This window comes from Streptomyces sp. NPDC111606 (assembly GCF_055656945.1).
Genome location: NZ_JBVKBY010000001.1, coordinates 1546081 through 1603751, shown reverse-complemented (window position 1 = coordinate 1603751; position 57671 = coordinate 1546081). Strand labels below are relative to the sequence as shown.

The 57671-nt window shown below is 66.5% G+C and carries 52 protein-coding genes (2 of these 52 only partly in view); 31 read left to right on the top strand and 21 right to left on the bottom strand.

What is annotated here, in order from left to right:
* The 5 genes from ACZ7M7_RS07290 to ACZ7M7_RS07270 form a co-directional block, all read left to right on the top strand.
* On the top strand, positions 1-684 hold the end of the coding sequence (locus ACZ7M7_RS07290; RefSeq protein WP_383608705.1) for a DEAD/DEAH box helicase. It extends 1110 nt beyond the left edge of the window; 684 of the gene's 1794 nt are visible here — the last part of the coding sequence; its start codon lies off the left edge, out of view; its stop codon occupies positions 682-684.
* Positions 685-1074: 390 nt separating this feature from the next.
* Positions 1075-1716 (top strand): IclR family transcriptional regulator, encoded by a 642-nt coding sequence (locus tag ACZ7M7_RS07285; RefSeq protein ID WP_383608708.1) that lies wholly within the window; start codon positions 1075-1077, stop codon positions 1714-1716.
* Between the two features lie 82 nt (positions 1717-1798).
* Positions 1799-2581, top strand: a complete 783-nt coding sequence (locus tag ACZ7M7_RS07280) for a chorismate synthase (RefSeq protein ID WP_472113618.1) — start codon at positions 1799-1801, stop codon at positions 2579-2581.
* Positions 2578-3687: an o-succinylbenzoate synthase gene (gene menC / locus ACZ7M7_RS07275; RefSeq protein ID WP_383608714.1), complete on the top strand. Its 1110-nt coding sequence runs from the start codon at positions 2578-2580 to the stop codon at positions 3685-3687. Before ACZ7M7_RS07280 ends, menC begins: the two co-directional genes overlap by 4 nt.
* 66 nt (positions 3688-3753) lie before the next feature.
* The gene (locus ACZ7M7_RS07270; protein ID WP_472113615.1) at positions 3754-4545 is read left to right on the top strand and encodes a S16 family serine protease; all 792 of its coding nucleotides are present in this window, start codon (positions 3754-3756) and stop codon (positions 4543-4545) included.
* Here the strand turns inward: ACZ7M7_RS07270 and ACZ7M7_RS07265 are convergent.
* From ACZ7M7_RS07265 to ACZ7M7_RS07235, 7 genes are all read right to left on the bottom strand, one after another.
* Entirely contained in the window at positions 4542-4730 is a 189-nt protein-coding gene (locus ACZ7M7_RS07265) for a hypothetical protein (protein ID WP_472113612.1), read from the bottom strand. The two genes, ACZ7M7_RS07270 and ACZ7M7_RS07265, sit on opposite strands and share 4 nt — an antisense overlap.
* A gap of 14 nt (positions 4731-4744) precedes the next feature.
* Complete coding sequence (locus ACZ7M7_RS07260; RefSeq protein WP_383632828.1) at positions 4745-5329, bottom strand: ArsR/SmtB family transcription factor; 585 nt, start codon at positions 5327-5329, stop codon at positions 4745-4747.
* A gap of 66 nt (positions 5330-5395) precedes the next feature.
* Positions 5396-6355: a glycine betaine ABC transporter substrate-binding protein gene (locus tag ACZ7M7_RS07255; protein ID WP_472113608.1), complete on the bottom strand. Its 960-nt coding sequence runs from the start codon at positions 6353-6355 to the stop codon at positions 5396-5398.
* Positions 6352-7212 (bottom strand): ABC transporter permease, encoded by an 861-nt coding sequence (locus tag ACZ7M7_RS07250; RefSeq protein WP_383632834.1) that lies wholly within the window; start codon positions 7210-7212, stop codon positions 6352-6354. Before ACZ7M7_RS07250 ends, ACZ7M7_RS07255 begins: the two co-directional genes overlap by 4 nt.
* A complete protein-coding gene (locus ACZ7M7_RS07245; protein WP_383632837.1) occupies positions 7209-8459 on the bottom strand; it encodes a betaine/proline/choline family ABC transporter ATP-binding protein in 1251 nt (416 codons plus the stop codon). The genes ACZ7M7_RS07250 and ACZ7M7_RS07245 overlap by 4 nt, the downstream gene beginning before the upstream one ends.
* Positions 8452-9099: an ABC transporter permease gene (locus ACZ7M7_RS07240; RefSeq protein ID WP_328427358.1), complete on the bottom strand. Its 648-nt coding sequence runs from the start codon at positions 9097-9099 to the stop codon at positions 8452-8454. The genes ACZ7M7_RS07245 and ACZ7M7_RS07240 overlap by 8 nt, the downstream gene beginning before the upstream one ends.
* A gap of 26 nt (positions 9100-9125) precedes the next feature.
* The gene (locus ACZ7M7_RS07235; RefSeq protein WP_472113989.1) at positions 9126-9605 is read right to left on the bottom strand and encodes an Lrp/AsnC family transcriptional regulator; all 480 of its coding nucleotides are present in this window, start codon (positions 9603-9605) and stop codon (positions 9126-9128) included.
* 137 nt (positions 9606-9742) lie between these two features.
* Here ACZ7M7_RS07235 and hppD point away from each other — a divergent pair, with 137 nt between their 5' ends.
* From hppD to nthA, 4 genes are all read left to right on the top strand, one after another.
* Positions 9743-10888 carry a 4-hydroxyphenylpyruvate dioxygenase gene (gene hppD, locus ACZ7M7_RS07230; protein WP_383608733.1) on the top strand — a complete coding sequence of 382 codons (1146 nt, stop codon included), beginning with the start codon at positions 9743-9745 and terminating at the stop codon, positions 10886-10888.
* Positions 10889-11002: 114 nt separating this feature from the next.
* Positions 11003-11299: a hypothetical protein gene (locus tag ACZ7M7_RS07225; protein WP_472113602.1), complete on the top strand. Its 297-nt coding sequence runs from the start codon at positions 11003-11005 to the stop codon at positions 11297-11299.
* Positions 11292-11579, top strand: a complete 288-nt coding sequence (locus ACZ7M7_RS07220; RefSeq protein WP_369271339.1) for an SH3-like domain-containing protein — start codon at positions 11292-11294, stop codon at positions 11577-11579. Before ACZ7M7_RS07225 ends, ACZ7M7_RS07220 begins: the two co-directional genes overlap by 8 nt.
* The gene (nthA, locus tag ACZ7M7_RS07215) at positions 11569-12150 is read left to right on the top strand and encodes a nitrile hydratase subunit alpha (RefSeq protein WP_451173799.1); all 582 of its coding nucleotides are present in this window, start codon (positions 11569-11571) and stop codon (positions 12148-12150) included. Before ACZ7M7_RS07220 ends, nthA begins: the two co-directional genes overlap by 11 nt.
* A gap of 6 nt (positions 12151-12156) precedes the next feature.
* Here the strand turns inward: nthA and ACZ7M7_RS07210 are convergent, their stop codons facing one another.
* Positions 12157-13524, bottom strand: a complete 1368-nt coding sequence (locus ACZ7M7_RS07210; protein WP_472113986.1) for a tetratricopeptide repeat protein — start codon at positions 13522-13524, stop codon at positions 12157-12159.
* A gap of 229 nt (positions 13525-13753) precedes the next feature.
* Between ACZ7M7_RS07210 and ACZ7M7_RS07205 the strand changes: the two genes are divergently transcribed.
* Entirely contained in the window at positions 13754-15160 is a 1407-nt protein-coding gene (locus ACZ7M7_RS07205; protein ID WP_472113983.1) for an FAD-binding oxidoreductase, read from the top strand.
* Between the two features lie 19 nt (positions 15161-15179).
* Here the strand turns inward: ACZ7M7_RS07205 and ACZ7M7_RS07200 are convergent, their stop codons facing one another.
* On the bottom strand, positions 15180-15593 hold the full coding sequence (locus ACZ7M7_RS07200; RefSeq protein ID WP_383608746.1) for an SsgA family sporulation/cell division regulator: 414 nt from the start codon (positions 15591-15593) through the stop codon (positions 15180-15182).
* A gap of 262 nt (positions 15594-15855) precedes the next feature.
* Here ACZ7M7_RS07200 and ACZ7M7_RS07195 point away from each other — a divergent pair, with 262 nt between their 5' ends.
* Positions 15856-17376, top strand: a complete 1521-nt coding sequence (locus ACZ7M7_RS07195; protein WP_472113598.1) for an RDD family protein — start codon at positions 15856-15858, stop codon at positions 17374-17376.
* Between the two features lie 89 nt (positions 17377-17465).
* Entirely contained in the window at positions 17466-18143 is a 678-nt protein-coding gene (locus ACZ7M7_RS07190; protein WP_472113596.1) for an RDD family protein, read from the top strand.
* Between the two features lie 44 nt (positions 18144-18187).
* Here ACZ7M7_RS07190 and ACZ7M7_RS07185 read toward each other — a convergent pair whose 3' ends face one another.
* Positions 18188-18439 carry a hypothetical protein gene (locus ACZ7M7_RS07185; protein WP_328427367.1) on the bottom strand — a complete coding sequence of 84 codons (252 nt, stop codon included), beginning with the start codon at positions 18437-18439 and terminating at the stop codon, positions 18188-18190.
* Between the two features lie 398 nt (positions 18440-18837).
* Here ACZ7M7_RS07185 and ACZ7M7_RS07180 point away from each other — a divergent pair, with 398 nt between their 5' ends.
* Positions 18838-21186: an immune inhibitor A domain-containing protein gene (locus ACZ7M7_RS07180; protein ID WP_472113593.1), complete on the top strand. Its 2349-nt coding sequence runs from the start codon at positions 18838-18840 to the stop codon at positions 21184-21186.
* Positions 21187-21331: 145 nt separating this feature from the next.
* Positions 21332-21676, top strand: coding sequence for a hypothetical protein (locus tag ACZ7M7_RS07175; RefSeq protein WP_383608758.1), 345 nt, complete (start codon positions 21332-21334; stop codon positions 21674-21676).
* A 227-nt stretch (positions 21677-21903) separates the two neighbouring features.
* On the opposite strand, the gene ACZ7M7_RS07170 is transcribed toward ACZ7M7_RS07175, so the two are convergent.
* Positions 21904-22494 (bottom strand): isochorismatase family protein, encoded by a 591-nt coding sequence (locus tag ACZ7M7_RS07170; protein ID WP_383608761.1) that lies wholly within the window; start codon positions 22492-22494, stop codon positions 21904-21906.
* Positions 22495-22629: 135 nt separating this feature from the next.
* Positions 22630-23988 (bottom strand): nicotinate phosphoribosyltransferase, encoded by a 1359-nt coding sequence (locus tag ACZ7M7_RS07165; protein WP_472113590.1) that lies wholly within the window; start codon positions 23986-23988, stop codon positions 22630-22632.
* A gap of 109 nt (positions 23989-24097) precedes the next feature.
* On the opposite strand from ACZ7M7_RS07165, the gene clpS reads away from it, so the two are divergent.
* From clpS to ACZ7M7_RS07130, 7 genes are all read left to right on the top strand, one after another.
* Positions 24098-24415, top strand: coding sequence for an ATP-dependent Clp protease adapter ClpS (clpS, locus tag ACZ7M7_RS07160; protein WP_328427371.1), 318 nt, complete (start codon positions 24098-24100; stop codon positions 24413-24415).
* 56 nt (positions 24416-24471) lie between these two features.
* A complete protein-coding gene (locus ACZ7M7_RS07155; RefSeq protein WP_383608771.1) occupies positions 24472-25080 on the top strand; it encodes a DUF2017 domain-containing protein in 609 nt (202 codons plus the stop codon).
* A 340-nt stretch (positions 25081-25420) separates the two neighbouring features.
* The gene (locus tag ACZ7M7_RS07150) at positions 25421-26875 is read left to right on the top strand and encodes an amino acid permease (protein ID WP_383608773.1); all 1455 of its coding nucleotides are present in this window, start codon (positions 25421-25423) and stop codon (positions 26873-26875) included.
* Positions 26876-27093: 218 nt separating this feature from the next.
* Complete coding sequence (locus ACZ7M7_RS07145; RefSeq protein WP_383608776.1) at positions 27094-27516, top strand: M67 family metallopeptidase; 423 nt, start codon at positions 27094-27096, stop codon at positions 27514-27516.
* 123 nt (positions 27517-27639) lie between these two features.
* Entirely contained in the window at positions 27640-27735 is a 96-nt protein-coding gene (locus ACZ7M7_RS07140) for a putative leader peptide (RefSeq protein ID WP_316959376.1), read from the top strand.
* Positions 27736-27849: 114 nt separating this feature from the next.
* Positions 27850-28128, top strand: a complete 279-nt coding sequence (locus ACZ7M7_RS07135) for a MoaD/ThiS family protein (RefSeq protein WP_383608780.1) — start codon at positions 27850-27852, stop codon at positions 28126-28128.
* Positions 28129-28133: 5 nt separating this feature from the next.
* Positions 28134-29084 (top strand): PLP-dependent cysteine synthase family protein, encoded by a 951-nt coding sequence (locus ACZ7M7_RS07130; protein WP_383632846.1) that lies wholly within the window; start codon positions 28134-28136, stop codon positions 29082-29084.
* 63 nt (positions 29085-29147) lie between these two features.
* Here ACZ7M7_RS07130 and ACZ7M7_RS07125 read toward each other — a convergent pair whose 3' ends face one another.
* On the bottom strand, positions 29148-29612 hold the full coding sequence (locus tag ACZ7M7_RS07125) for a type II toxin-antitoxin system PemK/MazF family toxin (RefSeq protein ID WP_383608786.1): 465 nt from the start codon (positions 29610-29612) through the stop codon (positions 29148-29150).
* A 291-nt stretch (positions 29613-29903) separates the two neighbouring features.
* On the opposite strand from ACZ7M7_RS07125, the gene ACZ7M7_RS07120 reads away from it, so the two are divergent.
* From ACZ7M7_RS07120 to ACZ7M7_RS07095, 6 genes are all read left to right on the top strand, one after another.
* A complete protein-coding gene (locus ACZ7M7_RS07120; RefSeq protein ID WP_384187002.1) occupies positions 29904-30095 on the top strand; it encodes a hypothetical protein in 192 nt (63 codons plus the stop codon).
* 288 nt (positions 30096-30383) lie between these two features.
* Entirely contained in the window at positions 30384-33275 is a 2892-nt protein-coding gene (locus tag ACZ7M7_RS07115; protein WP_472113582.1) for a hypothetical protein, read from the top strand.
* Between the two features lie 185 nt (positions 33276-33460).
* On the top strand, positions 33461-34363 hold the full coding sequence (locus ACZ7M7_RS07110) for a hypothetical protein (RefSeq protein ID WP_472113579.1): 903 nt from the start codon (positions 33461-33463) through the stop codon (positions 34361-34363).
* A 2-nt stretch (positions 34364-34365) separates the two neighbouring features.
* Entirely contained in the window at positions 34366-39909 is a 5544-nt protein-coding gene (locus ACZ7M7_RS07105; protein WP_472113980.1) for a DEAD/DEAH box helicase, read from the top strand.
* A 211-nt stretch (positions 39910-40120) separates the two neighbouring features.
* Entirely contained in the window at positions 40121-40687 is a 567-nt protein-coding gene (locus ACZ7M7_RS07100) for a DUF4365 domain-containing protein (RefSeq protein WP_472113576.1), read from the top strand.
* Positions 40684-41877: a hypothetical protein gene (locus ACZ7M7_RS07095; RefSeq protein ID WP_472113573.1), complete on the top strand. Its 1194-nt coding sequence runs from the start codon at positions 40684-40686 to the stop codon at positions 41875-41877. The genes ACZ7M7_RS07100 and ACZ7M7_RS07095 overlap by 4 nt, the downstream gene beginning before the upstream one ends.
* A 161-nt stretch (positions 41878-42038) precedes the next feature.
* Here ACZ7M7_RS07095 and ACZ7M7_RS07090 read toward each other — a convergent pair whose 3' ends face one another.
* The 7 genes from ACZ7M7_RS07090 to ACZ7M7_RS07060 all read right to left on the bottom strand — a co-directional run bounded on the left by ACZ7M7_RS07090 (position 42039) and on the right by ACZ7M7_RS07060 (position 51374).
* Positions 42039-44015 carry a Druantia anti-phage system protein DruA gene (locus tag ACZ7M7_RS07090; protein WP_472113570.1) on the bottom strand — a complete coding sequence of 659 codons (1977 nt, stop codon included), beginning with the start codon at positions 44013-44015 and terminating at the stop codon, positions 42039-42041.
* Positions 44012-45469, bottom strand: a complete 1458-nt coding sequence (locus tag ACZ7M7_RS07085) for an ATP-binding protein (RefSeq protein WP_472113567.1) — start codon at positions 45467-45469, stop codon at positions 44012-44014. Before ACZ7M7_RS07085 ends, ACZ7M7_RS07090 begins: the two co-directional genes overlap by 4 nt.
* Before the next feature lie 89 nt (positions 45470-45558).
* A complete protein-coding gene (locus tag ACZ7M7_RS07080) occupies positions 45559-45942 on the bottom strand; it encodes a hypothetical protein (RefSeq protein ID WP_472113564.1) in 384 nt (127 codons plus the stop codon).
* 500 nt (positions 45943-46442) lie between these two features.
* A complete protein-coding gene (locus ACZ7M7_RS07075; RefSeq protein WP_472113561.1) occupies positions 46443-47726 on the bottom strand; it encodes a hypothetical protein in 1284 nt (427 codons plus the stop codon).
* Entirely contained in the window at positions 47723-47989 is a 267-nt protein-coding gene (locus ACZ7M7_RS07070) for a hypothetical protein (RefSeq protein WP_472113559.1), read from the bottom strand. The genes ACZ7M7_RS07075 and ACZ7M7_RS07070 overlap by 4 nt, the downstream gene beginning before the upstream one ends.
* A complete protein-coding gene (locus ACZ7M7_RS07065) occupies positions 47986-50628 on the bottom strand; it encodes an SUMF1/EgtB/PvdO family nonheme iron enzyme (RefSeq protein ID WP_472113977.1) in 2643 nt (880 codons plus the stop codon). The genes ACZ7M7_RS07070 and ACZ7M7_RS07065 overlap by 4 nt, the downstream gene beginning before the upstream one ends.
* Before the next feature lie 5 nt (positions 50629-50633).
* On the bottom strand, positions 50634-51374 hold the full coding sequence (locus ACZ7M7_RS07060; protein WP_472113556.1) for a class I SAM-dependent methyltransferase: 741 nt from the start codon (positions 51372-51374) through the stop codon (positions 50634-50636).
* Positions 51375-51853: 479 nt separating this feature from the next.
* On the opposite strand from ACZ7M7_RS07060, the gene ACZ7M7_RS07055 reads away from it, so the two are divergent.
* Entirely contained in the window at positions 51854-52447 is a 594-nt protein-coding gene (locus ACZ7M7_RS07055) for a hypothetical protein (protein ID WP_472113553.1), read from the top strand.
* 117 nt (positions 52448-52564) lie between these two features.
* Here ACZ7M7_RS07055 and ACZ7M7_RS07050 read toward each other — a convergent pair whose 3' ends face one another.
* On the bottom strand, positions 52565-52939 hold the full coding sequence (locus tag ACZ7M7_RS07050; RefSeq protein WP_472113550.1) for a hypothetical protein: 375 nt from the start codon (positions 52937-52939) through the stop codon (positions 52565-52567).
* A gap of 1344 nt (positions 52940-54283) precedes the next feature.
* Here ACZ7M7_RS07050 and mycP point away from each other — a divergent pair.
* The 3 genes from mycP to ACZ7M7_RS07035 all read left to right on the top strand — a co-directional run.
* A complete protein-coding gene (gene mycP, locus ACZ7M7_RS07045; RefSeq protein ID WP_472113547.1) occupies positions 54284-55492 on the top strand; it encodes a type VII secretion-associated serine protease mycosin in 1209 nt (402 codons plus the stop codon).
* Positions 55493-55717: 225 nt separating this feature from the next.
* On the top strand, positions 55718-56167 hold the full coding sequence (locus ACZ7M7_RS07040; RefSeq protein ID WP_472113544.1) for a hypothetical protein: 450 nt from the start codon (positions 55718-55720) through the stop codon (positions 56165-56167).
* 5 nt (positions 56168-56172) lie between these two features.
* Positions 56173-57671, top strand: the 5' portion of a protein-coding gene (locus tag ACZ7M7_RS07035) for a hypothetical protein (protein WP_472113541.1). It continues 685 nt past the right edge of the window; 1499 of the gene's 2184 nt are visible here — the first part of the coding sequence; its start codon is at positions 56173-56175; the stop codon falls past the right edge of the window.

Genomic DNA, 57671 nt, shown 5'->3' with positions numbered 1-57671 from the left:
GCGCAGGCCGTCGGCCGTTTCGTGCGATCCAGGCGGCGCGGCGAGACCGCCTCCGTCTTCCTGCCGACCGTCCCCGACCTCCTCACCTTCGCCAACGAGATGGAGGTCGAGCGCGACCACGCCCTCGACAAGCCGAAGAAGGAGGGCGAGGAGGACCCGTACGCCGAATCCGAGAAGGAGATGGAGGAGGCGAACAAGGAGCAGGACGAGGACACCGGCGAGCAGGAGCAGTTCTCCTTCGAGGCGCTGGAGTCCGAGGCCGTCTTCGACCGGGTGCTCTACGACGGCGCCGAGTTCGGCATGCAGGCCCACCCCGGAAGCGAGGAGGAGCAGGACTACCTCGGGATTCCGGGGCTCCTCGAACCCGACCAGGTGCAGATGCTCCTCCAGAAGCGGCAGGCCCGGCAGATAGCGCACAGCCGCAAGAAGCCGGACGCCGAGGCCGACCTGCTGGAGCTGCCCGCCGAGCGCCGGCCCGTCGTCTCGCACAAGGAGATGATGGAGCTCCGCAAGCAGCTCAACACGATGGTGAGCGCGTACGTCCATCAGAGCGGCAAGCCGCACGGCGTCATCCACACCGAGCTGCGCCGGGTCTGCGGCGGACCCCCGAGCGCCGAGGCCACGGCCGGGCAGCTGCGGCAGCGCATCGCCAAGGTTCAGGAGTGGGCCACCCGGATGCGGTGACGCTGAGCGCTGTGCCTTGGCCGCGGTCACCGGTGCGGTTCCTGTCGTCGTCGGCCGCGGGCCCGTTTGTGACTTGGCGCGCAGTTCCCCGCGCCCCTGAATGGGCGCTGCACGCGCCGTACGTATCCGGGCAAACGGGAGTGGTCCGTACCGGCCGCTGCCCGGATTCTGGACGGAGCCTTCCGCTCAGCGAACCGGCTTCGCTAATGTCCCGCTACGCACACGCCCCGTGGCAGCGCCGCCGCGGAGCGCAGCCGTGAAGCGACGCGGTCCGGACAGTCAGTCCGGGCCGCCGGCCGATCGGCGGCCTCTGAAGCGCGTCACTGACGGGACTCCGTGACGCACCCGCCGCGAGGGGGCTGCCGACCTCACCACTAAGGAGTGGGCGTCGTGACCGCGGAGACCTCTCAGACGCTCGACCGGGGACTGCGCGTCCTCAAGCTGCTGGCCGACACCGACCACGGGCTGACCGTCACCGAGCTTTCCAACAAACTGGGCGTGAACCGGACCGTTGTGTACCGGCTGCTCGCCACGCTTGAACAGCACGCCCTGGTACGCCGTGACCTGGGCGGTCGCGCCCGCGTCGGACTCGGTGTGCTGCGACTGGGCCGACAGGTGCATCCGCTGGTACGGGAGGCCGCGCTGCCCGCGCTGCGTTCGCTGGCCGAGGACATCGGGGCGACGGCCCATCTGACGCTGGTGGACGGCACGGAGGCGCTGGCCGTTGCCGTGGTCGAGCCGACGTGGACGGACTATCACGTGGCCTACCGGGCCGGTTTCCGGCACCCGCTGGACCGCGGTGCCGCGGGCCGGGCCATACTCTCCGCCCGGCAGCAGCCGCTGGAGGAACCCGGATACACCCTGACCCACGGTGAGTTGGAGGCAGGAGCGAGCGGAGCCGCCGCGCCGCTGATAGGCGTGACCGGCGTCGAGGGCAGCGTGGGCGTGGTGATGCTGGCCGACGCGGTGCCGGAGCGAGTGGGGCCGCGGGTCGTGGACGCGGCCCGGGAGGTGGCGGAGGCGTTGCGCTGACGCGGCGCGGGAGTGGCGGAGGCGTTGCGTTGACGCGTGGGTGCACTAGGCAGGGCCCCGCGCCACCTCCGACACTCGTGTCATGACCTCACTGAGCATCCGCACCGTCCACGAGCCCGCCGGGTTCACCGCTGTTGCCGACTACTTCAGTGACGTATGGCAGACGCCTCGCGCCGCGCCGCCCTTGCTGCCCGAGACGCTGAACAGCCTCGCTCACGCGGGCGGGGCGGTGCACGCCGCGTACGACGGGGAGCGGCTGGTCGGTGGCTGTGTCGCCGTGTTCGGGCCGCCGGCGTCGCGGGAGACGTACTCGCTGCTGGCCGCCGCCCGGCAGGGGCTCGGGCCGCAGATCAAGCGGGCGCAGCGGGCCTGGGCGGTGGAGCTCGGGGCGCTCACCATGCGCTGGACCTTCGATCCGCTGGTCGGCCGGAACGCCCGGTTCAACTTCGTCAAGCTGGGCGCCGCCGGCACCGGCTACCTCATCGACTTCTACGGCCCGATGGCGGACGGCGTGAACGACGGCGACGAGAGTGACCGGCTGGAGGTGACCTGGGACCTGATCGGGCCACCGCAGGGGCAGTCCGGCCACGCCGGGCCCGGCACCCCGGATCGCGAGGCCGCACCCGCCACCCACACGGCCCCCGACGGCGGGCCGCTCGCCCGCCGGGACCCGCAGGACCGGTATGTCTGGTGCCGCGTACCGGACGACATAGTGGCGCTGCGGGCCGCGGACCCGGAGCTCGCGCTGGGCTGGCGGCGGGCCGTGCGCGAGGTGTTCACGAAGGCCTTCGCCGACGGGTTCACGGCGACGGACATGTCCCGGGACGGCTGGTACACGCTCACCCGCCGGGAGGCCACCTCGTGAAACTCGAACGCGTCGAGATCGTCCACGTGGCGATTCCGCTGGTCAGCCCCTTCCGTACGTCCTTCGGCACGATGACGACGAAGGACACCTTCCTGCTGCACGTCGTCACGGACGCGGCCGAGGGCTGGTCGGAGTTCGCGGCCGACCCCGAGCCGCTGTACTGCTCGGAGTTCGTGGCCGGCGCGGAGATCGTCCTGCGTGACTTCCTGCTGCCGCGCGTCGCCGCCCTGCCCCTGCTCGGTACGGCCCACCTCGCTCCGGCGATGGCGGGGATCAAGGGACACGAGCTGGCGAAGGCGGCGCTGGAGACGGCCGTACTCGACGCGGAGCTGCGGTCGTACGGCATGCCGCTGGCCACGTATCTCGGGTCGGTGCGCGAGCGGGTGCCGGCCGGGGTGTCGGTCGGGATCAGGGGGACGGTCGCCGAGTTGCTGGACGACGTCGAGGGGTATCTCGCCGAGGGGTATGTCCGGATCAAGCTGAAGATCGAGCCGGGCTGGGATCTGGAGCCGGTACGGGCCGTGCGCGACCGCTTCGGAGCGGACCTGCCGCTCCAGGTCGACGCCAACACGGCGTACACGCTCGCGGACGCCGAGCATCTGCGGCGGCTGGACGAATTCGGGCTGCTGCTGATCGAGGAGCCGCTCGCGGAGAACAACCTGTACGCCCACGCCCGCCTCCAGCAGCGCATCGCTACCCCCGTCTGCCTGGACGAGTCGCTGCACAACGCCGCCGACACCGCGTCCGCGATCGCGATGGACGCCTGCCGGGTGGTGAACGTGAAGCCCGCGCGGGTCGGGGGATACCTGGAGGCGCGGCGCGTGCATGACGTGGCGTACGCGCACGGGGTGCCGGTGTGGTGCGGCGGCATGCTGGAGACGGGCATCGGCCGCGCCCCGAACCTGGCGCTGGCAGCCCTGCCCGGCTGCACGCTGCCCGGGGACACGTCGGCGTCCAGCCGCTACTTCGCCGAGGACATCACGGAGCCGTTCGTGCTGGTCGACGGCCATCTTCCGGTGCCACGGTCGCCGGGCATCGGGGTGGCGCCGGTGCCGGAGACGCTGCGGCGCTTCACGAAGGAACGGCGAGACCTGTACGTGACCTGAATGGGGCAACCTGGGCAGCTCCGACCTGCGCCTGGCCGGAACCCGCCGCCACGTTAGATTGATCCCGTGCTCTCTCGTCTCACACGCCCCCGGGCCATCGCCGTCTGCGCCCTGCCGGTCGTGGCCCTGCTCGCCACGGCCGCCTTCGCGCCGCTGCCGTTCTCGCTGACGCAGCCCGGTCTGACGGCGAACGTGCTGGGCGACAACAAGGGCGAACCGGTGATCACGATCTCCGGGGCACCGACCCGGGACACGAGCGGCCAGCTGCGCATGACGACCATCGAGGCGACGTCCCCCGACACGGACGTGCGGTTCGGTGACGTGATCGACGCCTGGTTCAGCACGGAGAAGGCGGTCATGCCGCGCGACTCGGTCTATCCGAGCGGGCAGAGCACGCGGGAGATCGAGCAGTACAACACAGAGCAGATGAAGGAGTCCCAGGACGCCGCGACCGAGGCCGCGCTGAACTACCTGGACCTCAACGACAAGAACATCAAGGTCACCCTCACCCTCGCGGACGTGGGCGGCCCCAGCGCCGGCCTCCTCTTCTCCCTCGGCATCATCGACAAGCTGAACGGCGACGGCGAGGGCGGCGACCTCACGGGCGGCCGCAGCATCGCCGGCACGGGCACGATCGACGCGGCGGGCAAGGTCGGCGCGGTCGGCGGCGTCTCCCTCAAGACCCAGGCCGCCAAGCGCGACGGGGCGACGGTCTTCCTGGTACCGAAGGCCGAGTGCGGCGACGCGAAGGCGGAACTGCCGGAGGGGCTGCGGTTGGTGCCGGTGACGACGCTGAAGGGGACGGTGGGCGCGTTGGAGGCCCTGGAGTCGGGGAAGGGCTCTGTGCCGAGCTGCTAGTGCGCGAGCGCCGGCGGCCGGGGAGTGGCGAGGCGAAGGCCGAGTTCCACGAGGGTCCAGCCGAGGCGGCTGCGGAGGTCGTACGGCCGGCAGGCCAGGGCCGCGAGGCGATGGGCTGCTGCTTGGGCGTGGAGTTCGGCGGCGCGGGCATGGTGCAGGGCGAGGCGGCTCTCGGGGTGCTCCATCGGGCTTCGGCCTCTCAGTCCGTGCTGATGGGGAAGGTGCGGGTCTGCACGCGGACGGTGCTCACATCGGGGGCGTCCGCGACATCGGGCCGATCGCGATAGCTGTCGACCAACTCATGCAGCTTGTCGGCGAGTTCGTGTGCCAGCTCCGGGGTCAGTCGGAGTGTCATGCTGCTCATGTCCGCGCTGCGGTTCCACGCTTCCGACCAGTCCTCGCGGGTGCCGAGCCAGGTCGACAGCTCGCGCGTCTGTGTGGTCGCGACCTCGTGCAGGTAGAGGTCGGCCGCGCCGCGCACATCCGGATTGGGGTCGCGCAGGAGGGCGTCGTCGAATCGCAGCCCCTGCACCGCCGCCTTCCACCACCGCTCCCGGCCCTTGCCCCGCTCAGGGTCGTCCTCCACGAATCCGTGGGCCGCGAGCTGGCGCAGGTGATAGCTGGTGGCCCCACTGGACTCGCCCAGTTTCTCGGCGAGTTGGGACGCGGTGGCCGGTCCGCCGAAGCGCAGGGCGTCGAGCAGCTGCATGCGCAGGGGGTGGGCGAGTCCGCGCAGGGAGCGGGCGTCGAGGTCGTGAACCTTGGCAGGGCGGGACTCCGTCATGCATGCAAAGGTAGCGTTGCAAAGAAACCTTTGCAACGAGTTCTTTGGAACTCACTCCGCAACCCCCTACTTCACAAACCCCTCCTCCTTCATCCAGTCCAACGCCACCTGATGCGGATCCTCCCCGTCCACGTCCACCTTCGCGTTCAGGTCCTGCGCCACCGTGTTGTTCAGCTTCTTGGTGATCGGGTCGAGGACGTCGGGGATGGCCGGCCATTTCTTCAGGGTCTTGGTGTTGATCACCGGGGCAGCGTTGTAGTTGGGGAAGAAGTGCTTGTCGTCGTCCATCACCACGAGGTTCATGGACTTGATGCGGCCGTCCGTCGTGTAGACCTCGCCGTAGGTGCAGTTCCCCTTCGCGGCCTGCGTGTAGATGATCCCGGTGTCCATCTGGGTGATGTTCTTCGACGGTACGTTCATGCCGTACGCCTTCTGCATCCCCGGCAGCCCGTCCGCCCGGTTGGCGAACTCGACCTCCACGCACAGCGTCACCGCGGACGGGTCGGACTTGGACAGCGCAGCGACCTCGGAGAGGTCGTTGGTGCGGTACTTCTTGTGGTTCGCCTGGTTCATCGCCAGGGCGTACGTGTTGTCCAGCGCGGACGGCGGCAGCCAGGTCAGCCCGTTCTTCACGTCCTCCTTGCGCACCGCCTCCCACTGCTCGCGCGGGTCGGTGATGGGCTCGCTGTGCCCCAGGTAGGTGATCCAGGCCGTGCCCGTGTACTCGTACCCGGCGTCGGCATCACCCTTGCGCACCGCCTCGCGGCTGCCGATGGAGCCCTGGATGCCGGTGCGGTCGAGTACCTCCGCGCCCGCCGCCTCGAAGGCGATGCCCATGATCGCGCCGAGGATGAGCTGCTCGGTGAAGGACTTCGACGTCACCGTCAGTTCGGCGCCCTTCAGCGGCTCGCCCCGTCCGATGCTTCCGGGCCGTACGTCGTCGACCATGGGGGAGCCGCTGGTCAGACCGCACCCGGCGGCCGCCACCAGCAACCCCGCCGCGAGCAGGGCCGTCCGCCGCCTCATAGGTCCAGCCCCCGTGGCCGCAGCAGCACTTCCACCAGCGATGCCAGCCAGTCCACCAGCAGGGCGAGGGCGACCGTGAGGATCGAGCCGAGGACCAGGACCGGCATGCGCTGGTTGGTGATGCCGGCCGTGATCAGCACGCCCAGCCCGCCGCCTCCGCCGAAGACCGCCAGGGTCGCCGTACCGACGTTGAGGACCAGGGCCGTGCGCACGCCCGCCAGGATCAGCGGAACCGCCAGCGGCAGCTCCACCCGCGTCAGCACCCCCGTCGCGGACATGCCGATACCGCGCGCCGCCTCCAGCACGGTCGGGTCGTTCGCCTTGAGACCGGCGATGGTGTTGGACAGCACGGGCAGTACGGCGTAGGCGATCATGCCGATCAGGGCTGCCTTCCGGCCGATGCCCAGCCAGATCACCAGCAGGGCGAGAAGACCGATCGCGGGGGTCGCCTGGCCCATGTTGGCGAGGGCCATGGCCACCGGTGTCGCCTTCCTGAACGCCCGCCGGGTGAGCAGGATCCCCAGCGGGATCGCGATGATCAGCACGAAGAAGGTGGAGATCACCGTGAGTTCGATCTGCTCCCACAGGGCCTGCGAGACCTGACCGTTCGACAGCGCGTTCTCGGAGACGGGGTCGAGGTCGGCCTGCTGGAACCACAGCCAGGTCGCGAGCAGCAGCACCACCAGCATCGTCGGCACGATGGTGAGCTGCTGCCAACTCAGCTTCCTGGCCGGGCGCTTCGCGGCGAAGCGCGAGGGGGCCCCGTCGCTCCCGTCCGGCTCGGGGTTCTCGGGTGCCTCGCCAAGTTCGGACGTCTCCTGAACCCGGGACGTCCTCGGGGTCTCGGGAGTGCTCACGCCTTGTGCTCCCCTCCGTCGCCCTCCTGCTCGGCGTGCGTGCGCCCGGCCCGGGAACCCTCCAGCTCGTGCTGGGCCTCGAGCGCCTCCAGCCGGTCCGCCTCCAGCAGCTCGTGCACGGAGTTCATCAGCGTCTCCATGTCGACCACGCCCGTGTACTCACCGCGCCGCCCGGTCACCACCACCCGCCCCGCGTTGTCGGTGAGGACCGCCTCCAGGGCGTCCCGCAGCGTGGCGTCCCGCGTCACGGTGTCGTTCACCAGCGTCCCGGCCCGTGCGAGCGAACCCCTGGCCCGCATCAGGTCGCCCCGCCGCAGCCACTTGTAGGGCCGGCCCCGCTTGTCGAGCAGCAGGATCTCGTTGGTGCCGCTGGAGCGCAGCCGGTTGAAGATCTCCTGGAGCGGATCGTCGAAGGTCACCGTCGGATAGTCGGTGATCTCCACGTCCCGTACCCGGGTCAGGTTCAGCCGCTTCAGCGCCGCACCGGCTCCGACGAACCCGGACACGAAGTCGTCGGTGGGGTTGGTGAGGATCGCCTCCGGGGTGTCGAACTGAGCGATGTGCGACTGTTCGCGCAGAACGGCGATACGGTCACCGATCTTGATCGCCTCGTCGAAGTCGTGGGTGACGAAGACGATCGTCTTGTGCAGCTCGTGCTGCAGCCTGATCAGCTCGTCCTGGAGGTGATCACGAGTGATCGGGTCGACCGCGCCGAACGGCTCGTCCATCAGCAGCACCGGCGGATCGGCGGCCAGCGCCCGCGCCACGCCCACGCGCTGCTGCTGCCCGCCGGAGAGCTGGCGCGGATAACGGCCGTGGAACTCGCCCGGGTCCAGCCCGACGAGGTCGAGCAGTTCCTCGACCCGCGAGCCGATCCGCGTCTTCGACCAGCCGATCATCTTCGGCACGAGTCCGATGTTCTGCGCGACCGTCATGTGCGGGAACAGGCCGGCGGACTGGATCGCGTAACCGACCTTGCGGCGCAGCTTCACCGGGTCGATGTCGGTGACGTCCTCGCCGCCGATGCGGATACGGCCGCCGGTCGGCTCGATCAGCCGGTTGATCATCTTGAGCGTCGTGGACTTCCCGCACCCGGAGGGGCCGACGAGGATGACCACCTCGCCCGCCTTGATCTCCATGTTCACGCTGTCCACGGCCGGCTGCGGGCTGCCGGGATAACGCTTGGTCAGGTTCTCCAGCTCGATGGAGGCTCCGTGGCGGCCGCTGCCGGACTCGTGCTCAGACACGGATCCCCCTGGGGATGGTCAGCCGTCCGATCAGGACGTACGCGGCGTCGAACAGCAGCGCCAGGATGATGATCCCGACCGTGCCCGCGAGCACCTGGTTGAGCGCGTTCGCGCTGCCAAGCGAGGCGAGCCCGCGGAAGATCACATTGCCGAGACCGGGCCCGGAGGCGTACGCCGCGATCGCCGCGATGCCCATCAGCATCTGCGTCGCGACCCGGATCCCGGTCAGGATCGGCGGCCAGGCGAGCGGCAGCTCCACCTTGAGCAGCTGGGTGAGCCGGGACATGCCGATGCCCCGGGCCGCCTCCACCAGGGACGGATCGACGCCGCGCAGCCCGACGATCGAGTTGCGCACGATCGGCAGCAGGCCGTACAGCGTCAGCGTGATCACCGTGGGCGGCACGCCCAGCCCCACGATCGGAATGAGCAGACCGATCATGGCGAGCGACGGAATGGTCAGGATGCCCGCGGTGGTCAGCGTGGCGAAATTGCCGGCCCACTCGCTGCGGTACGTGGCCACGCCGATCAGCACCCCGAGCAGGGTCGCCACGACCATGCACTGGAAGACGGCGCTGGCGTGCTGGTAGGCGTCGGTGAGCAGCTGCTGGTGGCGGTTGCCCAGGTACTCCCAGAAATTCACACGGACTCACCCCACCAGGTCGCGGGCTAGCTGTTCGCCCGGTCCTCCGCCGCCTGCTCCACCAAGGGGATGATCCGCAGCGGAACGGGGTTCTCCATCACGATCGCCGTGGAGGCCCGGACGATCCCATCGAAACCGACAACACGGTCGATCACCCGCTGAAGATCGGCGTTGGAGCGTGCGACGAGGCGGCACATCATGTCCCCGGTCCCGGTGGTCGTGTGCAGCTCCAGCACCTCCGGCACGGTCGCCAAGTGCGCCCGTACGTCGGCCCCTTGCCCCTGCCGGATCTGCAGCGTCGCGAAGGCGGTGACCGGATACCCGAGTGCCGCCGGATCGACCTCGGGACCGAAGCCGCGGATGACTCCGTTCGACTGAAGCCGGTCCAGCCGCGCCTGCACGGTCCCGCGAGCCACCCCCAGCCGCCGGGACATCTCCAGCATCCCGATCCGCGGCTCCCGCGCCAGCAGCACGATGATCCGTCCGTCCAGATGATCGATCGCCACGACAGCCCGCCTCTTCTCGCCACTGGGGGTGGTCATCCTGTACAGAAAGCCCGCATGGACGGGCTCACTACTGAGCAGATTGCCCAGCCGAAAACCAAACTATTGCGCACCTTGCCGCATGGCATGAGGCTGCGCTTATGACGCAGACCACACACCACACTCCCGACACCGCCCGGCAGGCCGACCCCTTCCCGGTCAAGGGAATGGACGCGGTCGTCTTCGCCGTGGGCAACGCCAAGCAGGCGGCGCACTACTACTCGACCGCTTTCGGCATGCGCCTCGTGGCCTACTCCGGACCGGAGAACGGCAGCCGCGAGACCGCGAGCTACGTGCTGGAGAACGGCTCCGCCCGTTTCGTCCTCACGTCCGTCATCAGGCCCGCCACCACCTGGGGCCACTTCCTCGCCCAGCATGTGGCCGAGCACGGCGACGGTGTCGTCGACCTCGCCATCGAGGTGCCGGACGCGCGAAAGGCGTACGCGTACGCGCTCGAGCACGGCGCCACGTCCGTCACCGAGCCCTACGAGCTGAAGGACGAGCACGGCACCGTCGTCCTGGCCGCCATCGCGACGTACGGCGAGACCCGCCACACCCTCGTCGAGCGCACCGGCTACGACGGCCCGTACCTCCCCGGCTATGTGGCGGCGAGCCCCATGGTCGAGCCGCCCGCCCAGCGCACCTTCCAGGCGATCGACCACTGCGTCGGCAACGTCGAACTCGGCCGCATGAACGAGTGGGTCGGCTTCTACAACAAGGTCATGGGCTTCACGAACATGAAGGAGTTCGTGGGCGACGACATCGCGACCGAGTACAGCGCGCTGATGTCGAAGGTCGTGGCCGACGGCACGCTCAAGGTCAAGTTCCCGATCAACGAGCCCGCCATCGCCAAGAAGAAGTCCCAGATCGACGAGTACCTGGAGTTCTACGGCGGCGCGGGCGTCCAGCACATCGCGCTCAACACGAACGACATCGTCGAGACGGTACGCACCATGCGCGCGGCCGGGGTTCGGTTCCTCGACACCCCGGACTCGTACTACGACACCCTCGGCGAGTGGGTCGGCGACACCCGCGTCCCCGTCGAGACCCTGCGTGAGCTGAAGATCCTCGCGGACCGCGACGAGGACGGCTATCTGCTGCAGATCTTCACCAAGCCGGTCCAGGACCGCCCGACGGTCTTCTTCGAGATCATCGAACGCCACGGCTCCATGGGCTTCGGCAAGGGCAACTTCAAGGCCCTGTTCGAGGCGATCGAGCGGGAGCAGGAAAAGCGCGGAAACCTCTGACGGCCGGCTGAGCCTCTCCCGGAGTGCGGGTTCCACGGGGGGACCCGCACTCCGGGGCGCCTGCCACAGCCGCGCACGCCCGCGCGAAGCCCGAACGCGCCGTACGCTGGCTCCATGGCCAGGATCAACGACGTCGGCGGCGTCGAGGGGTTCGGTACCGTCGACACCGCGGACGACTCCGAGCCCTTCCACGCCGACTGGGAGGCGCGCGTCTTCGGGATCTGGAACGCCCTGCGCGCGCAGGAGATCTTCAATCTGAACGAGTTCCGGGACGCGATCGAGTCGATCCCGCCGCGCGAGTACCTGGCGGCGTCGTACTACGAACGCTGGTTCATCGCGATCAGCGACCTCCTCGAACGCAAGGGCGTGCTGGAGCCCGGCGAGCTGGATCGGGACGGGCTCGATGGCTGACCGTTTCGCCCCGGGGTCGCGTGTGGTGACGTACCTCCACGACCCGGCCCACCACACCCGCCTGCCCCGCTACGCACGCGGCAAGCGGGGCGTCGTGATCGAGCCGGAGGGGCCCGCCGAACTGGCCGACATCAGCGCGCAGGGGCGTGCGGACGTGCCGGTGGAGCAGGTTTACGCGGTGCGGTTCCAGGCGCGTGACCTGTGGGGCGAGGGCGACCATCACGTCGTACTGGATCTGTGGGAAAGCTACTTGGAAGAGGACCGTGGCGATGAGCGGTGACCACTCCGACGCGACGATCGCCCGCCGGGTGCGGCGCCTGGAGACCCTCCTCGAGGACAAGGGCGTGCTCACGGGCGGGGAACTGGACGAGGCGATCGACGCGTTCCTCGCGGGCGCCTCACCGGCGAGCGGGGCGCGGGTCGTCGCGCGGGCCTGGACCGACGAGGACTTCAAGTCCCGTCTGCTGACGGACGGTACGGCGGCCGTGCGCGAGCTGGGCTTCATGGAGGGCGGCTACCAGCGCCTGCGCGTCGTCGAGAACACGGCGTCGACGCACAACGTCATCGTCTGCACCCTCTGCTCCTGCTACCCCATCCGCCTCCTCGGGCCGTCCCCGAGCTGGTACAAGTCCGAGCCGTACCGCTCCCGCGTGGTCCGCGAACCCCGAGCGGTCCTCGCCGAGTTCGGCCTGGACCTGCCGACCGACACGCGGATCACGGTGTGGGACTCCAGCGCGGAGACCCGCTACATGGTGCTGCCGCGCCGGCCGCAGGGCACGGAGGGGATGCCGGAGGCGGAACTGGCGGGACTGGTCAGCCGCAACGCGCTGATCGGCACGGCGGTCCTGTAGGCGAGGTCACCGCCGCTTCGGCTCGGCGTCCATGTCCGGTACGTCCTCCACCGACGGCTCGCCCAACTCCTCCAACGCCGACTCGGCCAGCGGTACCCGCGTCGGTGAGAAGTGCGGATTGATCCGCAACGCCTCCTGCAGATGCCGCCGCGCAGCCCCGGGCATCCTCAGTTCCCGCTCGATCATCCCCTGGTGATAGACGTACAGCGCGCTGCGCACCCCGCCCCCGCGCTTCTTGTCGTTCGCCAGCCTCGCGAACTCAAGTGCCTCCTTGTCCGCCCCGGCCCGGTGCAGCGCCCACCCCAGCGCGTCGGCCACCGCGACCCCCGGCTGCCGCCGCCACTCGGTCCGCAGCCGCTGCACGGCTGACTCCGGGTCGCCGTGGTCCGCCTCGAAGTGGCCCAGCACGAGTGCGTCGTCCACACCGCCGGCCGCCGCCCGTGCCGTCCGCTCCCGCAGCAGGTCGTACTGCACGCGGGCCGGCTGCTCCAGGCCCAGCGACTCGTACAACTCGCCCAGCTCCAGCGCGTATTCGGGGAGCGGCTGCTTGGCGAGGGCGACCCGGTACGCGTTCAGCGCCTCCGTCGTGCGGCCCAGTGCCGCCAGCGTCCGCCCCTGCCCGGCGAGCGCGGCCCGCTGGTCGGGGTCGAGGCGTACGGCCTCCTTGAAGTGGCGCAGGGCCACGTCCAGGTCGCCGCGTTCCCAGGCGAGCTGCCCGGCACGTTCGAGATACGCGGCGCGCTCGGCCGGGGCCCGCGCGCCCGCCGCCGCGTCGGACAGCGCCACCGCCGCGTCCTCCCGCCAGCCCCGGTCCCGGTAGACGGCCGCCGCCCGGGCCTGCACCGCCGGGCCGGAGCGCAGCTCCAGCAACCGGTCCAGCGTCCGCTTGGCCGCCTTGTGGTCACCCAGCCCCGTGTAGGCGTCGATCAGCGGCGGATACGTCGTCCACCGCTTGCGGTCCGTCTTCAGCGCCGCCTCGCCCCAGGTCCGCGCCGCGCCGAAGTCCCGCCGCGCGTTCGCCAGTGCCGCCATGCCGGCCATCGCCTCGGCGTTCGGGTCCCGCACCTTCAGCGACGTACGCAGCGCCTTCTCGGCCTTCGGGTAGTACTCCGGCTCGGCGGTGCGCCGCCCCTGCTCCACATACGCCGCGCCCAGCACCGCCCACGAACGGGCGTCCTCGGGGTGGGCCCGCAGATGGCTCTCCCGCTCGTCGATCAGCACCGCCAGATCGGGCAGCGCGGCCGGCACGCCCGCGGTGACCGCGGCGAGTGCCTGCGCCCCGGGTGCCGGTCCGGGCGCCCGCGTCCCGCCCTGACCCCACGGCAGCAGCACCAGCGCCCCACCGAGCACGGCACACCCCGCCACCGAGGCCATCAGCACCCGCCGCCGGATGCGCGGCCGGCGGCCCGGCGTGCCCGGTCCGTTCTGCGCTGTGTTCTTCGATGCGTCATTCGAGGCGTCGGTCTGCGCGGCGCTGTTCCCCGTGGCGCTGTTCTCCATGGCGCTCACTGTGCGTCAAGCCATGCGTCAATACGACGACCACACCCGTTCGACCCCGACGGCCGTACGCGGGGTTCACACCGATGGCCCCGAGTGCGACGCTGTGATCATGAGCCGTACCGAAGCCGCACCCGACCAGGCCCGGGGTGACCTCACCGAGCGGCTGCTCGCGGGTCTGCCTGCCGAGGCCGTCCTCACCGATCCCGACGTCACGGCCGCCTACGCCAACGACATGGCCAGCTTCTGCCCGGCCGGCGCCCCCGCCGTCGTCGTCCTGCCGCGGACCGTCGAAGAGGTCCAGCACGTCATGCGCACCGCCACCGCCCTGCGCGTCCCGGTCGTCCCGCAGGGCGCCCGCACGGGCCTGTCTGGCGGGGCCAACGCCTCCGACGGCTGCATCGTGCTGTCCCTGACCAAGATGGACCGCATCCTGGAGATCAACCCCGTCGACCGCATCGCCGTCGTCGAGCCCGGTGTCATCAACGCCGCCCTCTCGCGCGCGGTGGGCGAACACGGCCTGTACTACCCGCCGGACCCCTCCAGCTGGGAGATGTGCACGATCGGCGGCAACATCGGCACGGCCTCCGGCGGCCTGTGCTGCGTGAAGTACGGGGTGACCGCCGAGTACGTGCTCGGCCTGGAGGTCGTCCTCGCCGACGGGCGGCTGATGTCAACGGGCCGCCGTACGGCCAAGGGCGTCGCGGGATACGACCTGACCCGGCTCTTCGTCGGCTCCGAGGGCTCGCTCGGCATCGTCGTACGGGCCGTCCTGGCGCTGCGGCCGCAGCCGCCGCAGCAGCTGGTCCTGGCCGCCGAGTTCGGGTCGGCGGCGGCCGCCTGTGACGCGGTGTGCCGGATCATGGCCGGCGGGCATGTGCCGTCGCTGCTGGAGATCATGGACCGTACGACGGTCAAGGCCGTCAACGACCTCGCGCACATGGGGCTGCCGGAGACGACCGAGGCCCTGCTCCTGGCCGCCTTCGACACCCCGGACCCGGCCTCCGACCTCGCCGCCGTGGGCGCCCTGTGCGAGGCCGCCGGCGCCACCCAGGTGGTCCCGGCCGACGACGCGGCCGAGTCCGAACTCCTCCTCCAGGCACGGCGGTTGTCCCTCACCGCGCTGGAGGCGGTGCGCGGTGTGACGATGATCGACGACGTGTGCGTGCCCCGCTCGCGGCTCGGTGACCTGATCGAGGGCGTCGAGCGGATCGCCGAGAAGCACCAGCTCACCATCGGGGTCGTCGCCCACGCCGGTGACGGCAACACCCACCCGACCGTGTGCTTCGACGCGACCGACCCCGACGAGTCCCGGCGCGCCCGCGAGTCCTTCGACGAGATCATGGCCCTCGGCCTGGAACTCGGCGGCACGATCACCGGCGAGCACGGCGTGGGTGTCCTGAAGAAGGAGTGGCTGGCGCGCGAGATCGGCCCCGTCGGGATCGAGATGCAGCGGGGCATCAAGCAGGTCTTCGACCCGCTGGACCTCCTGAACCCGGGGAAGCTGTTCTGATACGTCCCCTGGGCACTGCTCACTGGGCGAGCAGCTGGTCGAGCGCGTCGTCGATCCCCAGCTGCCCGCCCTCGGTACCCGGGGGCACCAGCCGCAGCGTGCGCTCCAGCCAGGCCGACACCTGCGCGGCCGGCGCCTCCAGGAGGGCGTCCCCGTCCGGCGAGCTCAGCGCCATCAGTACGACACTGCGGCCCTCGACCTTCGTCGGCCACACCCGCACGTCCCCGTGCCCGCACGGCCGGAACACCCCCTCCACGAGCAGTTCGCGGGAGAAGGTCCAGTGCACCGGGTGCTCGGAGTTGATGTGGAAGGCGATGTGGACGGCGAACGGATCGTCGCTGTGATAGCTCAACAGCGCCGGCACGCAGACGCTGCGCTCGGGCGACAGGACGAGCCTGAGCTCCAGCTCACGCTCGACGACGGTGTGCTCCATGGCGTGCGTTCCTCTCTCATGACGCGAACGGCCCTCTGTGACCGGGCCCGTACGAGTGGAGAGGCAGCGCAGGGGTGGACCATTACGCGGGTTCACGAAACTTTTCCGGGCCCAGCGCCCAGGGCCGTACCGCACATGTGGAGTACGTGTACGAGGTTGCCCGGAAAGGGGTGGGTCCTACGGGACTGGCAGTGGTTGTTGCGCCGGTCTGATAGATGTGGAGGCCTCTATTTGACCCACGAGCAGATACCGGACGACGGACATGAGCGCCCCTACCCCGGCCCCGGGTGACGACAGGCCCCGCGATGGGTATTACCCGGACCCGTCCATTCCTGGATATGTCCGGTACTGGAACGGCGCCTCCTGGGTGCCGGGCACCAGCCGTCCGGCACCGACGGACGGCGAATCGCTCGCGCCGCCGCCCGGCGCGAACCCCGACGTGCCCTCGGCGGGTTCGGTCGAGGAGACCGGCCCGCACTTCTTCGACGAGGAGCCGGCGCAGGGGTCCTCGCCGGCCGACGCCCAGCACGGCAGCCGGCCCGAGCCGGCCTCCGCCTGGGGCGCCGACCCCGCCCACCAGGCCGGCTTCGGCGGCGAGCAGGACCACCGCGTCTCCTGGGGCAACCCGCAGGAGCCCGACCCGAGGGACCCGCGCACGGCGGCGGCCGCGGGTGGCACCGCCCGCACGGACGGCACCGCCTCGATCCCGCCCGCCGAGCCGGACGCGCCCGCCGGGGGCGTCGCCTCCAATGACACGTTCATGATGCGCAGGCCCGTGGCGGAGTCCGGCGGCCCCGCCCCCGTCGACGGCACCATGGCCATCCGCGCGGTCTCCCCGCGCACGGGGCAGCAGGGCAGGGCGGCCGGGGCGCAGTCCGGAAGCACGGGCGCGTCCGCCGGTTCGGGCGCCGCACGTCCGGACGCGGACCGCCCCTCCGCGGCCGGCGCCCCGCAGGGTCCCGGCTTCGGTGCCGGGAAGGCCGCCGCCGAACGGGCCGCAGTGGCCCAGGGACAGGCTCAGACGCCCGCCGGGGCCGCGGCTGCCGCCCAGTCCGCCACCGGCGCCCCCGCGGCCTTCTCCGGCCCGCAGCAGGCCTCCCCGAGCATCCCCCAGCAGTCCGGCGGACCGCAGCCGGTGGCGGCCGCGTCCGACACGCCCTTGACGTCGGGCTCCGGCGGCGGCCAGTCCTCCTGGGCGCAGCAGGTGCACCGGCTCGCGGGCCCCGGCGACGACCAGCCGGTCGCCCCGTGGAAGCCGCCGACCCTGGACCCGTTCCAGGCGGCCGCCATGCGTCAGGCCGCCGCCCGCCCCGCGGGCCTCGGCAAGCGGCTGGCCGCCCGGCTGCTGGACACCGTCGTGCTGGCCGCCGTCACCGCCGTGGCCGCCGTACCGCTCGGCACCAAGGCGCTCGACCACGTCAACGACAAGATCGACGCCGCCAAGCTCTCCGGCGAGACGGTCACCGTCTGGCTGCTGGACGGCACGACCTCGGCGTATCTCGGCGTCATCCTGGCCGTGCTGCTCCTGTTCGGCGTGGTCTACGAGGTCCTGCCCACCGCCAAGTGGGGCCGCACACTGGGCAAGAAGCTGCTCGGCCTGGAGGTGCGGGACATCGAGGCCCACGAACCCCCGGTGTTCGGCGCGGCCCTGCGCCGCTGGCTCGTCTACAGCATCCCCGGCCTGCTCGCCGTCGGCGTCGTCGGCGTGCTGTGGTGCCTGTTCGACCGGCCCTGGCAGCAGTGCTGGCACGACAAGGCGGCGCGTACGTTCGTCGCGGGCTGACCGCATACAGCAAACGGCCCGGAAGATTCCGTACCCCGGACGGCCCCGCGCCGGATGCGGAGCCGCCCGGTTCGCGGTCGACTCGGGCCATGAGCAGCGAACCGCCTCCCGGCCCCGGTCAGCAGCCCCCGGAAGACGATCCGTTCAAGAAACAGCCCCCGCCGGACGGGGGCTCGGGTTCGCCGTACGGTGATCAGCCGCCGTACGGCGGCCAGCCTCCGCCTCCCCCCGGCGGCCAGCCCCCGCCCTACGGTGGCGGCGGTCCGTACGGAGGTGACCCGTACGGCGGCGGCGGTCAGCCCACCGACCCGCTCGCCGGGATGCCGCCGCTCGCCGGCAGCGGCAAGCGCACGCTGGCCCGCATCATCGACATGATCCTGGTGGGCGTCGTCGTCTGGCTGCTCACGTGGGGGTTCGGCGTCACCGAGTACGACGTGGACACCGACAAGGTGGAGTACGGCAAGTCGTTCCTGCAGTCACTGGTCGCCGCCGTGCTCTTCATCGCCTACGACACCTACCTGACCGCCAAGACGGGGCAGACGCTCGGCAAGAAGCTGCTCGACATGCGGGTGGCCAACCTCGACAACGGGGCCACGCCGTCCGTGCAGACCTCGCTGATCCGGGCGGCGGTGCTGTGGATCCCGTTCGCGTTCTGCTGCGCCTGCATCTGGACCCTGATCTGCGGTGGCTGGAGCTACTTCGACCGGCCGTACAAGCAGGGCCTGCACGACAAGTCGGCGAAGACGGTGGTGGTCAGCACCAGCTGACGCCGGTGCCGGCAACCGCAGTCGGTGCCGGCGGACGGCGTGCGTCAGGACTGGGTCAGGACAGGCTCCTCGGCCTGTTCCCGTTCAGTGCGGGCGGGCTTGCGCACAACCACCACGCGGGGCTTCTTGGGCATGGGCACCGTCATGGCGACCAGCAGCCCGAGCAGAAGCGCCGATACGGCGATGACCGCGATCCCCACACCCGAACTGGTCTGTGACAGCAGCAGCATGGCGAGCGTCGAGAAGATCACGGTGCACGAGCCGTAGGCGAGCTGTGCGGCAGTCGGACGAGGCATGATCATCGTGTCCTCGGAATCAGGGGTGCACGGGGGTCTCGGCCTGGCTTTCCGCCGACGTCCGGGCGTTCCGCCATCCGACTCTAACGGCGTGCATGCCCGAGTGGAACAAACCGTAAGCGTGACCTGACCAACAGTGCCGGTGCACGGGGGGCGCACGGAGTCATCTCGTCCAGCAAGTGGACGGCGGCACGCGCCCATTGCCGGAAAGGTCGTTGTCCGCTAAACGAACATCAACTCCGCATAATGCAATTGACCTGTCCAAGTCAAGGTCTGTTTTTTCTGCTTAACCTCTAGTCAAATGTCGTCACTTGACTACACGCGTTGATCAGGCGCACGCGGAGACTCCACGACCAGGACCCTTCCTTCCGCGTGCCCGAACGCGGGGGAGGAAGCAAGTGACCAGTAGACCCTGGACGTTCCGAACGGCGGCAACCGCCGTCGCGCTCGCGACCGCAGCGGCCACGTTCTCGACCTTCGCGGTGGCTCAGGCCGACGAAGGCGCGCCGGCTGCGTCCGTCGAGCGGCACGACCCGGCGGAGCACACTCACGCCGACCACAACCTCGACGGCCCGATGAGCAAGACTCAGGAGGCGCAGCGCGAGGAGGCCCTGAACCAGCTCATATCCGGGCGGGCCAAGACCAAGAAGCGTGGCGGCTCGCAGGTCGTCGAGCTCAAGAGCAAGAAGGGCGACAGCAAGTACGTCGAGCTGGGCCGCGAGAAGACCGACAAGATCTTCACGATCCTGGTCGAGTTCGGCGACAAGGTCAGCGAGTTCGGGGGCACGCCCGGCCCGCTGCACAACCAGATAGCCAAGCCCGACCCCAAGAAGGACAACTCCACGGCCTGGAAGGCCGACTACAACCAGAAGCACTTCCAGGACCTGTACTTCGGCACCGGCAAGAAGACCGAGTCGGTCAAGAAGTACTACGAGAAGCAGTCCTCCGGCCGCTACTCGGTCGACGGCGAGGTCTCCGACTGGGTCAAGGTCCCCTACAACGAGGCCCGTTACGGCAACAACGCCTGCGGCCAGACCAACTGCTCCAGTGTCTGGAACGTCGTCAGCGACGGTCTGAACTCGTGGGTCGCCCAGCAGAAGGCAGCTGGGAAGACCGACGCCGAGATCAAGGCGGACGTCGCGAAGTTCGACCAGTGGGACCGCTACGACTTCGATGGCGACGGCGACTTCAACGAGGCCGACGGCTACATCGACCACTTCCAGATCGTGCACGCCGGTGAGGACGAGTCCGCGGGCGGCGGCGCGCAGGGCACCGACGCGATCTGGGCCCACCGCTGGTACGCGTTCGGTACCGACGCGGGTGCCACCGGCCCCGACGGCAACAAGCTGGGCGGCGCGAAGATCGGCGACACCGGCATCTGGGTCGGCGACTACACGGTCCAGCCCGAGAACGGCGGCCTCGGCGTCTACGCCCACGAGTACGGCCACGACCTCGGTCTGCCGGACCACTACGACACCCAGGGCGGCGAGAACTCCACCGGCTTCTGGACCCTGATGTCCTCCGGTTCCTGGCTCGGCACCGGCAAGAAGGAGATCGGTGACCTGCCCGGCGACATGACCGGCTGGGACAAGCTGCAGCTGGGCTGGCTGAAGTACGACACGGCCAAGGCCGCGACGACGTCCGAGCACAAGCTCGGCTTCGCCGAGTACAACACCCGGCACAAGCAGGCCCTCGTGGTCGAGCTTCCCAAGAAGAAGGTCACCACCGAGATCGTCGCCCCGGCGCAGGGCGCGAACCAGTGGTGGAGCGGCAGCGGCGACAACCTCGCCAACACGCTGACCCGTTCGGTGGACCTCACCGGCAAGTCGGCGGCCTCCCTGACGCTCGGCGGCTGGTACGACATCGAGGCCGAGTACGACTACCTCTACACCGAGGTCTCGACCGACGGCGGCGCCAACTGGACCGCGATCGACGGCACCGTCGACGGCGCGGCCATCCCGAAGGACGCCAGCGGCAAGCCGGCGATCACGGGCACGGTGGACGCGTACAAGAAGCTGGTCTTCCCGCTCGACGCCTACGCGGGCAAGAAGTTCGACCTGCGCTTCCGCTACCAGACGGACGGCGGAGTGGCCCAGAAGGGCTTCGCGGCCGACCAGATCACCGTGACCGCCGACGGCACCGCCGTGTTCTCCGACAACGCCGAGGCCGCGGACGCCGCTTGGAAGACCAAGGGCTTCTCGCGCATCGGCGCGTCCATCACGGACGACTACGCGCAGTACTACATCGCCGAGAACCGTCAGTACGTGTCGTACGACAAGACCCTGAAGACGGGCCCGTACAACTTCGGCTTCTCGACGACCCGTCCGGACTGGGTGGAGCACTACGCGTACCAGAACGGCCTGTTGATCTGGAAGTGGGACACCTCCCAGGCGGACAACAACACCAGCAAGCACCCCGGTGTCGGCCTCGTCCTCCCGGTCGACTCCCACCCGGCTCCGCTGAAGTGGTCCGACGGCACGCTGATGCGCAACCGCATCCAGTCCTACGACGCGCCGTTCAGCACGTTCCGCACGGACGGCATGACGCTGCACAACGCGGACGTCGCGACCCGGATCCCGTCGCGTGCCGGGGTGCCGGTCTTCAACGACCACACCAGCACGTACTACAGCGCGGAGACCCCGACCGCGGGTGTCAAGATCACTGACACCAACACCAAGATCAAGATCATCAAGGAGCCCAAGGACGGCTCGACGATCACGGTCGAGGTCGGTCCCGCGGTGAAGTAAACCGCATATATGCAGGTCAAGGCGCGATCGGCGGCAACCCCCTGGCGGGTTGCCGCCGATCGTGTTTAGGTGCACCCTGTGCTTCCGTTATTGACACCGGAACCGACATCGACCCTGACACCGACTCGCACGGGGGTGTGACCGCATGGCCGCAGGAGGTTTCTGCAAGCTGCCGACCGGCAGTGTCGTAGTGGCGCTGAACCTGCCCAGACCCACTGCCGACGGCACGGGCTGCGTCCGTGTCCTCGTCCACGCCCAGAACCGCGCCCGAGCCCTGACCAGGCTCCGCAACCTGGGCATGCGCGCCGTCTACCTGCGGGGCAACGCCGCCCCGCCGACCCCCGACGAGATCACGGCGGTCCTGCACCACCCCGACGGCCTGATATGGCGAACGGCACCTGACAACGGTGTCGTCCTGGGCCCCGACCTGGCGCAGGAGCTGTGGCACCCGATCCGGGCACTGCTGAGGCGCCCGGCGGCGCCGGCGTGAGCGCTCAGGAACTGAAGCGGCCCTGACCGGATCGGCGACGGTTTCGGCAACGCCGCCCCGGGGCGCTGAGCTGCATCGATGTGCGGCTCCGCGCGCGGGCGCGACCAGCCACAGCGGCGCCGCAGCCGCCCGACGGTCAAGCGCGGCAGCCCCGCGCAGCGCCCGGCGGCACTCCGGCAGCGCCGGCGTGAGCCGCCGAGGGCCTGTGTGAGCCGCTGGGCGACGGCCTAGGCGACGACCGGCTTGCCCGTCAGTTCGACGCCCGCCTCGCGCATCTCCTCGAGCGCCCGGTCCGTGGTCTCCGAGGCCACCCCGGCGGTCAGATCCAGCAGCACCTGCGTACGGAAGCCCTCCCGCGCCGCGTCCAGCGCGGTCGCGCGCACACAGTGGTCCGTGGCGATGCCCACCACGTCCACCTCCACGACCTCCCTGGCCCGCAGCCAGTCCGCCAGCCGCACCCCGTTCTCGTCGGCCCCCTCAAACCCGCTGTACGCCGCCGCGTACGCCCCCTTTTCGAACACGGCGTCGATCGCGCCGGACGCGACGGCGGGGGCGAAGTTCGGGTGGAAGCCGACACCCTCCGTGCCGGCGACGCAGTGCGCCGGCCAGGAGTGGGCGAAGTCGGGGTTGGTGGAGAAGTGGCCGCCCGGGGCGATGTGGTGATCGCGGGTCGCCACGACGTGCTGGTAGCCCGACCCGGCCGCCTGCCCGATCAGCTCGGTGACGGCGGCGGCCACGTCGGCACCACCGGCCACCGCAAGGCTGCCTCCCTCGCAGAAGTCGTTCTGCACATCTACGACGATCAAGGCGCGGCGCATGGTCGGTGTCCTTCGGTTTGGACGCTGAGGTCGGGACGGTGAAAGCGTGCGGGCCCGGCCGTGAACCTCCGAGCCTAGAGAATTCGGGTGCACTGCGGGAGGGGGCATGGAGTGAGCGCGCCGGGCGCGCTCGCTTCACAACCCCGTCAGGCTCCCCGAGCGCCCGTTGACATATTCCGTCGGGATGACAGGTTCCCCGCGCGACAGCTGGGTCGCGGAAAGCGGCAGGTTCGCGCGAGCGGCGGTGTGCCGGTCCCGTACGACATCCAGCGGCTCGCGGGCCACCACGTCACCGCTCTTGACCAGCTCGACCAGCAGCTGCCGTTCGGTGAGAGCGTCCGGCACCGGCCCGGTGCCGACGACCTCGGCCTCGGCGACGCCGTACTCGTCGAGGCGCCGGGCCGCCCACTTGCGGCCGCCGATGGAGGTCTTGCCGCCGGTGGACTTCTTCGCGACCGGCACCAGCGGTGCCGTGAGGTCGGCGGACTCGGCGCGGGCGACCAGCTTGTAGACCATCGAGCAGGTCGGATGCCCGGACCCGGTCACCAGCTGGGTGCCGACGCCGTACGCGTCCACCGGTGCCGCGGCCAGCGAGGCGATGGCGTACTCGTCCAGGTCGGAGGTCACGATGATCCTGGTGGCCGTCGCGCCCAGCTCGTCCAGCTGCTGCCGGACCCGGTGCGCGACCAGCAGCAGGTCGCCCGAGTCGATCCGGACGGCGCCCAGCTCGGGCCCGGCGACCTCCACGGCCGTACGGACCGCCTCGGCGACGTCGTAGGTGTCCACCAGCAGCGTGGTGCCCCGGCCCATGGACTTCACCTGGGCCTGGAAGGCGTCCCGCTCCCGGTCGTGCAGCAGCGTGAAGGCGTGGGCGCTGGTGCCGACGGTGGGGATGCCGTAGCGAAAGCCCGCGGCGAGGTCGGAGGTGGAGGTGAAGCCGCCGAGGTACGCGGCACGCGAGGCGGCCACCGCGGCAAGCTCGTGGGTGCGCCTGGCGCCCATCTCGATGATCGGGCGCTCACCGGCGGCCGACGACATCCTGGAGGCGGCCGCGGCGATCGCGGAGTCGTGGTTGAGGATGGAGAGGATCACCGTCTCCAGCAGCACGCACTCGGCGAAGGTGCCCTCGACCCGCATGATCGGCGAGCCGGGGAAGTAGACCTCGCCCTCGGGGTAGCCCCAGATGTCGCCGGAGAAGCGGTAGTCCGCGAGCCAGTCCAGGGTCTCCTCGTCGACGATCTTCCGCTCGCGCAGGAAGGCGAGGACGTCCGGGTCGAAGCGGAAGTTCTCGACGGCGTCCAGCACCCGGCCGGTGCCGGCCACGACGCCGTAGCGCCGCCCCTCGGGCAGCCGCCGCGTGAAGACCTCGAACACGCTCCGCCGCTCGGCGGTGCCCGCCTTCATGGCGGCCTGCAGCATCGTGAATTCGTACTGATCCGTGAAGAGCGCCGTCGAGGGAACATCCACCGGCAGCCCAAGGTCCGCTGTGTTCATGAAGATGGATGCTACCCCCATCTCGTCAGTTTGACGATTTGTGGGGCGGGCGTCACAACGGGCGCGCCTGCGCAGCCCGTTTGTGCGACCACCCCCCTGCGGTGGCAGCATGGGCACTGTGACGTCACCCGCTCCCCTAGAGATCGAACGCACCGAGTCGGCGGAGGAGGTCTTCGCCGTCCCCGAGCCGGACGTCCCCTGGGTCACCATCGTCCACAACGACCCGGTCAACCTGATGAGCTATGTGACCTACGTCTTCCAGTCGTACTTCGGCTACACCAAGGACAAGGCCACCAAACTGATGCTCGACGTCCACCACAAGGGCCGGGCGGTCGTCTCCAGCGGCAGTCGCGAGGAGATGGAGCGCGATGTGCAGGCCATGCACGGCTACGGTCTGTGGGCCACCCTCCAGCAGGACCGCAAATGACCGCCCGCCCGCAGCCCCGGCACCACCGACAGGACCGGAAGTAGCGAATCCCCTCCATGCCAGGAACCTTCGAACCGCTCCCCGGCGGCGGTGCGGCCGTCGCCCTCGACGACGTCGAGATCTCCATCATCCGGTCGCTGGCCGTCCAGCTCCTGGAGCTCATCGGCCCCGGCCCCGGCGAGGACGCCCCCGACGACCCGCTCGCCGAGCTGTTCAGCGACGGGCCGAGCGAACCGCCCGCCGACCCGGTCCTCAAGCGCCTCTTCCCGGACGCCTACGGCGATCCCGAGGGCACCCCGCAGGCCAAGGAGGCCGAGGAGCAGCGGGCGCACTCCGCGGAGTTCCGCCGCTACACCGAGAACGACCTGCGCGCCGGCAAGCGCGACAACGCGCTCATGGTGGTCCGCTCCCTGGACGGGCTCAGCACCGCCTCCGCCGGTGAGGGGGGTGCGGTGCTCAAGCTCTCCCTCGAGGAGTCCCAGCAGTGGCTCGGCGCCCTCAACGACCTGCGCCTGGCCATCGGCTCCCGTCTGGACATCGCCGACGAGGACGACACCGACCTGCTCTACCGGCTCCCGGACGAGGACCCGCGCAAGCCGATGGTGATGGCGTATCTGTGGCTGGGCGGTCTTCAGGAGACGCTGGTCGCCACGCTGATGCCGTAGGTTGCAACGCTTTTGTAGCGATATGTGACGGTCCTGTGTTCGCTCAGCGGACGCTCAAATCCGGATAACGATCGCGTCACCGCCGCCACCCGCCTTGGGGGGCGGCAATCCTTTTGTCCGGTTCTTCTTGTGCGATGCGCCACATGTCCTTTAGCCGATCAGTGTGACGGCCGTGATAAATCTTCACGACGCCCGACGAGCACCACCCGAATGTTCGGCCGGGTGCGCCACATGGCCGACGGATCGTCGGCCGGGCACAGCTCCAGCAATCCGGGGGGATCGAGACCCGATCCGAGGCCGACGAAGGGCCCGGGTCGGCATGGAGAAAGGCGCACTACACATGACCTCTTCGAAGGTCACTGACGCGACGGCCACGGGTGCCCCGGAAGAGGGGTACGAGCGAGGTCTCGGCAGCCGTCAGGTCCAGATGATCGCCATCGGCGGCGCCATCGGTGTCGGGCTGTTCATGGGTGCCGGAGCGAACATCGCGAAGGCCGGCCCCAGCATCATCCTCATGTACGCCCTCGCGGGCGTCGTCATCTTCTTCATCATGCGGGCCCTGGGCGAGCTGCTCCTGTACCGGCCCGTCTCCGGCTCCTTCGCCGAGTACGCCCGCGAATTCCTCGGCCCGTTCTTCGGGTTCGTCACGGGCTGGACGTACTGGCTCATGTGGGTGGTCACCGGCATGGCCGAGCTCACGGCCGCCGCGATCTACATCCACTTCTGGTTCCCCGAGATCCCGCAATGGGTCAGCGCCCTGGTGTTCCTGGTGGTGCTCTTCGGCGTGAACCTGATCTCCGTCAAGATCTTCGGCGAGGTCGAGTTCTGGTTCTCGATGATCAAGGTCACGGCCATCATCGGCATGATCGTCATCGGCCTCGGCGTGCTCACCCTCGGCTTCTCCGACGCCGGTGACACCGCCACCGTCTCCAACCTCTGGTCGCACGACGGCTTCTTCCCGAACGGCATCGGCTCCAGCCTGATGACGCTCCAGGGCGTCATGTTCGCCTACCTCGCCGTCGAGCTCGTCGGCGTCACCGCCGGCGAGTCCGAGAACCCCGAGAAGACCCTGCCCAAGGCCATCAACACGCTGCCCTGGCGCATCATCGTCTTCTACGTCGGCGCGCTGCTGGTGATCCTCTCCGTCGTCAAGTGGACCGAGTTCTCCGCGGGCGAGAGTCCGTTCGTCCACGCGTTCGGCAAGATCGGCATCCCGCTCGCCGCGGGCATCGTCAACTTCGTGGTGCTCACCGCGGCCCTGTCGTCCTGCAACTCCGGCATGTACTCGACCGGGCGGATGCTGCGCGACCTCGCTTCCAACAGCGAGGCCCCGCAGGCCTTCGGCAAGCTCAACGCCCGCAAGACGCCCGCCTTCGGCATCTCGGTCTCCGTGGCGCTCATGGGCATCGGCGTGGTGCTGAACTACGTCGTCCCGGAGAAGGCGTTCCTCTACGTCACCTCCGTGGCCACCGCGGCAGGCATCTGGACCTGGATGATGATCCTCGTCAGCCACATCCGCTACCGCGCCGCGGTCGACGCGGGTCGGCTGCGCGCCTCGTCCTTCCCGGCTCCCGGCGGGGCGCTGTTCAGCTGGGTCGCGCTGCTCTTCCTCATCGGCGTGACCTTCATGATCGCGTACGACAAGGACGCGCGGATCTGCCTCTACGTCGCGGCAGGCTGGGCGGTCGCCCTGGGCGTCGGCTGGTCGATCCTCAAGAAGCGCAACCCGCAGCTCACCGCTCGCGGTGGCGACGAGCCCGAGCTGGACGCTTCGCTGAAGGAGCCCGTGAGGTGATTGCCGCGGAAGGCCGTCCGTTGTCTGCGGCGCCGCTGTGGCTGGTCGCGCAGTTCCCCACGCCCCTTTAGGGGCGTTGCCGAGCTGCTTGTCCAGGACGTCCCGCCGTCGGGAGCACTCGTGGCGCTCCCGACGGCTGCCGCTCAGGGCGTCCGGTATATGGGCCGCTCCGTACCATCCCTCGGTACGGAGCGGCCCCTCTGCTTATCCTGACGAGCATGCTGACCATCACCCAGGCCCTCGTCGACCAGATCGTCGCCCACGCGCGCAAGGACCACCCCGACGAGGCGTGCGGCGTCGTCGCGGGCCCGGCCGGCTCGGACCGCCCCGAGCGCTTCATCCCGATGCTGAACGCGGCGATGTCGCCCACCTTCTACGAGTTCGACTCGGGCGACCTGCTCAAGCTCTACCGCGAGATGGACGACCGCGACGAGGAGCCGGTGGTCATCTACCACTCCCACACGGCCACCGAGGCCTACCCCTCGCGCACCGACATCTCCTACGCCAACGAGCCCGGCGCGCACTACGTCCTGGTCTCCACGGCCGACACCGACGGCCTCGGCGACTTCCAGTTCCGCTCCTACCGGATCGTCGACGGCGAGGTGACGGAAGAGGAGGTCAAGGTCGTCGAGGCGTACTGACGGGCGGACCGGGTCGGTGGACCGGGCCGGTCTGAACAGCGCCGTCTCACTCCGCGGCCGTAAAGCGTCCGCGATGTGGGATCACATTCCAAAAGCCGGACCGGGAATCGATACGATGACCCCATGGTTTTTCACGACGTGAGCGAAAAGACGCCGGGCATGCTGCTCGTGGCGCGGCTGCACGTCGACCTGTGCAGGCTCGCCAGCGCCATCTGTTGACGCTGCCCCTGCCGCCGTACGGCCGTGAGCCGCGGCGCCTCAAACGCACCACCCCCGCTGTACTTGCGCTGCCGCGCGCCCCCGACTGACTACTCCCGACAGGAGCCCTGAGCCATGGCCATCGAGGTCCGCATCCCGACCATCCTCCGCCAGTACACCGACGGTCAGAAGGCGGTGGAGGGCAGCGGTGGCACCCTCGCCGACCTGTTCACCGACCTCGAGAGCCGGCACGCGGGGATCCACGCCCGCATCGTGGACGACGGCCAGCTGCGCCGCTTCGTCAACGTCTATCTGAACGACGAGGACGTCCGCTTCCTCGACGGCATCAACACCAAGCTCGCCGACGGCGACAACGTCACGATCCTGCCGGCCGTGGCCGGCGGTATGGCCTGATCCACATGCGCTACGACTCCCCGCTCGCCGCGGTGGGCAACACCCCTCTGGTGCGCCTGCCGCGGTTGTCGCCGTCCGAGGACGTCCGCATCTGGGCCAAGCTGGAGGACCGCAACCCCACCGGCTCGGTCAAGGACCGCCCGGCCCTGCACATGATCGAGCAGGCGGAGAAGGACGGCCGCCTCACCCCGGGCTGCACGATCCTGGAGCCGACCAGCGGAAACACCGGCATCTCCCTGGCGATGGCGGCGAAGCTCAAGGGCTACCGGATCGTTTGCGTGATGCCCGAGAACACCTCGCAGGAGCGCCGGGACCTGCTCGCCATGTGGGGCGCGGAGATCATCTCCAGCCCCGCCGCGGGCGGCTCCAACACCGCCGTACGGGTCGCCAAGGAGCTGTCCGCCGAGCACCCCGACTGGGTGATGCTCTACCAGTACGGCAACCCGGACAACGCGGGCGCCCACTACGCCACGACCGGACCGGAGATCCTCGCCGACCTCCCCTCGGTCACCCACTTCGTCGCCGGCCTCGGCACCACGGGCACCCTGATGGGCGTCGGCCGCTACCTGCGCGAGCACAAGCCGGGCGTGAAGATCGTCGCCGCGGAGCCCCGCTACGACGATCTCGTCTACGGCCTGCGCAACCTCGACGAGGGCTTCGTACCCGAGCTGTACGACGCCTCCGTCCTGACCACCCGCTTCTCGGTCGGCTCGGCCGACGCGGTGACCCGCACCCGCGAGCTGCTCCAGCAGGAGGGCATCTTCGCGGGTGTCTCCACCGGTGCCGCCCTGCACGCGGCGATCGGCGTGGGCAACAAGGCGCTGAAGGCGGGCGAGAGCGCGGACATCGTGTTCGTCGTCGCCGACGGCGGCTGGAAGTACCTCTCGACCGGCGTCTACACCGCGACGACGACCGAAGAGGCCATCGAGACGCTCCAGGGGCAGCTCTGGGCGTGAGCCGGTCCGCACGACCAGCCGGCTCGGGGTCCGCGAGGCCCTGAAGGGGCGAGTGACGGCGCCCTAAGTGGCGAGGTGACGGACCTGGTCCCAGACGACCGGGTCCATCACCCCCACCCGCCGCCGGAAGTCCGACACCGGGACGTCCCGCAGCTCACCCGTCTCCAGGAAGCTCGTCCGCCCGCGCGCGTCCCCGACCGAGCCCGGCGGCAGCGGAATGACGCCGTACCGCTCGTCGCGGTACTTACTGGTGATCTTCGCGACCGTGACCCGCTTCCCGCGCACCGCGAGCACCAGACAGGGCCGGTCCTTGGCGCCCGGCCCGTCCTCGTAGGGCACGTTCGCCCACCAGATCTCCGCGGGCTCGGGACGAGCGGTGGTGCGCCCCCGGGTACGTCCCCCGGGCCGTCCCGGCGGCCGGGTACGCCGCCCCTCGGGCCGCCGTTTGCGCCCCCACCCGTCCACGAGCGTGGCGACGAGCGCGAGCAGTACCACCGCCGCGAGGGCGAGCCACCAGGACGTGTCCATACGCACGAAGGTACCGGCGCACGCCCACCCTGCGCGCCGTCACTCCCACCTCATACGCCCCGCATCCAGCCGAACGCGTGACACCACAGGTGAGTTCGCCCACAACAGATTTGGGTGGTTTTGTGAGCTGGGCGGATGTCGAGAAAAGGCCGCTGACGTGCGAAAACGCCTCTCAGTGGTTCTCGTGGTTTCGCGGCGATTCCCGCACCGATGTGCCCTCGATGTGCCCTCGGCTGGATGTCCGGGGAGGGGCGCACACTGGAAGCACAGCCCCCGAAGAAGCTGATCACGATGACTCTCCGCACGATCGCCCATCACCTCGGTCTGCCCGTCCGGCGCGACCCGCAGGAGGTCGCGAAGATCGTCGAGGGACTCCGACCCAATCTGGACGAGCTTCCCGACGACAGGCGGGAGCGGCTCGCCGCCGAGTGGACCAAGGTCCTCAGCGGACGCCATTGGCACCGGCCGTATCTCCGGGACTGAGCTCGACGGGAGCGACATGGGTGACTGAAACTGGCGGCTCCGCGCCGACCGGAAGTGGGGCTTCGCCGAAGTGACGACCTGTTGGCCCGGACAGGCCCTGGAGCCTGGCGCCGATCCGGACGCCAGGTCAACGTCGAGAGAAGACCGACCAAGGCGGGTAGCGCTGACGGAGGACCGCTGACCCCGCCTGACCCGGAAGTCGATCTCGCCCATTGATGCCCCAAGTATCGCCAGCTTGCCCCAGACTGGGTCTAGTTCAAGGTAGGACCAGGGGAGGAGACACCGAGCGTGGCAGGCACGGCACCTGGCGGTTCGATAGCAGTCCTAAAGCACCTACACGAGTACCTAGATCATCACTTTCGGACGCTTCACGAACATCGCCAAGCACTGCGGCCGGCGGCCCCCGTCTTTGCCTTGGAACACGATCTCAACGGTAGTGACCTCGAATTGCTCTCGAGTGCGGTCGGTGGAGCCCTCGCGGAGGGCTTCGACATTCGCCACCGCACCCAATGGTTGCCCTTTGTTGTGCATGCCGCAGAGATCGGCTACCTCTATACCGGAGACGAGTACTGGCCGCTGTTCGCCCAGAAGACTCCTGGCTGGGATCGTGGCCCCCAGTGGAAGATCAACAGCAATCGCGGGCTTATCAAAAGGTGGTTCAAGCAGTTCGCGGCAGAATATGGCGGGATCGAACCTAAGGGCGCCTTTGCCGCGAACTTCAATATCATCGCTTGGCCGATTACACATGCCGTTATGCCAGTCGATTTGCAACGACAGATGGCGCAGCTGCTATTTGAGGCCCGTGCGGTGCTGACGCCTGAGATGCTTGACGACCCCAACGTACTGGGTGCGTGCCTGGCAGCCCGCACGGGTAGGTACAGTGAGCGTTTCCAAAAACTTTGCTACAACCAGAGTCTGCTCGGCCATATCGCCGCAGCTCTACTATCGGGCGACGATGAAGGATCTCCATATCTAGTGCAATCGACACTAGTTCGCTTAGTTGCCGATTTGACGAAGGGAAATGAGGCGCGAACCTGGTTGGCTCAGGCCAAGCGCTCTGCCCATTCAGTCCGCTCACGCGGCTTCCTCCCCACAAGTGCGGTCCAAAGGACAGGCCGGCGCGAACAGTCGCTCTCAAATGTCACCAACCCGAAGCTTTTCCTGCGACAGGAAGAGGTCGGATGGCATCTAAATCTGGAATTGCCTGATCTCTCGGCCCTTCAAACCGAAAACACTCAGGTCGGAGAGGAACTTCGAAAACGGCGGCCAAAGATCGAAGGTCGCCGTCAACCTCTACCAAGAGGGGCACTTCTGTACCCGGGCAGAGAGTCGCTGCCCGTCTGGCCCCGTCCGGAAATGCCTATCATTCAACTGGAGCAGGGGTCAACGGAGGTCAACGAGCTGATCGCAAGGCGCTGCGCCATAAGCCAGGGTCCATGGTGGATTTTCCGCAAGGAGGCCGGAGGGCTGGCCATTGAGGTCAAGGGAAGGTTTATCCGGCCAGGTCGGGAGTATGTCTTGGTCGGCTGGGCGGGAAGTAAGCCCCCAGCGTTTCCATGGGTGGCGGAAGCACCAATTCTTACCGATGGGGTCCAGGCCTTTGATGTGACAGCACCGCCTCTCATCAGTGAGGTGGAAATCATTCAGCTTGCGACAGCGGGCCTGTCGGTGGTGTCGGACGTGTCGATTCAGCCTGTCGGCCTCACTCCGGCGTACTGGGACGGGGAAGGCTCTGTCGAGTGCCTCGCTGGAGAACCAGTGATGCTCGAAGTTAGGTCTGCTCAGGCTACGGAGAAATGCTCCGTGAGGGTAAACGGTGGGCTTCCATTTTTGCTCGAATGGCCTACGGGAAGTCAGCAATTGGCATTTGCCCTGGAAGACCTCGCCGTAGGCTCCCACGAGGTGCAGGTTGCACTGCTGACCGCAGGTACAGGAATGCCTTTTACAAGCGGCTCACTCTCCGTCACCATTCGCGACCCCCATCCGAACCTGGAGGCAGCAACAGAAGGAGCAGGTATCCGCCTGTTCGCCACTCCAGCCAGGCCGAAGCTAACCGAGATCTGGGATGGCCATGCAAGCCTCTCCGTAGACGGCCCTACGGCCATGAAAGCTGACCTAACAGTTGTTCTACGGGACGACAACGGAAGAGAACTAGTACAGCATCAAAACGGAATCTCACTCCCCTTTGGTGACGACGCATGGGAAAGGCTTGTATCCCGCGAATTTCGCAGAGGGAAATGGCTCAACGCGTACAACGCGGCTGAGTCCTGCGAAATTTCTGTTTCCCGAAGCGGAGTGGGATTCGCATCCCTGGCCTGCGAACGCGGCTTCCATCCACTCCGTTGGGTTCTCACTAAGCAGCGCAACGGTGGGTACGAAGCACGCCTAATCGACCGCACAGACGGCGCTGATACCGAGGTCCTTCTATTTCCTGTAGAGACCCCTTTGACTGGTGAGCAGCAGGATGCAGCAATACCGATCACCGCTCCGGTAAATGGCGGAATGCTGCGGGCCACGTCAGGCAACGTGACCGCCGCAATTATTCTCCCACCTGATCCCAACCGGCTGCGCCAAAGGCCGAGCAACAGCCCGATCGTTCACTACACGGACAATTCATTGTCCGAAGTGCAGAGACTTATCTTTGGTCACTGCCACTGGGGTAATGCTGATCTGTCGGCCGATCCATTCTCTCACCGTCAGCAGCAGTTGGTTCTCGATGCCATCACAACGAAACTTGTGTCCCTCATAGCCGGGGCGAGGTGGGCTCACCTGGAACAGAAGCGTGCATGCCTCAACTCCCGTAAGCCAACGGGCATGCTGGACGAGATGCAGAAACTTGTAGGTGAGGCGACGGCACAGCGTGCTGTGGCCCGACACATCGCCAGCCACCTCTGGCAGTGGGTGGACTCGCCGCTGGCTCTGCGGGAAGGGTTCAAGGATGCGATTGATGCCATCTCGGCAGATAGCGGCTTCGACGACTCTGGCGCCGCTGCAAGGTTTCTCTTGCTTCTTGCTAGTAGGCCTGGCTCTTTGGCTGTTTGGGATGAGGCTGAACGAGACTTGATGTTGAGGTGTGTGATGAGCTCCCCCGTACTCATTCGGGCGGCTCGATTCGCGGTACTGGGCACTGAGGATCTTCGCGAGGAACCAGAGCAGTCAACCATCAGGGGTGACCAGTGAGAGTGACAGCACTCAGCGTTCAGGAGGTCGCAGAACGCACTGTTCACGCGCTTTGGTTGGACGAGACAGCCACTGATTTGTTCTCTGCAGAGGCGCTCTCCGCCTCGCTCCGCCGCGCCGCCTCTTTCCTGTGTCCGGCAAGCCCGCGCCGGCTAGTGGACGCAGTGCTTGAGGCCCTCTGTCCGTTGGACGAGTCATCCCTGATGGCTCGTCACCATGTTTCAGCACAGTTGGATCTGCTGGTGTCGATTGGTGACCTGATCGAACTTCCTCACCATGGCGGTGGCAAGGGCCGACAGATCTACTTGGCTCCACCCTCGTATGTAGAGAAGGCGCCCGGGCACTATCTGCTGCTCGGTGTGCGACCCAACGGTGCACCGCTCGTGGACGAGGCACTAGGGGCGGAGGTGCATCATGAGGGCCATACACGGTTCCTCGAACTCGATGCTGAGAGCGACCCCGCCAGCCTGCAGGCCGCCCACCTGCATGAAATTCCTCGCGACCACTGGCTCAAGCGACCTGGGGTGGAGCATGCGGCCGCAGTCGTCGCTCTGATGTGTCAGCGCTTGGATGGAGCGGGAGAGTCTGGCCAGGTCGACGGTCTGAAGATCATCGATCCTGAGGCGTCTGTTCTCTACTACCGAGGTCGCTGGCGGCCGATCGCAAGTGGGGACTCCGGAGACTTCGTTGCCCGCCGCCCGCAAGCCTACGGTGCCGACTTATGGTGCTTTGTGCGCGTTGAACATGGCGTCCCTCGCGCATTGGTGGACCTGCCTGTTGATGACCTCACTGCATCTGGCTGCGACGAGGCGTGGCGCACGCAGGCGGCCATAGATGCCTTGATGGGCACACCGCAGGCCATGCACGTACAACTCGCTCCAGGAAGAGCCGGCGATCTACGTCTAGACCTGTTCGGCCCAGTCCCTGGGTGGGCGCAGCGCTACCTCGAGCTCGTAGGGACCCCCGTCTCACGGTCACGAGGGGCCTTGGCCTCGTACCGGGTACCAATGTCGGCGATCGGTGAGTTGTCGGTGTTCTTCACTGACATGCTATGGATGCAGGTCAGCGAAGAGGGAGGGGTGGCGTGACGATGGAAGCGCCTACGATCGCGGGGACGATCAGCAAGATTCAGGCAGCCCTTCGGGACTACATCGAGGCGACCTATCACGTCGGACATCCCACTGTGGTCGATCAGCGTAGCGAACTGCTGGAGCAGGAGGGTGTGCTGTTTCAGCCCCCCTTCATCGAAAGCACTCCTCGCTACCAAACGAACCGACGCTTCGGTGACCTTGAACTCGACGGAGCTGTCCAAGAGCTCTTCGGGAGCCTGTCGGCTCAAGCCGACGACCAGAAGCCACTGCTGTACGACCCGCCCTACACCCATCAGGCTGAGGCTCTGGAGTGGACTGCTCGGGACGGCCACAGTTTGGCGGTCACAACCGGGACGGGCTCAGGCAAGACCGAGTCGTTCCTCCTGCCGATGCTGGCGAAGCTTGCGACGGAGGCCGCGCACAGACCTACCTCGTTCAAGGTTCCGGCTGTGCGATCTTTGATCCTTTATCCGATGAACGCGCTGGTGAACGACCAGTTGGGGCGGCTTCGACTCCTGCTCAGCGATCCACGCGTTACCGCCAAGTTCAGCGAGTGGGCCGGTCGCCCGGCACGCTTTGCCCGGTACACCAGCCGAACGCTGTATCCCGGCGTGCGCCAGGTCAAGAAGGATCAGACGCGCCTGCGCTCGATCGAAGACTTCTACATCAATCTGATCGACCTCAAGAACGACTCCTCCTCGCCCGGGCATGGCGAAGCGGCTGCTCTCATCAAGGAGTTGGAGGCGCGAGGCAAGTGGCCGGCAAAGCCAGATCTGAAGGCGTGGTACGGCAAGAGTGGCGCTCGGTGGAAGAACAACGCCGATGAGTTCGTGCGAGCCGTCCTTCGCCCCGAAGATCCGGAACTTCTGACACGCCACGAAGTACTGGGGGAACCCCCGGACGTTCTGATCACCAACTACTCGATGCTCGAGTACATGCTGATGCGTCCGCTTGAGCGTCCGGTGTTCGATGCGACGCGATCATGGTTGGCGGACAACCCCGATGAGAAGTTCCTTCTGATCATTGATGAGGCTCACATGTACCGCGGTGCCGCTGGCGCCGAGGTCGCACTCCTGCTACGCCGCCTTCGCGCCAGGCTTGGGATCCCTGCCGAGCGACTCCAGGTGATCTGCACGAGTGCCAGCTTCAAGAGCCCCGATTATGCGCGTCAGTTCGCCGCGCAGTTGAGCGGCAAGTCCGAAGCTGACTTCAAGAGTGTGCAAGGCAAGCTCTCCCTACAGAAGTCTGCCAGCACGGGGAGCCTGCAGGATGCTCACGCTTTGGCCGCAGTGCCCTTGCATGACTTCTATGAGGGCGAGAGCGATGGAGCCCGCATCGCTGCCGTTCAAGGTCTTCTGGACTATCGCGCCGTGGAAGGGGCTGGGATCGCAACGGCCGGCGAACTGTTGCACGATGCCCTCAATTCCTTCGGTCCAATGAATCTTCTCATCAATGAGACCATGAAGCAGGCACAGCCGGTCAATGAGCTGGGCGCGCTCATCTTCCCAACGGCACCAACCGAGCTCGCTGATAGAGCCGTTTCAGCCCTCGTCGCCCTGGGCAGCGCAGCACGGCAATCGGCAGACGGTGCGGGGCTCTTGCCTTGCCGTGTTCATGCGTTCTTCCGAGGCCTTCCCGGTCTCTGGGCTTGCCTTGACCCAGAATGCTCTGAAGTCGATCGAGAAGCCTACTCGCAGCCAGGGCCAGTGGGTCAGCTATATGCGCAGCCCAGAGCAGCCTGTACCTGTGGCGCCAGAGTTTTCGAACTGTACACCTGTCGGCACTGCGGCTCCTCTTACGCGCGGGCTTACACCCACGCACTCGCTTCCCCGTCGCATCTGTGGAACGAGCCTGGTGGAACCTTCCAATCGGCCCATGGCTCCATCCCGGAACTTTACGCGCTCGACTTGCTACTCGAGAAGCCGTACGAGGACAACGTCGAAATCGCCGACCTCGATCTGGTCACCGGCCGACTCAATCCGGAGAAACTCGGTTCTCGCGTCCGCAGCGTCTTCATCCCGCGCCATCGGAGTGGAGAGTCACTAAAGGGTGATGATGACCACGAGGCCGAGGCAAACGGGGAGTTCAAGCCCTGTGGTGTCTGCGGAAAGTCAGCGAACTTCGGACGGTCGTCTGTACAGGATCACCAAACCAAGGGAGACCAGCCGTTCCAGGCTTTGGTGACGCGTCAGATCGAAGTACAGCCACCTGCCAGCACGCCGAACACCGACTTCGCACCGTTGCGCGGGCGTAAAGTGCTCATCTTCTCCGACTCGCGGCAGGTTGCCGCTCGGATTGCACCCAACCTGCAGAATTACTCAATGCGGGATGTAATCCGTCCCATTATCTTGCGCGGGTGGCAAGAGCTGGCTAAAACCCCGTTTGATCGCCAACTCAATTTGGATCGACTCTATCTGGCGGCGATGGTTGGCGCGCGGCTCCTGTCCGTGAGACTTCGCCCGGAGCTGCGGCCGGCAGAGTCGCTTCAGGCTTTGGACAACGTCACAAAAGCCATCGACAATGGTGCGCTCAGCGGCAATTTCGGCGATTTGATGGAGCTATTCGCCGTCGCTGATCCGCCTCCGCACTCGCTCATGCGGACAATGTACGCGACGCTGACAGATAAATATCGCGGACTGACAGCACTAGGGCTGGCATCTCTACGCGAGTCTCCGGCCAAATCCGCAGAGTTGCTCGCAGCCCTTCCCGACATCGAAGGCGTTGCAACCAGCGAATCGTCCAAGCTGGCCCTCGTGCGGCTATGGCTTATGCAATGGATGAACCCTGGGATCTGGTTCTCGTCGATGGCCGACGGAGAGTGGCTACAGACAGACGGCGGCATCCACCCGCATTCCGGAAGATTCAAGCCATTCGATCGATGGCTTAATTCGAAAGACTCGAAGAAGAAGTTCAACGATAGTTGGCTGCCTACGCTGCTTCGTCACTTCTGCGAGGGAGTCGGCGGAAAGTTTCGACTGTCAGCTACGAAGATCTATCTGGACCTGAGTGAAGAGTGGGGGTATTGCGAACGCTGTCGCTTCACTCAGCGACCTTTTCCCGGCACCAATCGGTGTGTCAGTTGCCGAGCTCCGCGGGTCCGCGAGCTCGACCCCGAAACGGACGCAGTTTTTCAAGCCCGTATGGGCTACTACCGTGCCAGCACCGCAAGAGCCCTGGGCAACCCAGCCGAGTTGCCGATGAGTATCATCGCCGCAGAGCACACGGCACAGCTCAATGCCGCACAGTCAGATGCGGTCTTCTCCAAGGCGGAAGAGCACGAACTGTTGTTCCAGGATGTCAACCTTGGATTGCCTGGATCAGGGGATCAGCAGAAACGCGCTGCCATCGATGTTCTGTCCTGTACGACCACTATGGAAGTGGGCATCGACATCGGTAATCTCTCTGGTGTAGCGCTGCGTAATATGCCGCCTTCGCGCGCGAACTACCAGCAGCGTGCAGGCCGGGCGGGACGTCGCGGTAACGCTGTTGCCACAGTGCTGGCTTTTGGTAGCGCCGACACTCACGATGACCACTACTTCCGCCAACCGGATCTGATGATCCGCGGGGATGTTGATGACCCAGTATTGACGATGAACAACGACGAGATCACGCGGCGTCATGTCATCGCATACTTGCTGCAGCGCTACCATCAGGACCGCCTGCCTGAAATCAAGCCCGAGGATCAACCGCAACTATTCGCGGTCCTAGGACGCGTTAGCGACTTCACGGGGGAAACCTCTCCGCTAAACCGAACTGACCTAGAATTGTGGCTGAAGGCCAACGAAGATTCTCTCCGGGATGAAGTTTCGGGGTGGCTCCCCGAAGAGCTGAGCCAGGAGAGCCGGGAGTCCCTCCTCCAGGGAATTGTCACCAGGACCCTTGCTGACATCGACAAGGCCCTCGAACTCGATCTCGACGAGGGCACCTCAACGTCCTCCGAAGTGGACGCATCAACTGAGGTTGAAGAGAATGATGTTGAGGAGATTTCTGATGACCCGGAGGAGCCAGACGTCCGACGAGGTCAGAAGAATCTGCTTGATCGACTACTTTACAAGGGAGTGCTGCCTCGCTACGCCTTCCCCACTGATGTCGTCGCATTCCACGTATTCGATCTCCATCGATCGACGCCGTTTAGACCTGCGTTTGACTATGCGCCCAGCCAGGGGCTTGCTGTCGCACTCAGCCAGTATGCGCCTGGAAAAGTGGTGTGGGTGGACAGTAAAGAATGGACTTCCGGAGCCATTTACGCGCCGGTCCAGGAAACACGCCACCAAGCCTGGCGGGACAGGGTTCTCTACTTCGAGTGCCAGGTCTGCCATTACGCCAATTACTTCTCTTACCAAGAGGCCAAGCGCGGTGAAAAGCGTGAGTGCCCGGCCTGCCGCACCGATGATGCTTTTGGCGAGGCGCAGAACTGGATGCGTCCTCCAGGGTTTGCGCATCCGGCCGGGAAAGACCCCGGCACCAGCCCTGATAAGGCACCGGCCCGCAGTTATGCCACACGCGCCAAACTCATGGCACCTGGGCCGACTGAGGAGAGTGCCTGGCAGCAAGTCACGGAGCGGCTGGCACAGACCTACCGCCGCGAAACGCTGCTTGTGACCAACACTGGCCCCCGTGGCCAGGGATACACGTACTGCGTAAGTTGCGGTCTCATCGAACCGACAGCGACTCCGTCAGGTGTGGTGGGCGGGACACACAAGAAGCCCTTCCCCGATGAGAAGGAGCCGAATTGTCCCGGTGGGCGTTCGACCCGCGGCCTAGTTCTGGGAACCGACTTCATCTCCGACGTGCTCTTGGTTCGCCTGAAGGTGGACTCACCCGTCACGCTCAAGCCGGCGTACCTATCAACGCATATCGCACTGCGCACAGTCGCTGAGGCGCTGACTATTGCCGCAACCCGGAAGCTTGGCATCGAGGCAGCAGAGCTACAAGCGGAGTATCGTCCGGCGCTCAACACACGCGGCGGCGAAGGTCTTGAGGCCGAGATCTACCTGTACGACACACTCGCTGGCGGCGCCGGCTTCACCCGCCGGGTCCATGCCCAGGGGATGGAGATCTTTGAGGAGACGCTGGAACTGCTCGAGAACTGTCCGGAGAACTGCGACGAGTCCTGCTACCGCTGCCTGCGCAGTTTCCGCAATCGTTTCGAGCACAACCTACTGGACCGTCGTGTCGGTGCCGGCCTGCTGCGTTACCTGATCGAAGAAACGCCGCCAACTCTGGACGCGGAGCGGCTCGCGCGATCGGCTGACAAACTCCTGGAGGACCTCGAAAGCCGTGAGATCGACGGCGTCTCATTCGAGCGAAACAAGGATGCCGACGTTGCAGGTGTCGGTGCGGTGACCGCCCCCATCCTTGCAACGCGAGGCAACCAGCAGTGGCTCTTCGGCGTGCATAGTCCGCTCACCCCTGACGTCGCGCCCGCTGAGAGGCTGCAGATTGCCAAAGACAGTGGTGGACCAGTTCGTCTGATCGACGACCTGGTTATTTCTCGCAATCTGCCATTTGCGACGCAGCTTGTCCTTCAAGCGCTGCAGTGAGCTCAAAAGCGACTCGATGGGCCGATATGAGGCAAGAGGATGCTGTTATCTCCTCTGAACCCAAAGCGGGTTCTATCAAAAAGATGACCTGCGGAAACCCGGCCGACAGCGGGATCGGCGGAGCCGTAGAGGCCTTTTACATGCCGCAGCGTGTCTTCTGGCTCTCACGAATTACTCTGGCTGCCGATGAAGGGACACCAGGAGAGGGAATATGCCCGAAGACGACATCGACAAGGAGATGGGTGAAGAAGATCTTGCAGAAGGTCAGGTGCCGATCTCGGCACTCCAGGAGCACTTCAGTGTTTCATTTACGCGAATGGTCGCATATGCGGCGGGTTGCTCGATAAAACCGCACGAAACTGATTACGAGGGCGTCGATATAACGATCGTCTCCTCGACGGAGTATCGCGGCTACTACGGTCCACAGTTCGAACTTCAACTGAAGTGCACTTACCAGGAGAGTCTGCTCAAAGATGACAGCATGACATGGAAAATGAAGGCTAAGCCGTTTCAGAAGCTGACTCGCAAGAATCGATATATTCCTGCCTACCTCGGTGTGCTCCTCATTCCACGCGAGCCAGAGCCATGGGTTCGCGCTAATGAGTACGGCCTGTTCACAGGTAGCCGAATGTTCTGGGAATCAGCAGAAAATCTGAGGCACGATGGCCCGATTGGGGATCATCACACCGTGCACTTGCCTCGGCAGAACCTATTCACAGGCGAGCAGCTCTTGGGCATCATGAAGTCAATCGGCGACGCAGAGGGAGGTCTGAGGTGACCCGGTCCGCACTTGATAGTTACCGCGAAGTTGCATCCGCACTAACTCCTTCCGCCGTCTCTCAATTCTTGGCTTCGCATGATTGGGAACTTGAACTGCAACAGCCGAAGGTCCGCGAGATCTGGCGATACGCTGCGAGTCCTTTGGCCACGACACCTCGTGTCATGATTCCGCTCGCCACTGATTTCGCTGATTTCACACCGCGCTTCGTGGATGCGCTGGAGTCACTCGGACACATCCATGACTGGGACGCTGGACAATTGTTGGAGCGCGTGATCGCGACACGCGCAGATCTATTTTTCGTGCGCCTCGACCAAGAGATGATTGATGGAACGATTCCGTTCCAACAGGCTGAAAAGACGCTGCAGGCGCTCCTCAAGATGATGAAGGCAGCTGCAACTACTGCGGCTGATCCCAATCACTCGCACAAAGGGCGTCGACCGGCTGCAGTTAATGATTTTCTCGATGAAGACGTGAGGCTCGGACACACGAAGCGAGGCAGCTTCGTGTTCACCATTGTGTCCCGCCTAGGGGACGTTGATACTAAACCGACGGACGGTCGTGAGCAACTCACTATGCCGTTCTCTCGCCAAGTCATGGAAACCTTGGCTCGAGGGCTTGAGACCACTAAGCGTCTGACGCAGGCATGGGATCAAGAGGCCTTCGCATTCCCCAGCCGTCTGGGGCTCAGCGCTGGGCTAGTGGAGTCGCTCGAGGAGATGTCGCAGCCGGAGTATCTTCGTTCCCTGGACTTGTCATTCGAGTGGGCAGCATCTGAACGTAAGCCTGATGTGGGCTTGGCAACCATTGTGTTGGACCGAGACTTGATCGCTGAGCTCCCAAGTGTTCGAGAGCAGCTCGTGAGAAGTGAAGAGCCCGTACGGCGTGAAACCCTGATTGGGCCTGTAAAGGCACTCGTACGAGATCAATCGACGCCTAGTGAGGAAGAGGCGGGCACTGCAATCGTCGTAGCGGAGGTTAACGGGAAGACTCTGCGCGTCCATGTTCCGCTAGTAGCAGAGGATCACGGTTGGGCGATAATGGCTTACGAACAGCGGCTTCCTTTTACTGTCACAGGAGACCTGTCTTACGAGCGTCGCGCTTGGCGCCTATCTGGTCACATCGAAGTTGATTCAAGCTTCCTACGTCACCGTTCAGGCTCCGGAACACCTGAATCGGACCAGCCTTAAAAGGTGGAGCGGTGTATTAAAAAGAGGCTGCCAAGAACACTTCCTACCCTGTTTCCGCATGTGACTGTGTCTTGGCTTTGGTTGAAATATCAGACGCGGCGCGCTGGGCAGTTTGGACCCCGGCTGTGTTAAAGGTGCCGGGGTCCAACGAGTGAAGTCAGTTATGTAATGATGGGCAGCATTTCCTCGCCAATGGGTGGCATCCCGTCTCCAACGGGTAGTGGTACCCGGGCGCCATGCTGGACTGGACGGACCAGCCGATGGGCGCGCATGGCTTCAAGGACATCTTCGCGTGCCGCCCTCGATCGACACCAGCGCTCGAGCCACCAGTTAGCGGTCCTGGCGTCTGCCTCGGGCAGGTCGGGGTCGAGTAGGTACTCCGGCTCCTCGTCGATACCGAGGGAGTAGTCCCGCAGATTCTCGACCAGTGGAACACCGTAGAGGATGCGTTCACGCCCGTGCCTGAGAAGTTCGTTGGCGGGCCATCCGAGTGCGGCGATTCCTAGCCTCACTTTGCGTAGACGGGGGCTCACTCCTTCACCGAACAAGTTGTTGACCCGAACGAGCGACCCTCGCAGCGTGGAAATTCGGACGAGAGCGTCGACGGTTTCGCTGGAGAAGTGAGAGGTTCCGAAGGAGCGCGACCGTCCAAGTTCATTGAATCCCATCCGGGCGCCGTTATTGCCCCCCATGACCTCAGCAGGCCAGAACAGCCGGTTGTATTGGCTTGATCCAGTGCCGTAGAGCGACGTGGTTCCGATGAACGAGAGGCGGGGCTCTCGGAGGATTGGACGGCCGGCCATCGCGGAAGCGATCTCGCTAGGACGTGCATACTTCTGGCGGTAAGCCGACAGTACTCGGGGTGAGACGGCCAGAGCCCCCACAAGTTTCCCGGCCGCGAGTGTGTTGTAGGGCGCCACAGCGCCGCAGACGGTGAGGTCGGCAATGACGGTGCCGACCCTCTCCCCTCGCGCGCGGCGTACCAGGCGACGCATCTGGGTTCGAGCCTTCGAATCCGAAAAGGCTTTGGCGAGCCCTTCTGCCGTGGGCGGGGAGAGATAGGCCCCGAGCAGAGCGACGATCTCCAAGGTCTCGGCGAGTGCCAAGGAGCGCTTGCTTCTAAACAGGTCTGTCGTAGCCCGGTTCACCCAGGCATCGCGGTCGATGCTGCGGACTTCGCGGATGGTGCTGGCCTGGTGGTGACGTTGACGATGCCGTTCAGCATCAGCCCGTAGTCGGGATACGACGTCTGGCGTCGGTGATGTCAGGTCAGTCGGTTGAAGGATTTCATCCCGCAGAAGATCATCGACATAGATTTCTTCCTGCTGAGTATTGATCCGCTGAACCAGCCAAGAAGCGATGCCCGCGGTGGGCTCCATTCGCACCTGCTCAAGGAACTGATCGGTATCCCAGCCCATCCAGTGGTCACGCTCGGCAATCTGGACCACTGGGCTGGAGATCGCGGCCAGTCCGATCACGGCATGGAACTCGGTGGCTGCATCCCGGATCAAGATCGGCATCGAGCGACCGGGCACGGTCGCGTACGCGTTAGACCAAGTGTGGCGGAAGTAACGCCAGATATCGTGAAGTTTGAAGCCGGTCAGTTCGCACCTTGAGGAGTCGACGACCTGAACGTAGGGGTTGATGACGTCTGTGGACGCGCCGGCGCGCTCCAGCGCATCCGCCAGCTCGCGGCCATCGCGCATTAGATTGAAGATGGAGACCAACTGGTCGCCGTGCTGGTGCGTGTGCTCCATGCTCTCGACGAAGCGTCGGACGCTGGTCTGCCTGAGCTGCTCATCGCGACGCAGATGCTCTTGACGTCGGACCCTAGCTTTCTCCTCCGCACGGTCACCACTCGTCGACGGAGGAGTGAAGACGTGCCCCGACTTCTGGGTCAGGATCGTCCAGCCTTGATCCCTCAGGTCGATGGCTGTGTGAGCAGCTGCCGCGAGAAGAGGCTGCTCGTACAGCTTCTTGAGCTTGGCTGCTTTGATCCACTGATCGTGACCATTGACGTCCGCAGAGCCGTCAGGACCCTCAGCGAGCAGGGCGCAGAGACGATTGAACCCTTGCCGTTCCTGGCGAGAGGCATCGGCGGGGAGGCTGAGGACAACAGGCTGGGCCTCTTCTTTCATGACTTCTGGAGCATCCGTCCGTAGGTTTTGCTCCATAGTCGCAGGAGATCGTCGCAGTTTTGGCCGTCGCGGAGCAGGAGAGTCGTGGTACGGGCGAAGGACAGGACGAATAGTTCGAGTGCAGTACGCAGATCTCTTCCTGCCTCGTCACTCAGCGTCTGGAGGGGGCGGTACAGTGCGGCGAAGGCCGGATGGTCAACGTTGAGCGTGACGTCGAGCGTGCGCCGCTTCAGAGCCGAGGTGAACATCGTCTCAATCGGAAGCTGCTTGGACTCGATCCGGTAACTGAGGGCCCCTGAGCCCTTTCCACTTGACCGTATGACGGGCAGGTCAACGTCCGCGGCCTCCGCTATCCGGCAGGATGCCTCCGTTGCGGCCCGGAACTTGACCTCCTCGAAGGCTTGGCGCACGCGTGAGCCAAGTAGCCGGGCGATCGACTCCAGCCCTGGCTCGAGGGCCTCCTGGAGTTCCTGCGATGGTCGAATGCCCTGCTTGTTCACAGTGATGCCGAAGTGCTCATCCAGGACGGGGTCGAAGTCGATCTCGCAGCGCCACCAGTCATCATAGTTCTCCTTGCGCTTCGCTCCCATGAGATGCCAACCACTCGCGATCTCCCGGCCAGCACGGAGGATGGAGACGCCGGCCCCACCAACGATGCCTGTACGCCGCTTAGTCACGTTGTCCAGATGATGCCAATGGTGAACCGGCAGCATCGCGAAGCGCACCGTGACGAAAGCGGTCTCACCCGACGAAGCGGCAAGTTCATAGCGGAGCGGCTCGAAGGCCAGTTGCGCACTGTGCCCCTCGACTTGCGTTGTGAGGAACATGGGATCGATCGGATCGACCCGCTTCCCATTGATGGTCAGGCTGAGTCTGCCATCGCCCAGGAAGCGGCGATACAGGCGTCCGAGGTCTCGACGCAAGGCCCGCTCAAGCCAGGCGAGGCGCCGGTACTCGATACGGTCGCAGTTCCGCCACACCACTCGGCACCCCGAGCCCACCGTGCTGCCAGTTTGACGGCGAACGCGAAGATCAACTGGAAATCCGGCGGCAATGGTATCAACGTCCAATGTGACCTGGTTTGCACTCCGCCCGTTCTGCCAAGAGGTCACCTCGATGTATCGAGCTTGGCTGAGTGACGCAGCAGGCAGCCCCATGCCGAAGCGGCCGAACGATTGCCGCCCATCGAAGCGGGACGTGCCACCGAAGCGGAGGCATGCCTCGATTTCGGGTCGGGTCATGCCTTCGCCGTTGTCCTCAACGCGAATCTCCGGATCATCGCCGGCCTTGGCCCGCGTGATCGTGATCCCAACTTGGGTCGCTGCCGCCTGGAGTGAGTTGTCGACGAGTTCGGCGAGTGCAGTCGAGAGGCTGACGTAGCCCGACTCGCGGACTGCTCGGATGAAGTTGGAGGCGACCAGAAGGTCGTCCTTACGATGCGTCTGTTGGCCCATCGCCCTTCCCATGGCTTGCTCAGATGCCTGCGTCGAGAGTAGCTGCATCGAGGCGGCCAGGGAAGTAGATCACCTCGGCCCGACGGGGGTCACGCGGACCTGGCTACGATCGCGACCGTGATCCGTTTGGTCCGGGCCGGTTCGCTCAGGTCCAGCCCTGATCCGTCGGCCATCAGTAGACGCACGGTGGGCCGATTGCCCCCCGCGACAGTTGTGTACGCCTCCGCGTTCTCGAGCGGGACGACTCGGCCGGTGCGCTGCAGATCGAACGAAATGACATGACTGACGGTGTCGATGCTGATCGTGCGGTCGAGGACGCCCACTCCTGTCACTGCTTCCCCTACCAGCGCTTCTGGCGGGGGCGAGAAGGTCTTGAGCGAGTTGATGCCGAGCACCTGGAGCGCAGCAATCTTCTGTCCCGTGAGGCGCTCTAGCAGGGTCGTGATCTCTGAGGGCGACTGAATGGTGGCCATGTGAGCATGATGGCCGATGAAGCAGTCGAGCAGGTCCGAGTCTGCCGCCTACGACCCCAACGACCCTGTGGCGGGGCGTCTCTCGCGAGAGAAACTTCTACTTTCACGGCGTTTCGATGGCTCGGTTCCTGCGGCGAACCGAGATCGCGTCCGTCCTCGCGGGGTGTTGTAAACCAACGTTTCGGGGTGCCCAGGGCGTCTGAGGGACGTGTGGGGCGAAAGCCCACCGCACATCCCGCGAATCGGGACAGAACCCAATCTTTCAAGAGGCTCTGTCCATCAGACGGCCGAGGGCACTCAGGAACCCTCGGGCGCGCATGCCGCTGTCGCTGATCGCTGCAGAGGGGCCTCCAGCCAGGTGTCTCCGCACTTCTTCCGTAGCCCGAGAGCTCCCTTGGGGCGCACGGTGACGTCTGCCGTGGCTTCTGAAGCCGAAAGTAGTCCGATCCGGGACCGCACGACGTTGAGGTGCTATTGATCCGGCCGCCGGTCGCAGTGTCCTACGCCTTTCTGCCCCCGCCCCGCAGGGATGACAGGACCAGGCGTCCGTACCGTGTGGTGAGGGCTGCGGCGGTGGCGGCGACCGACAGGGCGAGCGCGATGAGCAGGTGTGCCGTGGAGTTGTCATCGAGGACTTGCAGGATGCTGAGGGCGGTGCCGAGTGGCAGGCCGAGGATGGTGAGGACGCCCAGGGCGCCGCTGATCTGCTGGCTCTCCTGGGTCTGTACGAGCCTGCTGTAGTCGGCTGCTTCGGCCAGGATCTCGTCGAAACGTGCGGGCAGCCGGTGCTGGTTCTGGAAGGCGAGGAGCAGATCGTTGGCCGCGCCGTGCGCGGTGAGGTGCTGGCGCCAGTAGGTGCTGCGGAAGACGGCGATGTTCCGCTCCAGCGTGGCGACGCGTCGCGCCAGCCGTGAGGAGTTGAACACTTCGGAGAGTTCGTCGGTGAGTTCGTCGATGTGATCGCGTTGGAGCGAGCCGAGGAGCAGGGCGTCGAGATAGACGGTTCGCGAGTGCAGCGCGCCGAATTCGAAGAAGTCGCCGGCACCGGTGTCGGGCCGGTGGCCGAGGAAGGCAGCCCCTTGCCGCAGCACTAGGGCGCTCCAGTCCGCCGAGATCCTGACGGCGTCCTTGAGCTGTTCGGAGGCGGTCTCCGGGGGCAGGGGGAAGTCCTCCGGTGTGGAACGCGAGGCCAACTGCCACAGCCAGTGGTCTGCCGTGGCGGGCAGTGCCGCTTCGCCGCCGGTGCGCAGAGCGGGGGTGTGCCGCTCGGTGGGGGTGATGAAGGCGATGGTGTAGGGCCGGGCTATGGCGAACGGCTGGTCGGGGTCGCGGACGTCGGCGATGCCGGCGAGGAGCCCGGCCGGGTCGAAGAGCCCGGTGAGGGGTTCGTCGGCGGGGCTCGGTCGCCGCCCGGCCAGGGCCCGCAGGATGGGCAGCAGGGGTCTTTCCACGCTCAAGTGCAGGACAACGAGGGCGTGTTCGGGATTGCGGGCGGTAGCCGCGCGGAGAAGTTCCATGCCCAGCAGGTGCAGCCCGTCGTTCTTGACGTCCAGCGGCAGGTGCCAGCGACGCGGCCGTCCGGGCGCCCCGTACAGTGCGCGGGCGGAGGCGGGGGCGAAGTAGGTCGAGCGGGTCTGGGCGTCGGTGCGGCGGCTGCCCAGCTCGAACGGGAACGGGCCTTCAGGCCAGTCCGGGACGCGCAGCAGCCGCACGGGCAGGACGACCGTCAGCTCCTGGCGCGCCCCCGTGACGTCCTGGAGCAGGGGACCCCCGTAGGTGGTCATCGGTAGTACTCGGCTGGGTCGGGCTGGTCGAGGCGGATGACGAACTCGGCCCGGTCGGGGCTTTCGGCGCTGACATGGAAGCGGACGTGTTCGCCCGTGCGGATGGTGCGGAAGCCCTCAGTCACGATCTGGCGGTAGTCGAAGCTGTAGTAGCGCTCGTCCTCGTCGTCCTGGACGACGTAGGTGCCGAGCGTACCGTTCAGTCCGCCGCCGCTCGGACGCCGGTCGACAATGGTTCCGTGGCGCGGTCCGCCGCCGCTCATCCCGTCGTCTCCTCTGCCCTGGACGTGTCGATGTCCTGCACGCACCGGAAGCCGACCGCGTTGCTCCCGCCGCGCTTGCGGTAGATGCCCTTGCTGCTGGTCTGCACCGCACGCATCGGGTTGTCGTAGCTGCCGCCGCAGATGACAGCCTCGCCGGGATCGTCCAGGCTGGTGGAGGTCCATTCCCAGCAGTTGCCCACCATGTCGAGGACACCGAACGGGGAGCGGTTGCCCGGCCGGTCGTCGACGGGTGTCGCCCCGGCCCGCCGGACGGCGTCGCCCGCGAAGTCCCGGTACCACGCCTGATAGGTCACGACAGGCTGGCCGACCCATGTGTCGGCGCAGTTGACGAGGGTGCCATCGGGTGTGTCGCCCCAAGGGAAGAGGCGCCCGTCGGTGCCACGGGCGGCGGCCTCCCACTCCAGGGAAGTCGGCAGGCGCTTGCCTTCGAACGCGGCGAAGGCGTAGGCGCTCCACCAGCTGACGCAGATGGCAGGGTGGGCGTCGTAGCGCGGGTTCTCGTAGTAGTCGGGCCGCCGCAGCCGGTCGGTCCAGGGGCGGTGTGTGACGTCGGAGGGCTGGTCGATGTGGTCCCACTGAGAGGTGCCGTCCGCATCGAGGGCGTCGAGGAAGCGGCGGTAGCGGGCCACGGTCACGGCGTGGCGGTCAAAGCGTACGGGGCGCTCGACGCGGCGGATCAGCAGCCGTTCGGCCGGACCGACCAGGTACGCCCCGGCGGGCAGCACGCAGTCGTCCGTCTCCGCGCTGGCGGGCATGCCGGCGAGGAAGGTGCGCACCTGCTCGGTGAGGAAGCCGCCGCCAGGAAGATTGGCAGCCAGGTCCCGGTTTGCCGGCTCGGCCAGGAACCTGGCAGCGAGTAGTTCCTGGTATGCCGTGTGCACGAAGGCGACGTGATCAGGCCCGGCGGCACGCAGCAGCGGAGCCAGGACACAGGCGTCAAGATCGAGGCGCCCGTCCTTGAAGGCGCCGGCCCCCAGCTGCCGGTGGACGTCGGCGAGGGAGAACACAGTGCGGTCGGTGACGAAGGCGTGTCCGAACGCGGCGGACAGCCGTGGCTCTAGGTCGGGCTGCCCACGCTCGGCCAGCGTCCGCGTGATGTGAGCGCCGAGGATGTCTGCGAGGGGCGTTCCCTTGGGAAGGTCCAGCGCTGTGGTGAGGCGCTTCTCAAGAGGGGTTGCCGCGGGTTCGGCCAGGCGTACGACGTGGAAGTGCGGTACCCGGGAGGGGTCGACGCCATTGGCGTACATCTGCTCGACCAACTGCTCGGAGCGGCCCGCGCCGCTGTCCAGCAGCTGACGCACCTGGGGCGAGTCCGCGAGGAAGGACACCCGGGAGCTGATGACCACCGCCGATTCGGCGGACAGCACGGCCGCGAGATCGGTGAAGAGTCGCAGGAAACCGGCCGCGCTGGGTTCATCGACGCCCTCGTCGACGGCATCGAGCACGCATAGCGCGGTCCCGGAACGGATGAGGTAGAGGAAGAGTTCGTAGGCGCGCGAGCGGTCCGACGTCATGGCCGGCGCGAGGAGGCGGGCCGCGTACTCGGAGAAGGGTTCGTCCTTCGGTTTGAGCCCGAGGTCGAAGTAGAAGCGGAAGCGGCGTATCTCCGGGTTGGCGGCCAGCGAGCGCAGGAGCGTGCTCTTGCCGCTCCCCGGACGACCGGTGACCAGGACGTTCGCACTGCCTCGTGACAGGCGCGTCAGGAGTTGCGCCGCGTCGCTGAACTGCTCCATCGTCGACTCGCCGGTGCGCGGGTCGGTGGTCAGCGCTGCCGCGGCGACAGCGGCCCGCGGTTCCTCCTGGGTGGTGGAGGTGAGGTCGGCGAGGTGGGTGTCGAGATTGACGATGGTGTCGACGAAGCCGTCGTAGCGCACGATCCGGAAGTCCAGGCCCAGCATCTGGTGGAGGGCGCCGGGTGCCGTACCGCCGTCGTCGTCCAGGACGACGAACCGGGTGAGCTTGGGCAGCCGGGTGCGCAACAGCTCCCCATCGCTGGTGGCGAGGACGGTGCTCAGGTCGTCGGCGTCGCGGGAGAGCATCAGCTCCACGTACTCCAGCCGCATCCCCGATTCGCGGCAGAACAGCTGGTAGACGGTGTCCGGGCTGAGGACGAACCGCTTGGCCTGCCGGTAGCCGAGGGTGACGTACAGCCCGGCGAGGAACTCGCAGCGGCGCGCCACCTCGGGCGCCATGTCCGGTTCACCGCCGAGAAGGGCCGCGCTCCCGGTGTCGGTGAACCAGACCAGTACGTCCACGAGCCGGCGGACCGCCAGCAGCCCGTCCTCGTCGCTGATGTCGTACCCGTCGTGCGTGGACCGGTTGCGTAGCCGTCGAATGTCGTCGAGCGCATCCAGAACCGTGCTGCTGCGGATGTACGGTCGGCATCGCTTGACCAGGTCGTTCAGGGCCTTCGTCGAAGGATCGCCCTCGACGCCGTGGTGGCGCCACAGCTCCTTGAGCAGCTTCTCGGTCAGTTTCCCGACCAGGGCAACAGCGTTCTCGGGATAGCCGTCGTTGAGGGACCGTAACGGCCGTTCCAGATCAAGCCCCAGGCGATCGGCGATCCGGGAGTGGTCGTCGAGTTCACTCCGCAGGCGCCGCAGCCGTTCATCGACCATGGTGCTCACTCGGACTCCTCACCTCGCCGGCCGAGGACGAACGCGAACCGGTCCGGAAACACCAGCACAGGCTCCGGATGAGCGAGGCGCATCTCCTCGATGCCCTTCTCGATCTCGCTGTCGCTGAACGTGGAGAGCAGGGACATGTAGCGGGCGCGCACCATGGCGAGGTACTTGTCCCGGTCGATGCGCAGCTCATGCTCGACATGGCTGATACCGGCCTCCAGCCCGGCAACCCGCAGGTGCCCCTCGATAACGGCCGGGTCCGGCTGCAACTCCTCGAAGCGCGCGAGGGCCGCCTCGAACAGCGGGTACCGGATGGTGGCCGGAAGCATCACCACCAGCAGTCGGCCACCGGGCGCCAGCCGCTCGGCCAGGCCGCGCAGCGTGCGCGCTGGATCGGCCACGTGATGCACCGACTCTTTCAGCCACATCGCATCGAACTGCTCGTACGGCAGTCGCGTACGTCCTTCTGCGATGTCCTCGGCAGAAGCAACGACTGGCGTCAGATCGGACGGAGGCGGCGTCCCGAGCTGGCTGAGCATCGCTGCGGAAGGATCCACGCACAGAATGGGATGGCGAGGCTGGAGCTGCTGGCCCACTTCCCTGGCGAACAGACCCGTACCGGAGCCGATGTCGGCGATACGGTCCATGGGGCCGAGCGACAGTGCCTCAATGATCCGGCTGGACATCCAGGGAACGTAGTCCGGACCGTAGACCCAGTGCTCGTCGTACTCGGCCGCCAACCCCTCGTAGTGCCCACGCACATCGCGCCCTTCCACGATCCCCCTCGCGTGCCGCCGGTTGTGCCGTACAGGGCAGAGGACAGGTTATCGCCAGTACTTGATCTACAACAGGCTGTAACTGGCCGGTGATTGCGGAGGGCAGCAGGTATTCGCATCACGGAACCTGCGGCAGAGTCGGACGGTGATGCCCTCGTCGGTGAGGCAGACCGTGCCTCTTGTGCTGCTGGTCGGCTCTCCGAGCCGCAGTGCGGTGGGCGCCATCTACCTCTGCAAGCCCAACGGTCCATAGGCGTGCTTTTCGGCCACCGGGGCATCTGCGATGGGGATCGGCTGTCACGCATTCGTGACGTTCGGTTGCGACCAACTGCACCCAACTTGCCCGCTTGTGCGCTTACTTGCAGAGGCAAAGGCAGTAGGCGATTTGTCGGTGCCCGCAGCTAAAGTGAAACCTGACGCTTTGGCTTACGGGGAGGATTGCTGTGGCGGAGGACGGGGCGATCGACGCACCTGTGGCGGACCCAGCCGCATATGCGGAGGGTCTCTTGGGGGGACCAGTAGCACGGGCGGCCGCAGACGTGTTCGGCGTCGGGTCAGGCCTCCAGGCTACGGTCTCGGCTGTTGGTGAAGTCATCACCGAGCTTCAGTCGTTCGCGAAGTTCCGGGATCGTATCGATGCGCTGGTGCGTGAGCTGCGCGAGGGCCCGGCGGGTCCGAAGCAGGTGGGTCAGGATGCGATGGCGCGAGTCAAGTTCGGCGGTGGATCCGGTGGTTGGGCCGAGGCGGGCAATGTCTTCGCCTCGTACGAGACGGTGATCTCGGAGCTGGAGAAGCTCTCGAAGCTTCTCACCGAGTCCATCGAGGGCTTGAGTATCGCGGTCCTGGCCTCGCACAAGGGCTACGAGAACGTGGACGCGGACGTCAGCCAACGCATGCTGGCGATCAGCAAGGACACGACCGAACACTACGGCGGAAGCTACGAGCCGCAGGTTCCGGGTGACCCGGGCGGGAAGACCACGAAGCCCGGCGCAGGCACCTCGGGAAGTGGCGACACGTCCGGCGCGTCGGGCTTCTGATGACGGCCGTCACGCATCACGGGGACAACGGGGAGACGAGATGAGCGACCAGGGCAAGGGCGGCAGCAGGACATCGTTCGAGGGCATGAGTCACGAGGCCATGCTCGACTGGCTGGATCAGGCCGACGCCTCCGCGGTCGTCGCCGCCGCGGCCAAGCTCAAGAAGGTCGCCGCAGAGATCCAGAAGGCCGGCGATGAGCTGAAGACGCGCCCGCAGTGGGTGAGTTGGAAGGGCGAGGGCGCCGACGAGTTCCGCAGTTGGAGCGGGGACCTGGCGAACGCGACGTTGAGGCTGGCGGAGTACAGCGCGGGCGCGGCGAAGTGGCTCGACCAGGCCGCCGGCACGATCGCGAACGTCCAGGCGTCCATTCCCCGGGACACGAAGTACGGCCAGTCCGTCCTGAGCACGGCGCAGGCGAACCTCGAAGCAGCGAAAGCCGCGCCCAAGGACCCCGACTCGGCCTCCGTCACCCGTGACTCCACCCGGGACATCCAGGCGATCCTGGGCCAGCGGGAAGCGGACCGGCAAGAGGCCGCTCAGCACATGAGGAAGCTTGGGGAGTCGTACACGCTGTCTGCGCAGCAGATGGACTCGTTGGAGAAGCCGAAGTTTCCGCCGCCGCCCAAGGCTGTGATGCCGCGGACGTCTGTCGACACACGTGAGGGCATTGAACGATCGGGGGGTGCCAGTGGCGCAGGCGCACCCGGCACCGCCGGATCGGTTACGGCTGGTGGACATACCTATGGCTCGGCAAGCCACGGCAATGGAGCCGGTGCATCGGTTGGCACTGCCGAGATCTCGGCCAGTGCTCCCGGAGCCGCTGCCGAAGGAACTGCGCGTCCTCAGCAACCCGCAGGGATGGAGATCGACAGCGTTGCCACCCTGCCTGAGGCCCCAACTGCCCCGTCGGGACCGGTGAGTGGCCCGCCGACGACAGGGGGACGGCCGGAGGGGACTGCGCCGATGCCTCCCGGAGTGGCACCCCCGGTGGCTGGAGGCGTCCAAAGGCCGACCGGCCCTTCGGCGGGGACAGGCCGCCCTTCCCCCGGACTCCGGCCCCCGGCAGCCCCTGGGCAGACTCCGACGGGCGCCGGACCTACCACCCAGCGCCCCACCGCCAGGGGAGGCATCACGGGCGGAAGGCCAGTGGCCCCGTCTCCTGGACGGGCCACTGGCGGCATCCCTCGGGGCACTGTGATCGGTGGTGAGGGTGTCACCGGCCGTGGGCCGGCGGGCCAGCCCGTTGGCACCGGAAGGCCTGGCGCCGTGCAAGGCGGAACGGGGAGTGGCCGGCGCATCGCAGGACAGCCCGAGGGCATTGTTGGTGGCCGCCCGCAGGGGCCGGGAGGCGTGAACGCCCGCCCCATCAGCGCCGGCGGCTCCACCACGGCCCGTGGTACGGCTCATTCCGCGCCAGGCGGTGGCACGGGTGGTCGTCGCTTCGCCCCGGAAACCGGAGGCATCGTCGGCGGCCGTCCCCAGCAGGCTGGGACGGGGAGCGCACGCCCCTTCACCCCGGGCGGTTCTGGAGCGGTACACGGTTCGGGCAGTAGCGGGCGATCTGCGGGCCCTGCAAGTCAGGGCGGCACGCGCGGCGGACAGTCGGCCTCAGGCACGGTGCGACGGGCAGGCGAGCCGCAGCACGGTGCCGGACCGGTTGGGCGTGGCGGACCAGCGGTGCCGCCGGGCTCTCGCCCGGGTGAGTCTCGTCATGAGGATCGCCGAGGCGAGCGTCCCGACTACCTCACTGAAGACGAAGAGACCTGGCAGCAGGGCGTACGTCGCGCGACACCGCCCGTCGTGGACTGAACTCGTTAGGACCGCAAGGAATGCCGATGCCCACCAGCAACATGCAGCGTCTCGCTCGCAGGACCCTGCTGCCGGGAGTACTGGCAGCCCTGCTGGTGGGTATCGCCACCACGCCGTCCCATGCGGAGTCCATCCGGTCCCAGCAGTGGCACCTGACCGCCATGAAGGCGGAAGAGATGTGGAAGGTCACCAAGGGCGAGGGAGTCACCGTCGCAGTCATCGACAGCGGGGTCGACGACAAGAACCCCGACCTCCTCGGCCAGGTGCTGGAGGGGAAGGACTTCGCGCCCGATTCCCCAGGCGATCAGCACACTGACCGCAGTGGCCACGGCACGGGCATGGCTGGATTGATCGCCGGAACCGGCGAGAGCGGAGGAGGGGACGGTGCCTTCGGCCTCGCCCCGAGGGCGAAGATCCTGCCCATTCGCGTGTCCATGAACGCAGCGGTATTTCCCAAAGCGATCAGGTACGCCGTCGATGCAGGGGCCAAGGTCATCAACATTTCCATGGCGGGAGGAGGAAGCGCTGAATGGGATGAGGAGAGTGAGGCTGTGAAGTACGCCGTGAGCAAGGGAGCTTTGATCTTCGCGGGCGTCGGCAACGACGGGGACTCGTCTCTCGCTTACCCCGCCGCCACTCCAGGCGTCGTCGGAATAGGAGCGATCGGCCAAGATCTCCGCAAGACCGCCGAGTCACAGTACGGCCCCCAGGTAGACCTGGCGGCACCGGGCGACGACATGGTGGCCGCATGCACCACCGAAACGGGCCTGTGCAAGTCCCACGGCACGAGCGATGCCACCGCCATCGCCTCCGCCAGTGCGGCCCTCATCTGGTCGAAGCATCCTGACTGGACCAACAACCAGGTCCTCCGGGTCATGCTCAACACCGCAGCCGGCCCCACAAGCGGCGCCAAGCGGAACGACTACGTCGGCTACGGAGTGGTCCGTCCTCGGATCGCCCTGAAGACCCCCGGGGATCCTGGCCCAGCCGACGAATACCCGCTCCCCGACCTGGCCGCTGCGGAGCCCAAGTCGCCATCTCCGAAGGCGTCTGAGTCCGCTGGGACCAAGACCGAGGAAGACAAACAGTCCGCCGCCGTCCCTGCACGCGACGATGACAACGACACGGCTCTCTGGATCACGCTGGGCGTAGGTGCTGCCGCTCTGCTGGGCGCTGCCATCGCGATCCCTGTAGTGCGCGCCCGGCGCCGCAACACGGCATTCCTCGGGCAGTAGTGCAGAGCCGGTCCATGCTGATGGCTAAGCCCACCAACCCACGCGACCAGCAGAGTTCAAGTTGACATACGGTCTCACTGAGTACAGGTACTCAGACACGCTGGCGGCAGATGCGGATGAGGCACGTGATGCCGTGGCACTACCGTGCTTCTCGACTACCGCAGCACTTCGGTCGCACGCTCACCACGGTTCGACGGCATACAACAACACGGGGAGGGACCACGCATGGCGTGGGAGGAGTGGGAGCAGCTCAAGGCCGCGGCGGCCGAACGGCATTCCACACGAATGCAGCTCAACCAACTGCCGGTAGAACCGGGAGGCGGCGGCGGGACGCAAGGTGACCTTGTGGTGGGTCATGCCGATCTTGAGGCTGTGGGCAAGGCCGCCCATGCCCTGTTCGAGGACTTCACGACCTACAGCGGGCACGCACGCGTGGCCTCCACGGCTGCTGCGGGCGGGCTCAAGGGCGAGGGCTTCGCTCTGGGGGCAGCCCTCGCCCATGTGACGGAACGCTGGAGCGAGCAGTCGAAGACCCTGCTGGACGCCTGCGCCCACATCTCCAACCACCTGCGCTACACCAAGAACCTGCACGCGGCCGGCGACGCGTATATCGCCGGGACCATCAGCAGCATCGCCACGCTCGACAAGGGCTTCGACGAGCGGAAAGGTCACTGACGCCGATGGACCTCGACGCACTGCGCTACGGCAACTTCTCCAAGCTCGGTGAGGCAATCACCGACTGGGAACAGATGACGAAGAAGCTCGCAGACCTGCAGAAGGACGCCGAGAACAACCTCAAGGCCAAGGCCGACAAGGCCAAGTGGGCGGGGGTCAACGCCACCGTCAGCCGCGAGTTCATCACCAAGTCTGCCGCCGAGTTCGCCGACGCGCACACCCAGGCCAACTCCATCACCAAGATCCTCAGCGACACCCGCGGCGAACTCATCGGCTACCGAACCCAGTTGAACGATGCAATCTCGCGGGCCACGCAGCAGAACATGAGGGTGATCGACACAGGCGATGGCACATTCGCCGTCATGGGGAACACCCGGCCCGACTGGGCGTCCGACCCGAGTGGAAATACGGGCGCGACGGACCAGAAGGCGGTGGAGGCCCTCCGTGATGAGATCCAGGGCATCCTGACCAAGGCGACGCAGAGCGACAACAGCGCCGCGAAGGCCCTGGTTCTTCTCGTCGACCAGGCCAAGCACGGCTTCGCCGACGCCGCCTACGCGGACCGGGACGAGGCGGCCAAGGCGATCGCAGCCGCCGAGAAACTGGCGAAGATGGCCAAGGACCCGACCAAGATGACCCTCGACAACATCGCCGACTTCAATCGCACTATGGAGAAGTACAGCGGTGACGCCCTGTTCTCAGAACAGTTCGTGAGGCAGTTGGGTCCGAAGAATACGCTGCAATTCTGGACTGAGTTGACCCACATGCACGCCGGTGTTCGAGGCACGGAACTGGAGACAATGAAGAGCCTCCAGAAGAACCTGAGCCTCACTCTGGCAACTGCTTCTTTCTCGGACTCGGACGCCATGATGGAGTGGAAGAAGAAGCTCCTCGCCGAGGGCAATACGAGCTTCCACGCCAGCAATTCACCTAGCCCGATCGGAGCCCTTGGCTCGCAGGTAATCAGTAGCCTGATGCGCAAGGGTCAGTACGACACCGAATTTCTTGATGACTACCGGGAGAAGCTCTTCAAAGCCGACAAGGGAGCAGGTGAATCAAACACCGATGCCCTGTGGGTGAAGGGGTACGACGGTGTGGATCTCGTTTTCGGCGACGGCAACGGACGAGATCCGTTGGAAGGGCTCTTCGAGGGTCTGTCTCACAATCCCGAGGCTGCAGTCCACGCCTTCGAGTCCAAGTCAGACCTCGACCACATGCTGGGCAGTACAAGGTATACGGATCGTGGCACTCCGTTGGGTCATGCCCTCGAAGCCGCAGTTACTGGAGTAGCGGTGGGTGATATGACTTCCGTTGCTCTGCCACATAGCGAGAAGCAAGTGGAAGTCATGGCGAACATCACAAACGCAGTCGCACAGCCCGACGGAGGAGCAGAGCTCGTGACGAAAGGCATGGGTGAGAGCTTCGGGCGCATGGCAGCTGCGTACATGCCTGAGATCAGCATCGAGATGGCTGGCAAGGGTGCAGAGTCAATCTTCATTACCGA

Coding starts and splice junctions, on each gene's coding strand:
- ACZ7M7_RS07280 (WP_472113618.1), top strand. CDS start 1,799: ATGACCTCACTGAGCATCCGCACCGTCCACGAGCCCGCCGGGTTCACC.
- ACZ7M7_RS07265 (WP_472113612.1), bottom strand. CDS start 4,730: ATGGAGCACCCCGAGAGCCGCCTCGCCCTGCACCATGCCCGCGCCGCC.
- ACZ7M7_RS07260 (WP_383632828.1), bottom strand. CDS start 5,329: ATGACGGAGTCCCGCCCTGCCAAGGTTCACGACCTCGACGCCCGCTCC.
- ACZ7M7_RS07255 (WP_472113608.1), bottom strand. CDS start 6,355: ATGAGGCGGCGGACGGCCCTGCTCGCGGCGGGGTTGCTGGTGGCGGCC.
- hppD (WP_383608733.1), top strand. CDS start 9,743: ATGACGCAGACCACACACCACACTCCCGACACCGCCCGGCAGGCCGAC.
- ACZ7M7_RS07225 (WP_472113602.1), top strand. CDS start 11,003: ATGGCCAGGATCAACGACGTCGGCGGCGTCGAGGGGTTCGGTACCGTC.
- ACZ7M7_RS07220 (WP_369271339.1), top strand. CDS start 11,292: ATGGCTGACCGTTTCGCCCCGGGGTCGCGTGTGGTGACGTACCTCCAC.
- nthA (WP_451173799.1), top strand. CDS start 11,569: ATGAGCGGTGACCACTCCGACGCGACGATCGCCCGCCGGGTGCGGCGC.
- ACZ7M7_RS07210 (WP_472113986.1), bottom strand. CDS start 13,524: ATGGCCTCGGTGGCGGGGTGTGCCGTGCTCGGTGGGGCGCTGGTGCTG.
- ACZ7M7_RS07200 (WP_383608746.1), bottom strand. CDS start 15,593: ATGGAGCACACCGTCGTCGAGCGTGAGCTGGAGCTCAGGCTCGTCCTG.
- ACZ7M7_RS07195 (WP_472113598.1), top strand. CDS start 15,856: ATGAGCGCCCCTACCCCGGCCCCGGGTGACGACAGGCCCCGCGATGGG.
- ACZ7M7_RS07190 (WP_472113596.1), top strand. CDS start 17,466: ATGAGCAGCGAACCGCCTCCCGGCCCCGGTCAGCAGCCCCCGGAAGAC.
- ACZ7M7_RS07185 (WP_328427367.1), bottom strand. CDS start 18,439: ATGCCTCGTCCGACTGCCGCACAGCTCGCCTACGGCTCGTGCACCGTG.
- ACZ7M7_RS07175 (WP_383608758.1), top strand. CDS start 21,332: ATGGCCGCAGGAGGTTTCTGCAAGCTGCCGACCGGCAGTGTCGTAGTG.
- ACZ7M7_RS07170 (WP_383608761.1), bottom strand. CDS start 22,494: ATGCGCCGCGCCTTGATCGTCGTAGATGTGCAGAACGACTTCTGCGAG.
- ACZ7M7_RS07165 (WP_472113590.1), bottom strand. CDS start 23,988: ATGAACACAGCGGACCTTGGGCTGCCGGTGGATGTTCCCTCGACGGCG.
- clpS (WP_328427371.1), top strand. CDS start 24,098: ATGGGCACTGTGACGTCACCCGCTCCCCTAGAGATCGAACGCACCGAG.
- ACZ7M7_RS07155 (WP_383608771.1), top strand. CDS start 24,472: ATGCCAGGAACCTTCGAACCGCTCCCCGGCGGCGGTGCGGCCGTCGCC.
- ACZ7M7_RS07150 (WP_383608773.1), top strand. CDS start 25,421: ATGACCTCTTCGAAGGTCACTGACGCGACGGCCACGGGTGCCCCGGAA.
- ACZ7M7_RS07145 (WP_383608776.1), top strand. CDS start 27,094: ATGCTGACCATCACCCAGGCCCTCGTCGACCAGATCGTCGCCCACGCG.
- ACZ7M7_RS07140 (WP_316959376.1), top strand. CDS start 27,640: ATGGTTTTTCACGACGTGAGCGAAAAGACGCCGGGCATGCTGCTCGTG.
- ACZ7M7_RS07135 (WP_383608780.1), top strand. CDS start 27,850: ATGGCCATCGAGGTCCGCATCCCGACCATCCTCCGCCAGTACACCGAC.
- ACZ7M7_RS07130 (WP_383632846.1), top strand. CDS start 28,134: ATGCGCTACGACTCCCCGCTCGCCGCGGTGGGCAACACCCCTCTGGTG.
- ACZ7M7_RS07125 (WP_383608786.1), bottom strand. CDS start 29,612: ATGGACACGTCCTGGTGGCTCGCCCTCGCGGCGGTGGTACTGCTCGCG.
- ACZ7M7_RS07120 (WP_384187002.1), top strand. CDS start 29,904: ATGACTCTCCGCACGATCGCCCATCACCTCGGTCTGCCCGTCCGGCGC.
- ACZ7M7_RS07105 (WP_472113980.1), top strand. CDS start 34,366: ATGGAAGCGCCTACGATCGCGGGGACGATCAGCAAGATTCAGGCAGCC.
- ACZ7M7_RS07100 (WP_472113576.1), top strand. CDS start 40,121: ATGCCCGAAGACGACATCGACAAGGAGATGGGTGAAGAAGATCTTGCA.
- ACZ7M7_RS07090 (WP_472113570.1), bottom strand. CDS start 44,015: ATGAAAGAAGAGGCCCAGCCTGTTGTCCTCAGCCTCCCCGCCGATGCC.
- ACZ7M7_RS07085 (WP_472113567.1), bottom strand. CDS start 45,469: ATGGGCCAACAGACGCATCGTAAGGACGACCTTCTGGTCGCCTCCAAC.
- ACZ7M7_RS07080 (WP_472113564.1), bottom strand. CDS start 45,942: ATGGCCACCATTCAGTCGCCCTCAGAGATCACGACCCTGCTAGAGCGC.
- ACZ7M7_RS07075 (WP_472113561.1), bottom strand. CDS start 47,726: ATGACCACCTACGGGGGTCCCCTGCTCCAGGACGTCACGGGGGCGCGC.
- ACZ7M7_RS07070 (WP_472113559.1), bottom strand. CDS start 47,989: ATGAGCGGCGGCGGACCGCGCCACGGAACCATTGTCGACCGGCGTCCG.
- ACZ7M7_RS07065 (WP_472113977.1), bottom strand. CDS start 50,628: ATGGTCGATGAACGGCTGCGGCGCCTGCGGAGTGAACTCGACGACCAC.
- ACZ7M7_RS07050 (WP_472113550.1), bottom strand. CDS start 52,939: ATGTCCCGGGTGGAGTCACGGGTGACGGAGGCCGAGTCGGGGTCCTTG.
- mycP (WP_472113547.1), top strand. CDS start 54,284: ATGCCCACCAGCAACATGCAGCGTCTCGCTCGCAGGACCCTGCTGCCG.
- ACZ7M7_RS07040 (WP_472113544.1), top strand. CDS start 55,718: ATGGCGTGGGAGGAGTGGGAGCAGCTCAAGGCCGCGGCGGCCGAACGG.